Origin of the sequence: Butyrivibrio sp. VCD2006 (genome assembly GCF_000423925.1) — a bacterium.
Taxonomy (GTDB): domain Bacteria; phylum Bacillota; class Clostridia; order Lachnospirales; family Lachnospiraceae; genus Butyrivibrio.
On sequence record NZ_AUIX01000045.1, the window covers coordinates 1 to 43,661 of the forward strand.

31 protein-coding genes and 1 tRNA gene are annotated in these 43,661 nt (G+C 41.4%); 24 read left to right on the plus strand and 8 right to left on the minus strand.

Annotated elements, in window-relative coordinates:
- Positions 1-372: 372 nt before the first annotated feature.
- Together G586_RS25110 and G586_RS0114835 are read left to right on the plus strand one after the other, a co-directional pair.
- Positions 373-1,542, plus strand: a complete 1,170-nt coding sequence (locus G586_RS25110; protein WP_051204825.1) for a hypothetical protein — start codon at positions 373-375, stop codon at positions 1,540-1,542.
- A gap of 99 nt (positions 1,543-1,641) precedes the next feature.
- Positions 1,642-2,091 (plus strand): cysteine hydrolase family protein, encoded by a 450-nt coding sequence (locus tag G586_RS0114835; protein ID WP_026528360.1) that lies wholly within the window; start codon positions 1,642-1,644, stop codon positions 2,089-2,091.
- A 167-nt stretch (positions 2,092-2,258) separates the two neighbouring features.
- Here G586_RS0114835 and G586_RS0114840 read toward each other — a convergent pair.
- The 3 genes from G586_RS0114840 to G586_RS23280 all read right to left on the minus strand — a co-directional run bounded on the left by G586_RS0114840 (position 2,259) and on the right by G586_RS23280 (position 5,391).
- Positions 2,259-2,330, minus strand: a tRNA-Trp gene (locus G586_RS0114840).
- 173 nt (positions 2,331-2,503) lie between these two features.
- Positions 2,504-3,421 (minus strand): HAD family hydrolase, encoded by a 918-nt coding sequence (locus tag G586_RS0114845; RefSeq protein WP_026528361.1) that lies wholly within the window; start codon positions 3,419-3,421, stop codon positions 2,504-2,506.
- Between the two features lie 167 nt (positions 3,422-3,588).
- Positions 3,589-5,391, minus strand: a complete 1,803-nt coding sequence (locus tag G586_RS23280) for an alpha-amylase family glycosyl hydrolase (RefSeq protein WP_051204826.1) — start codon at positions 5,389-5,391, stop codon at positions 3,589-3,591.
- Between the two features lie 404 nt (positions 5,392-5,795).
- Here G586_RS23280 and G586_RS0114855 point away from each other — a divergent pair, with 404 nt between their 5' ends.
- Positions 5,796-6,584 (plus strand): hypothetical protein, encoded by a 789-nt coding sequence (locus G586_RS0114855; RefSeq protein ID WP_026528362.1) that lies wholly within the window; start codon positions 5,796-5,798, stop codon positions 6,582-6,584.
- A 506-nt stretch (positions 6,585-7,090) separates the two neighbouring features.
- Here G586_RS0114855 and G586_RS0114860 read toward each other — a convergent pair.
- Complete coding sequence (locus tag G586_RS0114860; RefSeq protein WP_026528363.1) at positions 7,091-7,633, minus strand: VanZ family protein; 543 nt, start codon at positions 7,631-7,633, stop codon at positions 7,091-7,093.
- 172 nt (positions 7,634-7,805) lie between these two features.
- Between G586_RS0114860 and G586_RS0114865 the strand changes: the two genes are divergently transcribed.
- From G586_RS0114865 to carB, 6 genes are all read left to right on the plus strand, one after another.
- A complete protein-coding gene (locus G586_RS0114865; RefSeq protein WP_026528364.1) occupies positions 7,806-11,750 on the plus strand; it encodes an InlB B-repeat-containing protein in 3,945 nt (1,314 codons plus the stop codon).
- Between the two features lie 244 nt (positions 11,751-11,994).
- Positions 11,995-12,462 carry a hypothetical protein gene (locus G586_RS0114870; protein WP_026528365.1) on the plus strand — a complete coding sequence of 156 codons (468 nt, stop codon included), beginning with the start codon at positions 11,995-11,997 and terminating at the stop codon, positions 12,460-12,462.
- Between the two features lie 66 nt (positions 12,463-12,528).
- A complete protein-coding gene (locus tag G586_RS0114875; protein ID WP_026528366.1) occupies positions 12,529-13,119 on the plus strand; it encodes a TetR/AcrR family transcriptional regulator in 591 nt (196 codons plus the stop codon).
- Between the two features lie 129 nt (positions 13,120-13,248).
- Positions 13,249-17,124: a phosphoribosylformylglycinamidine synthase gene (locus G586_RS0114880; RefSeq protein WP_026528367.1), complete on the plus strand. Its 3,876-nt coding sequence runs from the start codon at positions 13,249-13,251 to the stop codon at positions 17,122-17,124.
- Positions 17,125-17,318: 194 nt separating this feature from the next.
- A complete protein-coding gene (locus G586_RS0114885) occupies positions 17,319-18,518 on the plus strand; it encodes a carbamoyl phosphate synthase small subunit (RefSeq protein WP_026528368.1) in 1,200 nt (399 codons plus the stop codon).
- A 125-nt stretch (positions 18,519-18,643) separates the two neighbouring features.
- The gene (carB, locus tag G586_RS0114895) at positions 18,644-21,928 is read left to right on the plus strand and encodes a carbamoyl-phosphate synthase large subunit (protein ID WP_026528369.1); all 3,285 of its coding nucleotides are present in this window, start codon (positions 18,644-18,646) and stop codon (positions 21,926-21,928) included.
- A 185-nt stretch (positions 21,929-22,113) separates the two neighbouring features.
- Here the strand turns inward: carB and G586_RS0114900 are convergent, their stop codons facing one another.
- Entirely contained in the window at positions 22,114-22,623 is a 510-nt protein-coding gene (locus G586_RS0114900) for an HAD family hydrolase (RefSeq protein WP_155834200.1), read from the minus strand.
- Entirely contained in the window at positions 22,613-23,500 is an 888-nt protein-coding gene (locus G586_RS0114905) for a ParB N-terminal domain-containing protein (RefSeq protein WP_026528371.1), read from the minus strand. Before G586_RS0114905 ends, G586_RS0114900 begins: the two co-directional genes overlap by 11 nt.
- A gap of 221 nt (positions 23,501-23,721) precedes the next feature.
- Here G586_RS0114905 and G586_RS0114910 point away from each other — a divergent pair, with 221 nt between their 5' ends.
- The 3 genes from G586_RS0114910 to G586_RS0114920 all read left to right on the plus strand — a co-directional run bounded on the left by G586_RS0114910 (position 23,722) and on the right by G586_RS0114920 (position 27,167).
- Entirely contained in the window at positions 23,722-25,398 is a 1,677-nt protein-coding gene (locus tag G586_RS0114910; protein ID WP_026528372.1) for a vWA domain-containing protein, read from the plus strand.
- A gap of 127 nt (positions 25,399-25,525) precedes the next feature.
- Positions 25,526-26,218, plus strand: a complete 693-nt coding sequence (locus G586_RS0114915; RefSeq protein ID WP_242832034.1) for an RNA polymerase sigma factor — start codon at positions 25,526-25,528, stop codon at positions 26,216-26,218.
- On the plus strand, positions 26,211-27,167 hold the full coding sequence (locus G586_RS0114920; protein ID WP_196811616.1) for a DUF4367 domain-containing protein: 957 nt from the start codon (positions 26,211-26,213) through the stop codon (positions 27,165-27,167). The genes G586_RS0114915 and G586_RS0114920 overlap by 8 nt, the downstream gene beginning before the upstream one ends.
- Positions 27,168-27,327: 160 nt before the next feature.
- Here the strand turns inward: G586_RS0114920 and G586_RS0114925 are convergent, their stop codons facing one another.
- A complete protein-coding gene (locus G586_RS0114925) occupies positions 27,328-27,891 on the minus strand; it encodes a TIGR01440 family protein (protein ID WP_026528375.1) in 564 nt (187 codons plus the stop codon).
- Positions 27,892-28,042: 151 nt separating this feature from the next.
- Between G586_RS0114925 and G586_RS23285 the strand changes: the two genes are divergently transcribed.
- The 4 genes from G586_RS23285 (at position 28,043) to G586_RS0114945 (ending at position 31,972) form a co-directional block, all read left to right on the plus strand.
- Entirely contained in the window at positions 28,043-29,092 is a 1,050-nt protein-coding gene (locus tag G586_RS23285; protein ID WP_035773404.1) for a GTP-binding protein, read from the plus strand.
- Positions 29,093-29,154: 62 nt separating this feature from the next.
- On the plus strand, positions 29,155-30,153 hold the full coding sequence (locus G586_RS0114935) for a glycosyltransferase family 2 protein (protein WP_081674395.1): 999 nt from the start codon (positions 29,155-29,157) through the stop codon (positions 30,151-30,153).
- Positions 30,154-30,231: 78 nt separating this feature from the next.
- Positions 30,232-31,359 carry an SLC13 family permease gene (locus tag G586_RS0114940; RefSeq protein WP_026528377.1) on the plus strand — a complete coding sequence of 376 codons (1,128 nt, stop codon included), beginning with the start codon at positions 30,232-30,234 and terminating at the stop codon, positions 31,357-31,359.
- Positions 31,360-31,408: 49 nt separating this feature from the next.
- Positions 31,409-31,972 (plus strand): NUDIX hydrolase, encoded by a 564-nt coding sequence (locus tag G586_RS0114945; RefSeq protein WP_026528378.1) that lies wholly within the window; start codon positions 31,409-31,411, stop codon positions 31,970-31,972.
- Positions 31,973-32,002: 30 nt separating this feature from the next.
- Here the strand turns inward: G586_RS0114945 and G586_RS0114950 are convergent, their stop codons facing one another.
- Entirely contained in the window at positions 32,003-32,470 is a 468-nt protein-coding gene (locus G586_RS0114950) for a GNAT family N-acetyltransferase (RefSeq protein ID WP_035773405.1), read from the minus strand.
- Positions 32,471-32,609: 139 nt separating this feature from the next.
- On the opposite strand from G586_RS0114950, the gene G586_RS0114955 reads away from it, so the two are divergent.
- From G586_RS0114955 to G586_RS0114990, 8 genes are all read left to right on the plus strand, one after another.
- Positions 32,610-33,287, plus strand: coding sequence for an epoxyqueuosine reductase QueH (locus G586_RS0114955; RefSeq protein ID WP_026528380.1), 678 nt, complete (start codon positions 32,610-32,612; stop codon positions 33,285-33,287).
- A 92-nt stretch (positions 33,288-33,379) separates the two neighbouring features.
- Complete coding sequence (argS, locus tag G586_RS0114960) at positions 33,380-35,149, plus strand: arginine--tRNA ligase (protein ID WP_026528381.1); 1,770 nt, start codon at positions 33,380-33,382, stop codon at positions 35,147-35,149.
- Positions 35,150-35,248: 99 nt separating this feature from the next.
- Positions 35,249-37,054: a sensor histidine kinase gene (locus G586_RS0114965; RefSeq protein ID WP_026528382.1), complete on the plus strand. Its 1,806-nt coding sequence runs from the start codon at positions 35,249-35,251 to the stop codon at positions 37,052-37,054.
- On the plus strand, positions 37,032-38,141 hold the full coding sequence (locus tag G586_RS0114970; protein ID WP_026528383.1) for a response regulator transcription factor: 1,110 nt from the start codon (positions 37,032-37,034) through the stop codon (positions 38,139-38,141). Before G586_RS0114965 ends, G586_RS0114970 begins: the two co-directional genes overlap by 23 nt.
- 141 nt (positions 38,142-38,282) lie before the next feature.
- Complete coding sequence (locus G586_RS0114975) at positions 38,283-40,022, plus strand: extracellular solute-binding protein (RefSeq protein WP_026528384.1); 1,740 nt, start codon at positions 38,283-38,285, stop codon at positions 40,020-40,022.
- Between the two features lie 138 nt (positions 40,023-40,160).
- On the plus strand, positions 40,161-41,102 hold the full coding sequence (locus G586_RS0114980) for an ABC transporter permease (RefSeq protein ID WP_026528385.1): 942 nt from the start codon (positions 40,161-40,163) through the stop codon (positions 41,100-41,102).
- A 14-nt stretch (positions 41,103-41,116) separates the two neighbouring features.
- A complete protein-coding gene (locus G586_RS0114985) occupies positions 41,117-42,016 on the plus strand; it encodes a carbohydrate ABC transporter permease (RefSeq protein ID WP_026528386.1) in 900 nt (299 codons plus the stop codon).
- A 266-nt stretch (positions 42,017-42,282) separates the two neighbouring features.
- Complete coding sequence (locus tag G586_RS0114990; RefSeq protein ID WP_026528387.1) at positions 42,283-43,320, plus strand: M42 family metallopeptidase; 1,038 nt, start codon at positions 42,283-42,285, stop codon at positions 43,318-43,320.
- Positions 43,321-43,661 lie beyond the last annotated feature (341 nt).

The following is a 43,661-nucleotide window of genomic DNA, read 5'->3' on the forward strand; positions in this document are numbered from 1 at the left end:
GATCATGTTTTGATCAGTGTAGGAAAGATCAAGGTTCCAAAAGCGGTCTATGATATCCCAGGTGCTTTGAGATATAGCATCTGGATCAGGGTAATATTTGCGGAGATTTTCAACAACAAAGGTTTGGTAGTCGGCATGACTGCCACAATTAACAGGTAACATAAAATCGCCCTCCAATCAAAAAAATTACGGCCGCGCCGTAACGACACTTCCTTTTTAACAAGGGCGCGAAGCGCCGCATTTTTGGAGGTAAATGTCAAGTGTTTTTTGATAAAAAAGTGGGGGATTTTAATAAAAAAGGAATCTGAAAGCCGCATTGTTACTGGCTTATAGATTCCGAGAGTATATTTGGTTATCAAGGAGGATACGTCTATGAAGATTGCTGAGAGCGCTATCGCTATGTCTTCCGATCGGAAGGCCTTATCCATGGAACAGTTTAATATCACGCGTAATGTGCGTATGAAAAGATCAGACTATAATGCTTCAAAGAAAAAGGAAGTGGGTATTTTGGATGCAATTACAGAGGATGACGACGAAGGGGATGAGATCCTAAGAGCTGATGGAGCACAGGTAAAAATTTCCAGACAGGGACAACAGGTTTCCAGTGCCTTCTATGCTGAAAAAGCAAATGAAGAGAGCGATATGTTAAGTGAATATGAGTCGGCTCTTGAAACCCTGAAGACACTTTTGAAAATGCTTCGAACTCTGGGCGGAAGTCCCAGAGCCATCGCTAATCTGGAGAGGCAGATTGAAAAGCAGGGCGAACTTATAAAAATGGAGAAGAATAGTGCAAACAGGCTGAATTTCAACATGACATCCTTTAGCTTCAGCGCTGCTTCATCAGGACGCAGGACTTCAAATATCGGTGATGAAATGGTTGATGTCACACAGTCAGAGCATTTCGAGGCGGATATGGAGTATACAACCTTCAAAGCCTCGGGAATTGCCAAAACAGAGGATGGAAGAACCCTTAATTTTGGTATTGAAGCAGAAATGTCCAGAGAATTCATGAGCTATACGAAGCTTAATATATCCGCGAGGACAGTAAAACTCTGCGATCCGCTTGTTATAAATGTAGGTTCAAACGTGGCAAGCGTATCAGACCAGAAATTCAGATTTGATATCGACGCTGACGGAAGTGATGAGGAAATATCGCAGCTTAGCCCTGATTCGGGATTTCTTGCCATTGATAAAAATGGAGACGGCAAAGTTAATGACGGTTCGGAACTCTTTGGAACCAAGTCAGGAGATGGATTTGGAGACCTCAAAGCATATGACAGGGACCACAATGGCTGGATAGATGAAAATGATGAGATTTTCGATAAGCTAAAAATATGGTTCAAGGATTCTGAAGGAAACGACAGGTTATTAAATCTTAAGGAGGCCGATGTTGGTGCGATTTTCCTGGGAAAAGCAAACACGGAGTTTCACCTTAATGATGAGGAGACAAATAAGACAAATGCTGTGATTCAGTCAACCGGTGTGTACCTAAAGGAGAGTGGCGGAGTAGGAACAATCCAGCATGTAGACATGGCAGTTTGAGATAAATGCGGCATTTATTATGCGATTTGACAAATATGCTTATATGAGAGAATATTAAAGGAAGAGATAACAGCTGCTCAGGTGAGTAAAGGGGGACTTATGAGAGCACTTGTAGTGATCGATATGCAGGAAAAGTATCTGGAAGGATATGACAGCGAGCTTCTATCGAGTATTAATAGAAAGATTAAGCTCGCGCACGACGAAGAGGATGTATCTGTTGTATACGTCAAGAATGTCGGGATAACCGGGAACAGAGCCGGATATGATCTCTCAGACGAACTGCTTCTGGTTTCGGATCTCGTCTATGAGAAAAAGAGGCCAAGTGCCTTTTCGTCCAAGGCCTTTGTGGAAAAAATAAAGGCACTTAGAACGACCGAGCTTGAAATCATCGGTGTAGATGGCAGTTCATGTATTGCCAAAACAGCCATGGATGCTGTGAAGCATGGATACAAGACTGAGATTGTGAAGTCTTGTGTTGGCGCTCGCAATCAAAAGCTTTATGAGAAAACACTTACAGAGCTTGAAGGGGCAGGAGTTTGCATATTGTAAATAAGCACTGCTAAAGGTTTTTAATTATGAATAGCATAGCTATATAATTGAATTGATGAAAATGATAAAGAGTCTGGCGTGGCGTCAGACTCTTTTTTATGGTTGCACTTAAGACGCACAGACACAAAAAAAGGTTGAAACATTAATTTTCAACCTTTCTCAGCTAGCAGGGGAAGCAGGATTCGAACCCGCATGAACGGTTTTGGAGACCGCAATACTAGCCATTGTATGATTCCCCTATCCTTGACGTTTGTGCCGTCAACGAAAAAATTATATCACAGTGGGATATCAATGTAAACAGTTTTTTTATAGATTTTTTAGACTATATTACGATAAAATAATAATGCAAATGAGTGTATTTATTACCGCAATAAACGCTGAAAAATGCCTAAAATCCACCATAAATAAAGGACTAATCCAAAAGATGAATTATATCGCCGTCGCTCACAATACGAATTGAGTCAGGATTTATACTGATTTTTTTCATCTCCTTATCAATTTTTTTGTCAGACCAATTAAATGTATTTAAGAAAATTCCGGGTATGTCGCAAGCTTTTGCAATTCCCATATCGCAATTCATCTCATTTCCAACCATGACAGCGGAGTCTTTATCTATGTCATATTCATCAATGAGTTGCATGAGAAACTCAGGCTGAGGCTTTTTGATCTGCTTTTCAGATGAAATGAAAATGCCATCGAGAAAGGGTAAAAGCCCTGTTACTTCAAGCTCAGTTCTTGTAAAGATTCCCTGTGCATTCGAGAGAAGATATGTTTTACAGCCCTTATCCCGAAGTGCCTTAAGCGTGCTTAAAGTGTTCTTATAAGGCGTAAGCCACTTCCTTGAGAGAATCCTGAATACATTGGCAATCATGTATTCCCATTCACTATTGCAGAGTTCTTCGATAGATAGAGATGATGGAACTTTACCATTTATCGTTGCTGATGTCCGATGGCTCTTTGAGAAATTTGCAAAGCTGCCATTTTTATCTGCAATGGCATCTATAGGTTTGTCACAAGAATTATCTTTAGTATTAAGCCTGTCCAAAAGAAGTCTTGCGAAGACCCTTTCAAGCCTGATTTCGGGATGTTCAATCACTGTCTCAGGATAAATCTTTTTATGCTCTGATAACAGAAGCTTGGTCTCTTCATCACAAAGAGCTTTATAGGTGGCTTCCAGCTCAGCCGGGGTGTAATCGGCGCCATATGCCGAGTATATCTCCGCAAGATTTTTCCATAAAAATGGCATATTCTCATCTGTTCTTATATCGACGAGCGTACCATAAAGATCAAAAATGTAGGTTTTATATAGCGGTGCGGTAACTTTTTTCATAAAATCTCCCAATGGATTTGTAATATAGTATGCTTACTGAAATCAGAAATCAGAAATCAGAAATCAGAAATCAGAAATCAGAAATCCGAATATTCTGCGGATGTCGTGAGAGTATATTCTGCGGATTTCATGGAGCATATTTGTTCTTAATTGCTTGTCAATTTGAATTATTCTGACACAGTAAGTACAGCAATTCCAAAGGAGGGAACTGTCAGAATATCACCATCAAGGACAGCCTCATCTGCTCCGGTGGAGAGTGAGGCGCCAAGGCTTCTGAATCCATCTGCAGATGAATCTTTACTAAGATCGATTTCCACAGATTCTTTGTCATTATTGAGGATAATGATAACAACCTGATCTTCAATGTCCGGATTCTCGATTACGGAAGTGGCGTCCTTTTTCCAAACTGCAAAGCGATTCCCTGAAAGACTATCCAATATACTGCACTTGCCGCGAGCAATCGCCGGATAAGCATTTCGAATGCCGATAGCCTTTTTATAGTAGTTAAAAATCGAGTCAGGATCATCCTTCTGATCCGCATAAGTACCGTTGCTTTGGTTTATCTTGTCAATGTCCTTAGGGCCGGTTGTCATCCCTTCAGAGCCTTCGGAATCCCAAGGCATAGGAGCGCGCTTGTTTTCGTCTTTTCCTGAGCCTTTCATACCAAGCTCTTCGCCATAATATATGAAGGCATTGCCACTCATAAGGAGATTCAGCGCACCGGCCAGCTTAGTGCTTTGTGTGGCGGTTTTTCCAGTATAATAACCGGCACTCCTGGCCATATCATGATTAGTGTAGAACGGAGCATTGATGTAATTGGCGTTATATGCTGAAAACAGCTCATCCTCGTCAATCTGCTGCTGAACGTACTTGGTGGGATTCAATTTGCCCTTCGCACATTTTGCAATGGTTCCTTCACTCCCCGAATAATCAAAATCAAAAAGCGAGTCGATTCCGCTTGCGTAGAATTTCGCGTAAGAAGCAGAATTTGTCCATGCTTCTCCAACGATATATGCATCGGGATTCAGTCCCTTAACAGCTTTTACAAAAGGTGTAAGCTCATCTGTACTTATCGCAATATCATCAGTGGTAAAAGCTGTAAGCGCATCCATTCTGAAGCCATCACATCCAAGCTCAAGCCAAAACTTCGCAATATCAGCAAACTCCTGCTGCACAGCCTCATTGTCAAGATCAAGGTCTGGCATCTCAGACCAGAACCTGCACTCATAATACCAATCGATCCCAGGCAACTTTTCATAGCCTGTCTGAGCCTCTTTTGAAAAATGGTAATAATCGACGTAAGGACATTCAGCTGAGTCCGGCTCAGCTCCTTCAGGAAGATTCTTAAGATAATCCACAGCTTCCTTGAACCATTTATGCTGAGTCGAAGAGTGGTTCATTACCATATCATTTATGATTCGAATTCCTCGTTTATGTGCTTCGGTGAGCAGCTCCTTATAATCATCGATTGTTCCATATTCAGGATCAACATCACAGTAATCAATCACATCATATTTGTGGTATGTGGTTGAGGGGCAGATTGGCATTAGCCAGATTTCATTGCATCCAAGATCATCTGTTGTGGAAGCATCACCATCGTTTATGTAATCAAGCTTGTTTATCACACCTTGAAGGTCTCCGATACCGTCACCGTCACTATCATAGAAAGAGTAAACGAAAATCTCATAGGTGGTGCGATAAGCATCATCTATGACGTTCACGGGAAGCGGGGTGTTGGAAGATGCATCTGCAGAAGCTTCACTGGATACTGACTCATCTGAAGATACATCTGTTGATGCATCATTGGACACTGACTCATCTAAAAATGTATCTGATGATTGAGTAGATGAAGATGCAGACGAATCATTGTTTTCATTTTTTGTCTTATTTCCACATGCATCAAGCGGAACAATCAGACTTGAAATAAGTGCTGCGGTACCGAATTTTAGTAAGAAATTTTTATCAATCATTTGTTCTCTTTCCTTATCCATAAATGTTTGTTTTAATGCATAAAGCTTCAAATAATCATAATTATCTTGTTAGCATCTGAATAGAATGATGTTTTCTGGAAGGCTATCTTTATGTTGACTTTTTGACATTAGAATGCTATTATGTCAACCATCGCTGTCAGCGATAATTCAGTTTTATCAAACTGATTTTTTCCATTTTTCCTTATATTTTGGTTTTTATTACAGTTTGCCACAGAAAACGTTTTTCTAACGATTCCTATAATAACGGATTCTTGTACGAAAATCTATACTGAAATGATTTGTATAGATATTTGCGGAAGGTCAGTGAGGATAAATATAGAAGTAAATCGAAGAATAAAAAGCAATACAGAAATAATTGATGAGTTTATGAAAGAGAGAATATGATGAATTTTTATGATGAGTTAACTGCAAGAAAGGCAGCTATATTAAAAATCAAGAAAATGATAGTTAGGAGTTTGGCAAAAACTCCAGAGGGTAGTCTAAGGATTAGTCATAACGGAAATAGAGAAATGTACTATTGGCGCAAAAAGAGTGGTGATCGAACAGGAATCTATTTACCAAAAGCAGATTTGCCAACTGCAAAAGCATTGGCTCAGAAATCCTATCTAAATATGACTCTTAAGTCAATCAATGATGAATTAAGTGCTATTGATTCGTATCTTGAAAATCTACCCCAAAATCCCTGTGAGAATATATATGAAATATTATCGGAATCTAGAAGAAGGCTGATAGAACCAATATGGATCCCGAATGAAGAATATGTTGCTAGCTGGGAAAGTCAGGAATACATAAGAAAAGAGATAAAAGATGATGTTCCTGAATTTTATACTGATAAAGATGAAAGAGTCAGATCAAAGTCCGAGGTTATAATCGCTAACGAATTGAATAAAGCTGGAGTTCCATATAGATATGAATGTCCTTTAGTGATTCATGGGATAAAGATTCATCCCGACTTCACTATCTTAAATGTAAAAAAGCGAAAGGAAATCTATTGGGAACACTTTGGGAAGATGGATGATCCCGATTATGTAAACAAGACAGTTTGGAAGAAAAATCTTTTCCTCTCTGGTGGTTATTATCTTGGAGATGAATTCATTTGCACCTGGGAAACAGCAAAGAATCCGCTCAACATAAAACATGTAAGACAGATGATAAAGCATTATTGCTTATAAGGAACTTAAATAAGGAACTACATATAGGGAATAACGTATAAGGAACAAAAGAGCAGGGGAAATCGGAAAACTGCGGCCGCAAAGAGTTAAAAGGAGGGGGTGCGGCCGCGAAATAGGACAATAAATAAAATAGGAACTACAGGGAAATCGGAAAACAGCGGCCGCAAAGGGCTAAAAGCAGAGAATGCGGCTGCGAAATCAGCATGAAATAAAAAAGGGATAATAGAAAATCAGAGAAAAGAGCGGCCGCATAGTCTAAAATGCAGGGGGTGCGGCCGCGGAATTGACACCAAAAACAAAATAGGAAAATCAGGGAAATAGAAAAAACGCGGCCGAAAAGGATTAAAACCAAAGAATGCGGCCGAGAAATAAAGTCAGAAACAAAAAGCCAGAAACAAACAAAAAGCCAGAAACAAACAAAAAGCCAGAAACAAACAAAAAACCAGAAACAAACGACCCCCCAGAAACAAAGAAAATCAAAAACAAAAAAAGCCAGCCCATATGGACTAGCTTCTTGCTTCTTTTTTATTGGCCAGCGGACGGAATATAGTCATTCGACCCGTCCAGCCCACAATTCTTGTGATGATGATTCCCACAAGAACACCGCAACTGTCTATAGCGACGTCACGTTTTTGCGGTGAACGCCCGGCAATAAAGGATTGGTGGTACTCATCCAGGCAGGCATAACCAACGCATATCATTCCTGCGATGATTACAAGCGGAAAACCTCTGAGTCCGTAGACATACAGAGGGAATGCCACTGTAATCGCCAGAAGACAATACTCTGAAAAATGAGCAAGCTTCCTTATATAAAACTGATATTTTTCACTTAAATCTGAGATATGATCGTCAGTCCAGCCCTTATCAAGAACTTCATTTGTTACACTTAAGACCTCAACTCCGACCTGATAACTGAGTGCAGAGCTTGTATCAGCATTCTGATCTGAAAAGTTGAAAATCAGACACATCATCACGATTGCCGGTATAAAAGACAAAGGCTTCAAAACGAAGCGAAGTGTTTGCTTTATATATAGAAGAAAATATTTCATTTTAATTCCTCAAATTCAATTTAATTAGCAACTAGTATAGCGCAAATATATCGAATCTAGCAAATTTTATCAATACATATTAAAAGAGGCTTGAATAAAATCATAAGAAGTGTTAATATTGCAAATAGCGCTATAAATATGATTGTTTACTTATGAGAGGTAATTATAAAAAATGAAAAACGTTCTTTGTCGCGCTTTTTTCGTTGCATTTTGCTGCGCTATGATCATACCTGCATCTCACAGTGCAAGAGCGGCTTCTACAGTTAATTCTGCTGATGATATTTCACTTAATATAGATTTAGATACACTTCCTACAGGAGACTTGCCTGAAGTCAAAGAGCCCAAGGTAGAAGAGATTGAGCTTTCAGCTGAAGAGTTTGAGAAACTGAAAGGTGGTGCGCTAAAGCCAAAAGTCAGAAATTCCCGTAGTTCAAATAAAGGATATTATTACAATCAGCTTACTGAAGTTGACAAGATTTATTATGATGGAATTCTTGAACTTTGCAGACAGAACAAAAGCCCTTTCACGGGAACGTTTAGCAAAGATACTCTTGATAAAGGAGTACTATTTTATTCGGGGACAAAACAACTGAATGGTGTGGATTGGTCAACAATTATTCACGCTTTATGGTACGATCATCCGGAAGAGCTGGAGACCATCCTGTTTTCGCAGCAATACGCCGTTATTTCAGCTAACTCCGGTGGAAAGTGGCAATATAATTATTATATGTACAATTCACCTGATGCAAATTATACAGGTGAGCAGGTAGCTCAGATGGAGTCTGAGCTTAAGAGTGCATGCGACTTGCTTTATAACAGCCTGGATCTTTCCGGCGATGATGCGTCTAAGGAACTTGCAATTCATGATGCGCTTATTGAAACGGCTGAATATAACTATGATAGTAATAATAAATATCTGAAATATACCGCATATGGCGCACTTGTTGATAAACTGCCTGTGTGTCAGGGATATGCCACAGCATTCAAAATGCTTATGGATAAAGCGGGAATAGAAACTCACGTTGTCGCTGGAACCGGTGACGGCGGGGGACATGCCTGGAATGTTGTAAAACTTGGAAGCGATTATTATGAAGTAGATACAACCTGGGATGATCATGAGATGAAATATTATCCGTATGGATATCTGTATTTACATAGATATTTTAACTGTACTACAGATCAGTTTGCATATCATACATTTAAGATTCCGGGAATTAGTGCTAAGGCCACATCTCATGTGAGGAATTCCGGACATATGGGATATATTAACGCTCCTGTGGCTAATGGTACCAGGTACACATATAACAATATAAAAAAGGCCTACAGGGTAGATTTTGATGGAGTTAAGAAAGGAGCATATTTCTATCTTCCATATCAATACACCTACACATATGAGGGCAAAATTGTTGAAATGCCTAGATATTTGTCATTGAGTGGATGTACCTTTAATAACTGGTACACGGAAAAGAACGGAGGAACAGTAGTAACAGCAAATACGACCATCAATTCTGATATAACTCTCTATGCCCGCTGGAATGGGGCGGATAATGTTGAGGACGCTGTACCTGACAAGACTGATTCATATACAATTACACTTCATAATAATTATGATAATAAGACAGATACAATAAATATTACTAAGGGCAAAGTAGTTGGAGAGCTTCCCATTATTTATAGATTTGGCTACGATTTTAATGGCTGGTCAGAATCTAAAAACGGAGGAAGCACTGTTGACCCAAATAAAGTTGTAAATTCTGATTTGGATTTTTATGCCCAGTGGAAGCCGGCGCGGGTGAAGGTGAATTTTTATGAGGATTCCGGAAGCTATAGCGTGAGATATGCAGATTTTGGCAGTACCTACGGAGATGCCATGAGCCTTGGTTCTGATTACCAAAAGGCGGGGCATACACTAATTGGATGGTATGAAAGCTTTGATTCTGAAAAAGCAATCTCGCCGGATAAAATCATAGATTCTACAAAGCCTTTGAATTTTTACGCGCACTGGAAAACGAATACATACATTTTAACCTATGACGCCAATGGAGGATCCTTCTCAAATGGGGAGACCTCTGATACAGAGAATGCAGAATATGATACCTACATTTCATTGGGGACCCATGAGAAACCTTTGAGAGATGGCTATGTGTTTACCGGCTGGAATACATCAAAAGATGCTACAAATGGAGTCACAAGTTATAAAGTTACCGGTGATACGACTTTGTATGCAATCTGGAAAAAAGCATGCGTAGTGACCCTGCACTATAATTATGATGATAAGACTGAGAATATTGCAATTGGTGAATGCATATATTACGAATTACCAAAGCCTGAAAGATATGGCTACAATTTCATTGGCTGGAAAGAAGAGGGGGATACCGGACCTTATTATGCATCAGCTACAACAATTTATAAGGATATAGATTTTTATGCAGTATGGAGACCTAAAAAGGTTAACCTCCATTTTAATTCTACAATAGGAACGCCATCAAATCAGTCGCTTAGCGTGAATTTCGGAAGTACCTTTGGAGAAGCTTTTGACAGGGTTACGAATCCTTCCATGTCAGGCTATAAGTTTGAAGGATGGACTGACACAGCAATTAATGATAATGAAAATGTACTGTCCCGAGATACAGTCATTGATAGTACAGATTCATATAATTTCTATGCTAAATTTACTCAGAGTAATTGTACGATTACCTTGCACTATGATTACGATGATAAGACTGAGAAAATCGAGGTTGTTGAAGGCACATATTACGAATTACCAAAGCCTGAAAGATATGGATTTACTTTCGTTGGCTGGAGAGAAGGAGAAAGAGAATCTAATATACTTGGTACAACAATTAGAAAAGATACGGATTTTTATGCTAAGTGGAGTCAAAAGCAGGTAAATCTCTATTTCTTTTCTTCGACAGGCACACCGTCATTACAGACCTTGACGGTAGCTTTGGGAAGTACTTACGGAGAAGCCTTTGACAAGGTTACAGAACCATACAAGGCAGGATATACCTTTGAAGGCTGGACTGACAGCTACGCTTCAGATGAAATCATTAGTAGTGACAAGGTTTTTGACGATATTAACAGCTATACTTTCTACTCTAAATTAACCCAAACCACTAACGATACAGAAGAGACGACATCTACTAACGATACAGAAGAGACGACATCTACTAACGATACAGAAGAGACGGCATCTTCTAACAATACGGAAGAGACCACATCTGCTAATGATACAAAAGAGAGCTCATCCGCTAATGAAACAGAAGAAACCTTAGGGGATGAAGAATCCAAATTAGCCTTTACTGTTACATATCATGCATTAGAAGGAAGCTTTAGCAATAAAACCAATCTAAGACATATAAAGGAAGAATACTATTCACGGGTAGATCTATCTGCTCAGGAGGTTCCTGTAAGAGATGGTTATGAGTTTCTTGGATGGACCAGAGAGCCGGGGTCAGATATTTTATGGGCATATGTAACTATATATGAGGATATAGATATGTATGCTGTCTGGAATGAAATATTGGTAGCTCCCGGTCAGGAGACCCATGATCTACAGGAGTACGGTAACGAAAATCAGCAGAATCAGACCTGGCAGGAGTCGGCTGAGATTCCCGGTCAGGAGGCTGATAATGATTTGCAGGTAACTGATCCTGTGATTTCAGAAGATGAGCAGCTTTCGGAAAATGGCATAATTGAGTATGGCGGCAATGAATATGGGGTATCTCAGGATGGTACTGCTGTATTGACTGTTCCGAATTCTAAGAATGTATCTTCCATGAGTTCCGGTGAATACGTATACTATGGCGGTAAAAACTATAAGGTTACCGAGATAGACAGATATGCCTATAAGAACTGTAAGAAACTTAAGAGTGCGCGCATTGGTGCTAACATTGAAAAGATAGGCAACGGAGCATTTTCGGGCTGTAAGAAGCTTTCTAAGATTGTCGTGGATGCCAAAAATCTTAAGAGCATCGGCAAGGGAAGCTTTAAGGGCATTAATAACAAAGCTAAGATTACTATTATATGTAAGGATAAGAAGGACTACAAAAAATTTGTAAAGCTGTTTAAAAAAGCCGGAGCAAAGAAGGCAAAGTTTAAATTTAAGAAGGGCTGAGAGGCCCTTCTCATTTTTGTCCTGAAAAGAAAAAAACGCCATAATTCTGCAGCCGGAAAACTATGCACAAATCTGTTAGCAACTTTTGTTCCACAAAACCAATAATTGAACAATTTGCCATCTTCACATTTTTATCTCTTATGTTATAATTCATTGAGATAAATTGTTCCGTTCGGAACAGTGCGTCAATGATTCTTTTTAGGCATTGCATAGTTATTCATTATGACTGCGAGGGGGCAGAAATATGTTTGAAGGAAAAGACGGCGAGAACAGCGTAGAGGATATCATTTCAAGATACAAAGATGATGTTGCGAGCCTTGTACCTTACATGACATGGCTTAAGGAACACACTAAACAGCAAGTAGCTGAGAGCTATTCCAGCAGCGATCTTGCGCATTCGATGCCATTCCCGGTTTATGATTCAACACTTCTTAGCTTTGTCAAACAGGCACAGCAGACAGGAATGATGAACCGAAACTATAGCTACGTGTATACGAGGAATCATATCGCTAATTATAAGGATGAGCTTCTGTTTATTCAGAAGGCAGAGATCATGGACATGGATGATCTTGCGGGAATCCTCTCAAGATACATACTTGAGGGACAGACCAAGGGAACTGTGTGGGCAGAGGGTGTTTACACCGGAGTCCTTTACCAGATTGTCTTTAAGATGGATGACCTCATACATATGTGGGGAACACTTTCTTATTAAAAAGCATCCGATAATTCCCTAAGGGAAATTCGAATCGTTAACTAAATCTTTTCAGGAGTTTTTTGAATGGGTGAGAAGTCTGCTCAGAAAAGAAAATACATTCTTGAAAAAGCCCGTGAGGTTTTTGCAGAAAAGGGATTTAAGAATGTCACCATGAAAGATGTTGTGGAAGCTTGTGACATCAGTCGTGGGGGCCTCTATCTTTATTTTTCATCTACAGAAGAAATATTCCTTGCCGTATTGTCTGAAGAGACACCCGATGAAGACGATGAGGCTATTACTAAGGCGCTTAACAATGACGCCACTGCCGGCGATATGCTGGCTCTTTTCTTAAAGGAGCAGAAAAAGGAGATTCTTCGCAAGAAGAATAGTCTTGTTATTGCTTCCTATGAATATTTCGCAGGAAAAGATCTGCCGAGCTCTGAGAATCCGCTTCGTAAACAGTTCGAGACCGGTGTTCAGATTGTTCAGGCTTTAATTGAAAACGGAATTCGTGCAGGTGAGTTTATCTGCGCAGATCCGTATGGATGCGCCCGCAACCTTATGTATGTGGTTGAGGGTCTTAAAGTATCCGCTAAAACTATTGGTGTTAGCGAGGCCGCGGTTGACCGCGAATTGCTATATATATTGGAGGGCTTAATGCCCGCAGATAATTAATCAGTGTTTTTTGACACTGATTTTTTAATATAATAAAGAAATTATACTCTGAATCAGAGCCTTCCCATTGGGGGAAGGTGGCACGAAGTGCCGGATGAGGGGTTGGAAATTTTAACCAGGAGGAGAAAAATGAGCAAAGTCAGACGAGTCTATGTGGAGAAAAAAGCACCCTATGCAGGAAAAGCGAAGGAACTCCGTAAGGAGATAAAGAGCTATCTTGGCATTAAGAGTGTTTCCAGTGTCAGAGAATTCATTCGCTACGATGTGGAGAATGTATCCGATGAGGTATTCGAGAAGGCATGTACAACAGTCTTTTCAGAGCCGCCTGTTGATATCCTTTATCATGAAAATATCGAGATTCCGGAAGGCGCTAAAGTATTCAGTGTTGAAGCACTTCCCGGACAGTTTGACCAGAGAGCTGACTCTGCTGTTCAGTGTGTGCGCTTCATTCGTGGAGATGAGGAGCCTGTGATCCGCACAGCAGTTACATACATGCTCATCGGTGATGTTACTGATGATGAGCTTAAGAAAATCCAGGATTACACCATGAACCCTGTGGATTCCAGAATCGCAGATGAAGGAAAGCCCGAGACTCTCGTGGACAATTTTGATGAGCCCGAGGATGTTAAAATTCTTGATGGCTTCAAGGATATGGCTGAGGATGAGCTTAAAAAGCTCTATGAGTCCTTCGGTCTTGCCATGACCTTCAACGATTTCAAGTGGATCCAGCAGTACTTCCACGATGATGAGAAGCGCGATCCTTCAATGACAGAGATCCGCGTTCTTGATACATACTGGTCTGATCACTGCCGCCACACAACCTTTGGAACAGAGCTGAAAAATGTAAGCTTTGGCGAGGGCTTCTATCAGGCACCCATCAAGGCTTCCTATGATAAATACCTTGAGGCGAGAGAGGATGTTTACGCTGATCCTAAGAAGAGAGAGGAGAAATTCATCTCCCTTATGGACATCGCCCTCATGGGAATGAAGAAGCTTAAGAAGGACGGCAAGCTTACAGACATGGAAGAGTCTGAGGAGAACAATGCTTGTACAGTGGTTGTTCCTGTAGATGTTGACTACGGCAACGGCCCTGTGACAGAGAACTGGCTCGTATTTTTCAAGAACGAGACACACAACCATCCCACAGAGATTGAGCCTTTCGGTGGCGCAGCTACCTGCCTTGGCGGTGCGATAAGAGATCCACTTTCAGGAAGAGGCTATGTATATCAGGCAATGCGTGTGACAGGTGCGGCTGATCCTACAGTTCCCGTTGCTGACACACTTAATGGCAAGCTCTCACAGAAGAAGCTTGTAAGAGGCGCTGCTGCAGGCTATTCAAGCTATGGTAACCAGATTGGTCTTGCAACAGGCTATGTAAAAGAAGTTTATCACCCTGACTACGCAGCAAAGCGTATGGAGATCGGTGCGGTTATGGGTGCTGCTCCTCAGGAGCACGTTATCCGCGAATCATCTGATCCCGGAGACATCATTGTACTCCTTGGCGGACGCACAGGACGCGACGGCTGCGGCGGTGCAACAGGTTCATCCAAAGCACACACAGCAGATTCAATCCTTACCTGCGGCGCTGAGGTTCAGAAGGGTAATGCACCTACAGAGCGTAAGCTTCAGAGACTTTTCAGAAGACCTGAGGTTTCTGAGCTTATTAAAAAATGTAACGACTTCGGTGCAGGCGGTGTATCCGTTGCAATCGGTGAGCTTGCAGATGGTCTTGATGTAGATCTTGATAAGGTTCCGAAGAAGTACGCAGGTCTTGATGGAACAGAGCTTGCAATCTCCGAGTCACAGGAGAGAATGGCAGTAGTTGTTGATCCTTCTCAGGTTGACAAGTTCCTTGAGTATGCTGCAGAGGAGAACCTTGAGGCTGTTAAGGTTGCAGTTGTTACCGAGGAGCCCAGACTTGTCCTTAAGTGGAGAGGCAAGAAGATCGTAGATATCAAGCGTTCTTTCCTTGATACTAACGGCGCTCACCAGGAGACAGAGGTTGAGGTTCTTATACCCAACAAGGATGAGAATTATTTAGGAAAATATGCATGCGAAGCAGCAGGAGCTGCGCTCGCAGAGAACGATATCAAGAAGGCATGGCTTGCAGAGATGGAAGACCTCAATGTCTGCTCACAGAAGGGTCTTGTTGAGATGTTCGACTCTTCAATCGGTGCAGGCACAGTAACAATGCCTTACGGTGGAAAATATCAGCTTACAGAGACTCAGACCATGGTTGCTAAGCTCCCTGTTTTAGGAGGAAAAACCGATACCGTAACAATGATGGCTTACGGCTTTGATCCTTACCTCTCTTCATGGAGCCCGTACCACGGCGCAGCTTATGCAGTAACAGAGTCTATCGCAAGAATCGTTGCAGCAGGCGGAGATTACAAGAAGCTCCACCTTACATTCCAGGAGTACTTCCAGAGAATGACTGCTGATAAGAAGAGATGGAGCCAGCCTCTTACAGCACTCCTTGGTTCCTTCGAAGCACAGCTCAGATTTGGAATCGCATCAATCGGTGGTAAGGATTCAATGTCAGGATCCTTCTTCTACGAAGGTGATGAGAAGAGAGCATCAGGCGAAATCAACGTTCCGCCTACACTTGTTTCCTTCGCAGTCGATGTGGCACAGGGCAAGGATGTAATCACACCCGAGCTCAAGGCTGCAGGAGACATGCTGATCGAGCTTCCTATCGACAGAGATGAGTATGACCTTCCTGACTACGAGAAGGTTATGGCTCGCTACGATGAGATTCACGACCTTATGCAGAAGGGCTATGTAAAGGCTGCTTATGCTATCGACTGCTACGGTGTTGCAGCTGCAATCAGCCGCATGGCATTCGGTAACGGCTTCGGTGTAAAGATTGCTGAGTGCGTAAAGCATGAGGATCTTTTCACAAACAGAATCGGCAACATCCTCCTCGAGGTTCCCGCTGACAAGGCAGGAGATGTACTTGCTCTTAGAGAGGCAAGAGAGATCGGTGTTGTAACTGACGATGCTAAGTTCACTATCGGCGATGTAGTAATCTCAGAAGAGGAAGCTCTTGAAAACTGGAAGAGCAAGCTTGAAAAAGTATTCCCTTCAGTTGCACCTGTTTCAGAGGATGACACAGAGAGCGCTGATAAGAAGAGCATCTTCGAGGATGGAGCACTTACAAAAGAATACAAAGCTTCTGATATATATGTATGCAAAAACAAGACAGCGAAGCCCACAGTTTTCATCCCTGTATTTCCTGGAAGTAACTGCGAGTATGACTCTGCTCAGGCTTTCGAGAGAGCAGGCGCTGACACTATAGTAAAAATCTTCAGAAACAGAAATGCACAGGATATTGTAGAGTCTGTTGCAGAGTTTAAGAAGTCAATTGAACAGGCACAGATCATCATGTTCCCCGGCGGCTTCTCAGCAGGTGACGAGCCCGACGGAAGTGCTAAGTTCTTCGCAACAGCTTTCCAGAACGAGAGTATTAAGGAAGCTGTAAACGACCTTCTTCAGAACAGAGACGGACTTGCACTTGGTATCTGTAACGGATTCCAGGCTATGATCAAGCTCGGACTTGTTCCTAACGGACAGATTACAGGACAGACACCTGACAGTCCGACACTTACCTTCAACACAATCGGACGCCACATTTCAACAATGGCTTACCTTAAGGTTGTAAGTAACAAGTCACCCTGGATGCAGGGTGCTGAGCTCGGAGGAGTTTACACAAATCCCGCATCACACGGTGAAGGAAGATTCGTAGCACCTACAGACGTTCTTAAGAAACTCTTTGAGAATGGACAGATTGCAACACAGTACTGCGATCCTGAGGGACAGGTTCATCTTGATAACCTTTGGAATATCAATGGTTCCTATATGGCAGTTGAGGGTATCACATCACCCGATGGAAGATGCCTTGGTAAGATGTGCCACTCAGAGAGACGCGGCGACGGCGTAGCCGTAAACATCTTCGGCGAGCAGGATATGAAGATATTTGAGAGTGGTGTAAGATACTACAAATAACCCCTCATCCGTCAGACTTCGTCTGACACCTTCCCCCCCAAGGGGAAGGCAGATGAATATAAAGCCTTTCCCCCAAGGGAAGGCAGATGAATATAAAGCCTTTCCCCAAAGGGAAGGCAGATAAATATAAAGCCTTCCCCCTCTGGGGGAAGGTGGCGCGCAGCGCCGGATGAGGGCTTAAACAGGAGGAGCGAATGAAAGCATTTTTGATTTTGGAGGATGGCACAGTATTCAAAGGCCATGCTATTGGAGCCAAAAAGGAAGTTATAAGCGAGATCGTTTTTAACACTTCCATGGCAGGCTATACCGAAGTTTTTACTGATCCATCCTATGCGGGACAGGCAGTTTGTATGACCTATCCGCTTATTGGAAATTATGGCGTGTGCAGAGATGATATGGAATCAGAGCGCATCTGGCTTGACGGAGTGATCGTAAGAGAGCTGTCCGATGTGGCTTCCAATTTCCGCTGCGACATGACGATCCAGGAATTCCTTGAAGAATATGACATTCCCGGAATAGAGAGAATAGATACGCGCAAGTTGGTTCGCATCCTTCGTGAAAAGGGTACAATGAACGGAATGATCACCACCAATGAGAACTACAATCTTGATGAGATCATACCGAAGCTTAAGGCATATAACACAGGAAAAGTTGTTGAGAAGGTTTCCTGCAAGGAGAAAAAGTTCATTGCAGGAAGTAAGGAGCTTTCCGACAACGGACCGCTTTCCGGAAGCGCAGTTTTCAAAAAGGAAGACTACGAAGCATCACTTAAGGGTGACCTCTCAAAAAGAGAAAAGCGTCCCAGCACAGTAAAGGAACTCAATGGTAAGGGACTTAAGGTTGCACTTCTCGATGTAGGTGCAAAGGACAACATTGCAGCTTCTCTGGCTGCAAGAGGATGTGATGTAACAGTTTATCCTCAGGACACAACAGCAGAGGAGATGCTTAAGGACAATCCGGACGGAATCATGCTCAGCAATGGCCCCGGAGATCCGAAGGAATGCACAGGAGTTATTGAAGAAATTAAAAAGCTCTATGCTTCAGATGTTCCGATTTTCGCTATCTGTCTTGGACATCAGCTCATGGCACTTGCTACAGGCGCAGATACCTATAAGATGAAGTACGGACATCGCGGAGGTAATCATCCTGTGAAGGATCTTGAGACAGGAAGAGTTTACATTTCATCCCAGAACCACGGCTATGTGGTTGATACCGACAAGCTTGATCCGAACATAGCGGTACCTGCATTTGTAAATGTAAACGACGGTACAAACGAAGGCCTTAAGTATGTGGGTAAGAATATTTTCACAGTTCAGTTTCACCCCGAGGCCTGCTGCGGCCCCCAGGACAGCGGATACCTGTTCGATAGGTTCATCAATATGATGCGTAAATAAGCTTGCTTGAGGATAAAGAATAATGTAAAGCTTGAGAATAAAGAATTATTCAAGCCTTCTCCTTGAGGAGAAGGTGTCAGCAAAGCTGACGGATGAGGTGATATTTTTTTCAGGAAGGATATAACATGCCAAAGAATAAAGATGTGAAAAAAGTTTTGGTTATAGGTTCGGGACCGATCGTAATCGGTCAGGCGGCAGAGTTCGATTATGCCGGAACTCAGGCTTGCCGTTCCCTGAAGGAGGAGGGCATTGAGGTTGTCCTTGTAAACTCCAATCCTGCAACCATCATGACAGATAAAGACATTGCAGACGAGGTTTATATCGAACCTCTGACAGTTAAGGTACTCGAGCAGATCATTGAAAAGGAAAAGCCTGACAGCGTTCTTCCTACCCTGGGAGGACAGGCAGGACTTAACCTTGGTATGGAGCTTGCCGAGTCGGGATTTCTTGAAAAGCACGGTGTGAAGCTTCTCGGAACAACAGCCGAGACCATCAAAAAGGCTGAGGACCGCCAGGAATTCAAGGATACAATGGAAAAAATCGGCGAGCCCTGCGCAGCATCTCTTGTTGTACATAACGTAGATGATGGTGTAGCTTTTGCTGAGAAGATTGGCTATCCCGTGGTTCTTAGACCAGCTTTCACTCTTGGTGGATCAGGCGGTGGTATCGCACATAACAGAGCAGAGTGCGAGGAGATTCTCGAAAACGGACTCAGACTTTCAAGAGCTAACGAGGTTCTTGTTGAGCGCTGCATCGCAGGCTGGAAGGAAATCGAGTACGAGGTAATGCGAGACGGAGCAGGTAACTGCATCACAGTCTGCAATATGGAAAACATCGATCCGGTTGGTGTCCACACAGGTGACAGTATCGTAGTAGCACCTTCACAGACACTTACAGATAAAGAGTATCAGATGCTAAGAAGCGCAGCTCTCAACATCATTGATGAGCTTCAGATCACAGGTGGATGTAACGTGCAGTTTGCACTTCATCCCACAAGCTTTGAGTACTGCGTAATCGAGGTTAACCCTCGTGTTAGCCGTTCTTCAGCGCTAGCTTCCAAGGCAACAGGATATCCCATTGCCAAGGTTGCCGCTAAGATTGCTCTTGGATACACACTTGATGAGATTAAGAACGCAATCACAGGAAAAACCTACGCAAGCTTTGAGCCTACACTGGATTACTGCGTAGTTAAATTCCCGAGACTGCCTTTCGATAAATTCATTACCGCTAAGCGTACACTCACAACTCAGATGAAGGCAACAGGTGAGGTTATGAGTATCTGCACCAATTTTGAGGGTGCAATGATGAAGGCCATCCGCTCTCTGGAGCAGCATGTTGATTGCCTTACAAGCTACGATTTTTCAGAGCTTGATGATGACGAACTTAAGGATCGTCTTACAATCGTAGATGACCAGAGAATCTGGGTTATCGCTGAGGCACTTCGCCGCGGTATGAGCCATGATGAAATCCATGAGATCACAATGATCGATCACTGGTTCATCGATAAGATTCACACATTGATCAAGATGGAGCTAAAACTCCTCAGAATCGGTGAAAAGAGTACAATTGCAAGACACAAAGTATCCGAAGAGAATGTTCCTGAATTTGAGGAAGCTAAAAAGCTTATTAACTTTGATACACTTCTTAAAGCAAAGAGACTTGAGTATCCTGACAAGGTAATAAGCAGACTTACTAGATTTTCAGTAGATACCATCAAGGCTCTCCGCGATTTCTACGGAATCAAGGCTGCATATAAGTTGGTTGATACCTGCGCGGCTGAGTTCGCTGCCGAGACACCTTACTACTATTCAGTTTACGGTGATGCAGACGAGGAGAACGAGGCAGAGGGCGAAGGCTCAGGAAAGAAGAAAATCCTTGTCCTCGGTTCAGGTCCCATCAGAATCGGTCAGGGTATCGAGTTCGACTACTGCTCGGTTCATGCAACATGGGCATTTGAAAAAGCAGGTTTCGAGACAATCATTATCAATAACAACCCGGAGACAGTTTCAACTGACTTCGATATTGCGGATAAGCTCTACTTTGAGCCCCTTACTCCTGAGGATGTTGAGAACATAGTAAGACTTGAAAAGCCAGATGGAGCAGTTGTTCAGTTCGGCGGACAGACAGCCATTAAGCTCACTCAGGATCTTATGAAAATGGGTGTAAAGATTTACGGAACCAAGGCAGAGGATGTTGATGCTGCCGAGGACAGAGAGATATTTGACAGAATTCTTGAAGAAACCGGAATCAAGCGCGCTGAGGGTGCTACGGTTTACACCGCAGAGGAAGCAAAAGAGGTTGCTAACAGACTTGGCTATCCCGTACTTGTAAGACCTTCCTACGTTCTTGGCGGACAGGGAATGCAGATTGCTCTTTCCGATAAGGAAATCGAGGAGTTTATAAACATCATCAACAGAATTGCCCAGGATCACCCCATCCTTGTAGATAAGTATCTTCAGGGTGTTGAGACTGAGGTTGATGCGGTTTGCGATGGTGATAACATCGTAATCCCCGGAATTATGGAGCATATTGAGAGATCAGGTATCCACTCCGGTGACTCAATTTCGGTTTATCCTGCTCAGTCACTTTCAGATAAGGTTAAGCAGACAATCGCTGATTATACAGAGAGACTTGCAAAAGCCCTCCATGTTGTGGGACTTATAAATGTACAGTTTATTGCGGTAGGAGATGAGGTTTACATCATCGAGGCTAACCCCAGATCCTCAAGAACCGTACCTTATATCAGTAAGGTTACAGGTATTCCGATCGTTGATCTGGCAGCACAGGTTATGATGGGCAAGAAGCTTGTCGACCTTGGATATAAGCCGGGACTCCAGCCTGAGGCAGAGCACATTGCTATCAAGATGCCTGTATTCTCCTTTGAGAAGATAAGGGGAGCTGAGATCAGTCTTGGACCCGAGATGAAGAGTACAGGTGAGTGTCTTGGAATCAGCAAGTCCTACAGCGAGGCACTTTACAAGGCATTCATCGGCGCAGGAATAAAGCTTCCCAAGCACAAGCAGATGATCATTACCGTTAAGGATTCCGACAAGGGTGAAGTAATTGATATAGCCAGAAGATTTGAAAAGCTTGGATACATCATTTACGCAACCAGATCCACAGCTGACACCCTTAACGAGAACGGTGTTAAGGCCAGAAAGGTCAACCGTATCAGTCAGGAATCACCTACTGTTATCGACCTTATCCTTGGTCACAGAATAGATCTTGTCATCGACACCCCTACCCAGGGACGTGATAAGTCAAGAGACGGATTCCTTATCCGCAGAACTGCTATCGAGACCGGTGTTAACGTAATCACCGCCCTTGATACAGCAAAAGCTCTTGTGACAAGCCTTGAGGATGCATATAAGGAAGATACACTCGAACTTGTCGATATCGCTAAGATATAAGTTTCGCTCGAAACAATAAGTTTCAGATAGTAGTTGAAACCAACACAAATAACAACACGGAGGCAGACAATCCTGCTTCCGTGTTTTTGGATGATTCACTAAACCTGTCCGGTGCCCCCGGAGCCAAAGCCCTTTGAATAGATCCAGAAGAGGCCAGGGCTTAGTGAACTTTCGGGTATTGGTAGTTATTTTACAAATTCATCTGATCTGTTTCGGATTTCTTCAGCACGTTTAATTATTTTCTCAGCCCACTCATCATCCGGGGCATCAAGCTGATATGTATTAAAACCATATTCTCGTCCATAGGTACAGATAATGCTCTCATCGTCAATGTGAAGAGATATTCTGTAAAAAGTCGGAACCTTCTGGGGAAGGATAGTAGGATTGTCTCTCTGAACCTCCTTAAGATGCCTGTTTCCGTTTACTATTCCATCGAATTTTATTCCATATAGCCGGAATAATCTTTTGATATAGCCTTCACTTCTAAAAGAAGACGTGTATACCCACACTTCATAATCCAGCTCCTGCAGTCTGTTTATGAGCTGGGGAGTTCCAAGCCGCAGTCTCTCCTTATAGATATTGCGAAGAGGAAACGGCAAAGGAGGCTCGGTTTTATGCGTGTTTGCAGATACAAAAAGTACCTCGTCGAGGTCGAAGGAAACTCGCATCTTTTTGGGGGTATTGTCATGATTCATTTTTTATAATCTCCGATGTGATACGCATTACTTCACTTGACCAGTTAGAATCATCCAATTTGAGCTCATATTCATTGAAACCATCATTTTTTCCGAAAACCTGGATAATGGAGTCTCTGTCAATACTCAGTGTATATTTGTACTTTTCAGCAATTCGGTTTTTGAAATGTTCCTGCTTTTGCTTAAGATTAGCTTCCGCTCTCCCTGTACCTGTAATCATACCATTTACCTTAACATGGTAGTAGTTAAACAAACGAGTCAGATGTTCCATGGAATAATATTTTGAGGTATATACCCATATGTCAAATCCGTTGTTTGTAAGATAATCGAAAAGTGCAGGGATGCCTGCCCTCAGGCGCTCTTTAAAGAAGGCGTTAACAGGGAAGGGAAGAGATTTCTCGGGAATATCGTCGGATTGGGCAAAAACAACTTCATCAAGGTCAAGGGAAACTCGCCTGGTGTTTTGTCCATTCTCAATCATTTTTTCGATATCCTGCTCATGAGGAAGATTGACTATTTCAATGCAAACATACCTGAGATTGCTCTTCATAGCTGCACACCATCTGTGATGCCCGTTAAGGATCATATAGCCATCCGGGTACATTTTTTCTACAACTATAGGATCGTACTTAAAGTGAGTATCGTAATCATCAATCGGCTGTGGGTTCCTTATTTTATACTCATAGTCAGAGATGATTTTGTAGTTTGGGCCGATATTTGGCATACTGAATTCATCATCAGGATTTGGATGGAGCTTTTTGGGCTTTATCCTTTTTTTCATTAATCTGAGGAAAGTGCTTGCTTTAAGTGGGAATGCAACACCTTTATACTTTGCTACATCACTTGCTACGCGCTTCTGTATATCTTCATTAGTCATAAGAAAATCCCTCTCTTCAAGAGAATTTATATACTGCCTTATATTTATTTTACAAAACGCTTATTTATTGCCTTTTAAAAAAAAATAAAGAATATGTAAAAAAATTTCTACTGCATTGCAACATTTCAATGCCTCCATCTGTATATAGAGTAGAACAGCAAAAAACATGAGATCACGGAACATAAAAACCGGGATATCAGACTTTTTGGAGGGAAAAAGTTATGAAAAGAAAAATGAGAGTTGCATCAATAATAATGAGCGGAACAATACTTACCAGTGCACTTACAGGATGTGGCGGAACACAAGAGAGCGCAGCTACACCTAAGTATGAACCTGCATCTGACACGACAAGTACATATGACTATTATGAAGAAGAGACGGCCTGCGCTGATGATGCAAGTTGTGAAGCTCCTTTGGCCGGAACAACCTATAGTTCCAAAAACGCAAACCTGACAGAAGGCAATAACATCTTCGAGGGCGAGTACAACACAGAGTCTTATGATAAGCCTGAGGAAAATGGCTACAATCTGGTTTTGAGAAAGCCCCTTTCCACCTTCGCTGCAGATGTTGATACAGCATCCTATTCAAATGTGCGCAGAATGATCGAGGACGGTTACACGCTTTCGCAGATAAATCCCGATGCCGTAAGACCTGAGGAATTCATCAACTATTTTAATTATGAGCTGAATAATCCCGAAGGAAATGATAAGTTCGGAATCACGACAGAGCTTTCTACCTGCCCCTGGAATGAAGAGCATGAGCTGATGTTCGTAGGCATGAAGACCAAAGACATTGATCTTAGGGAAGCACCTGAGAGCAACCTGGTTTTCCTCATAGATGTTTCAGGATCAATGAGCGATGACGATAAGCTTCCGCTTTTGCAAAAGAGCTTTGACCACCTGGTAGGTAGCCTTCCCGATAAGGGGAAAATCTCTATAGTTACATATTCTGGTGAGGAAAAGATCGTGCTTTCAGGCGAGAGCATGGAAAATAAGAAAAGAATTATGGCTGCGATCGATTCCCTTGAAGCAGGAGGGTGCACAAACGGAGAAGCCGGAATACAGATGGCTTATAAGGTAGCAAAGAAGAATTATATCGAGGGTGGCATAAATCGTATCATCCTTGCAACAGACGGAGACCTGAATGTCGGTATTTCCAACGCCAATGAACTTGAGAGATTTATCACAAAGAAAAAGGACGAAGGAATTTTCCTCTCCGTTCTTGGATTTGGTGAAGGAAACCTTAAAGATGATAACCTTGAGAGACTGGCAGATTGCGGAAATGGTAACTACTCATATATCGATTCTCTTTTCGAGGGTAAAAAAGTACTCGTAGACGAAATGGGATCAACACTTGTAACAGTTGCCAAGGATGTTAAGCTTCAGGTTGAATTCAATCCTGAGAAGGTCAACTCCTACAGACTTATTGGCTATGAGAACAGAATCATGCGCGATCAGGACTTTAATGATGACACCAAGGATGGCGGCGAGATAGGAGCAGGACACAGCGTAGTAGCTCTTTACGAGATAGTTCCTGAGGGCAGCCAGAGTGCAATCGCTCTTAAGTATCAGGATGATAAGACATCGGAAGATAAAAACGAGGGTTCACAGTATAGCTCCGAGTATGCAACAGTAAGCGTTCGCTATAAGGAGCCTGATGCAGACAAGTCACAGCTTTTCTCAATTGTGGTCGATGAAAATTCGTTCCATGAAAATGGAAGCGAGAACATCAGATTTGCAGGTCTTGTGGCTGAGTTTGCAATGCTGCTTTCAGACAGCGAATACAAGGGAAATGCTACATTTACGGATATAATGGATGGATATAAGCAGATCGAGAATACCGATGAGTATAAGGATGAGTTCGGACAGCTTGTAAGATTGATGGCAAAAAGAAGCTGACTACGAAATCTCACCTGTGAATGATAATATCTGGCGATGACTGCGATTAACGTGATATACTATGCATTGAAAAAAGAGGGAACGATGTCATTTGGGAGGATTGATATGGCATCGGGTTAGGGGAAAAATGAACGAGTTTTCAATGCATGGGTATATCACGGCAGATATATTCAGTGAGTTCTTTAAAACGAAAATATTACAATATATTTTTGATGTTGTTTCTAAGAGTAATCTGGTTTTATCTCGTGGCATCTCAGTGATACTTCGTTCCAATATGCAGGACAATGGTTCGTCAGCTATAGAATATGAAGATGACGCTGAAGCCGCTCCTTTTACCGGTAATAATGCGACGATTCGTGCAGGAGAGCTTCTTGATAAATACGGAAATAGCATTTTGAGAATTGCTTATTCTTATCTTCACAACATGAGCGATGCAGAGGATATCCTACAGGATACGCTCATTCAGTACATCAGAAAAACACCTGTATTTGAAAATGAAAAACACGAGAAGGCTTGGCTTCTTACTGTTGCAGCCAACCTTAGCAAAAACAAGATAGAATATCTGAATATCAGGAAAGCAGACGAGCTCTCTGAGGAGCTTGTGGCTGAAAAGAAGGAGGATCTGGCTTTTGTTTGGGACGCAGTAAAACAGCTCCCTGAAAAGTACAGAGAGGTAGTGCATCTTTTTTATCAGGAGGGATATTCAACGAAGGATATTGCAGCAATACTAAAACGAAAAGAAGCAACTGTCCGCTCTGACTTAAACCGCGCAAGAGGACAGCTCAAAAATATTCTGAAGGAGGCGTATGACTTTGAGTAAGTACAATGAAGTTATGGAAAACGTAAAAGTTACCGATGAAATGCGCAAAAGAATCCTTCTGAATATTGAGAAGGAAGAGAAGAATAACATTTCTGAATTTGCACCTGATAATAGTAAAAAAACATCCGGTAACAACATAATAAGCTTTATAAGAAGATATGGATCGATAGCAGCGATTTTTGCACTTCTTGTCGTTGGAACCTATGGAGTTATAAGAACTGTCGGACTTGGCGGAGCAAGTGAGACTGCAACAAGTGTTTCAGAGGCACCTGCCGCGGAAGGAAGCTTCCTTCATAATGCCATAGATAATGCCAGAAAAAATAATAAGGCAGAGACAGATGAAGCAATGACTGAAGAAGCTACTGCTGTGGATGAGTACGACATGATAGAGGAAGCCGCTACTGAGAGCGCTGAAATGGAAGCGGCTACAACTGAGAGTGCCTGTGAAGCTATGGAAGAAGCTGAGGCAGAAAGCGCCTATGAGGAAACAGCTTTACCTGAGGCTTCTGCAGGCAGCACGGACAATTCCGTAGCATCTAAGGGAAATGCAATAAGTAAGGAATCCGGTGGGACTTCAATAGGCTCTGCAAAAGAGCTATCGGAAAAACTAAGCTTAGAATTTGAAGAGATTACTTCTCTTAAGGACAAGGCCATCACTACAAGCTACTATCTCTATGATGAAGGCGGTGCGATAGTGTATGAGACTTCGGACGATGAGATTAGTTACTGCATTTCAACTCAGAAAGATTTTTATGGAAAAGGTGAGGCTTACAGCGCATCATATTCTGACAGCAAGACAGTTGAGATTTCAGCTAAGGATGTGAAGCTATACGGTGAAAACGATGTATATTGGCTTGCTAACTGGGAAGCTGATGGCATCTATTATTCGATAGTTTCTGATAGGGGAATGTCAGAAGATGAGATAACGGAACTATTTACCAAAGAGTAAGTACAAGCAATTAAAATAGGAAATTCTGAGAAAATTCCGGTTTATAAAAAGATTCATGCTTCAAAGTCCTGAGGCATGAATCTTTTTTTGTTGATACGAATCAGTATACAAGTTTTTGATAAAATTAGAGCGATATATCGTAATAGCTAAGCAGTTATTTTTACATCAGATTTTCATCATAGATTGCTCTCTGACCACCGACATATTTAGGTCTGTGACGGGCACAGATAATCGGTGCGGCGCCGATTTTTCTAAGAGAGATACGCATCGGCACTACCACACTGTGCATATGCATGCCGATCATGGTTCCACCGATATCAATTCCGGCATCTGCCTTGCAGTTAAGACTCTCCACGAGAACGGGATCATCGAATCTTTCATAGCATACTGTGCCAAGGGCACCGCCTGCGTGGTTTGGCTGAGGGATGGCATTTACCTGTTCAAAGCCATATTTCTCCATGGTCTGTCTTTCAACAACAAGGGCTCTGTTTAGATGCTCACAGCACTGAGCTGCTGCAAAAATCCCATTTTCTCTGAGAACCGGAATTATTCCGTCGTAAACAGCATTTGCGACATCCACATTGGTAGCTGTTCCTATCTGATCTCCAAGTATCTCGCTGGATGAACAGCCTATGACAAATATGGAGCCTGGTTTAAGTCTTGCCTCTTTAAGTATTTCCGTAACTGCCTGCTTGCTCTGAGCTGTAATATCTTCAAAATTCATAATAATCACCTTTTTTCTTAATAATATCAAATACATTATACGCCCAAATTTGCCTGTAACGACAAAAAATATCAATAATCATCTGACACAAAAAATCCAATATGATATAGTTGGAATGGTTCAGAAAAAACTATAAGCTTTGGAGTGAGTGATGGTTAAAATTGATCTGATCACCGGATTTTTGGGTTCCGGCAAAACAACATTTATAAGAGAATATGCCAGGTATCTAGTAGGCAAAAGAGAGAAGATTGCCATAATTGAAAATGATTATGGTGCCGTAAATATTGACATGGTATTGCTTCAGGATCTTCTTGGTGATAACTGTAACCTTGAGATGATCGTCGGCGGAGATGGAAAGGAAGCACACAGAAGGCGCTTTAGAACTAAGCTTATATCCATGGGAATGAGCGGTTACGACAGAGTTATTATTGAACCTTCGGGAATATATGATGTGGATGAATTTTTCGATGTCCTCTATGACGAGCCGCTGGACAGATGGTATGAGATAGGAAGTGTTATCGCGATAGTTGATGCAAAAAGTGTGCATGAATTGCTTCCGGATAAGAATGATAAACACGCCAATTCTTCAGATGAAAATGATATTTCAAGATATGTTTTTATGTCAGAGATTTCAGGTGCCGGAAAGCTTATAATCAGCAAGATCACAGAGAAAACAGATACTAAAGAAGTATCAGATGAAATCAATCAGATCATGGCTGAATATGGACTTGGAGATGGTGCTTCATGTTCAGAGAAAGAGAGCCGTAGTGAGGGTGGAGGAAATAAGCCTTGGTTTGATTCCAATAAGGATATTATCGCAAAGCCATTTTCCGAATTAACAATAGAAGATTTTGAAAGTATCGAAAGCTGTGGCTACAGACATGCTTCATATGTAAAGATTCCGCTTGAGGATAGCAGCTTTACCCCTCTTTTCTACTTTGATGTTGAGATGGACGAGGTGCTTTTATCAAAAACAATCGGTGAGCTATTTAAAGACGCCAGGGCCGGACACATCATTCGTATAAAGGGCTTTGTAAAAACAGGAGAAGAGAAGCAGTCAGAGGTTAATGCAACAGAAAAAGAGATGCAGCTAAGGCCGGCTGTCAGCAGCAGAAATGTTCTTATCATTATAGGCGAGAACCTTGATAAGCAGTACATAAATGAGCTATTTAAGGATTACTGCGCGGTTGTATCTCTATAGAATTTAGGCATCACAGGTGAAGATGACAAGGAAATAATTAAGTTATATAATAAATAATAACTATGAGAATTATTGAAATAGAGAGTTTAAAAATGATTATTTCCGTTTTGGTGTCTGTCTACAATAGAGAGAAATATTTATGTAGATGTATCGATAGTCTTATTGCACAGAGGAATGTTACAACTGAGATAATAATTGTAGATGACGGAAGTACCGATTCATCACCACAAATATGTGATGAATATGCTGATAGATATGACAATGTTATATCTATCCATCAGAAAAACTCAGGTATATGTGTAGCAAGGAATGTTGCACTTAATATGGCCAGGGGTGATCTTTTGTTCTTTATGGACAGTGATGACTATCTGCCTGACGATTCGCTTGAAACATTGTTGAAGCTCCAGCAGGATAATGATGCGGATTGCGTAATGGGAAACTACGCTATCTGTAAGGATGATGGTTCATTTGATAAGGTGATACCGCTTCCGGATAAATATGGCAACAGGTTGCTTTCAAACAGGGAAGCCTGCGAGATGCTCCTGTATTCTTTGAATACCCACGTACTTATGGTTTCCTGGGGAAAGCTTTTCAAAAGAAAGGTATGGGAAGGCCTTCGCTTCCCTGATGAAATAGTTAAAAGTCAGGATCAGCATGTTTTTCCGCAGCTGATGGAAAGAATTAAGAGGCTGTATTATACAGATAAAATTGTATATAATCAGGTGTTCTCTACAGAGAGCATTACCAGAAGCAACTTTTCACGAAAATTCCTGTATCACTCGGAAGGTGTTGCAATGGTGATGGACTATTTACTGAAAAAGGGCTATTATGACATAGCTTTGTATAAGTTCGGAGTAGGTACAAGACATCTTTTTGACATGCGAAATGTGTTACCTGACAAAGAATGTCAGGATGAGATAAAGAGGCAGTTTGTTATTTATAAAGGGCTTGCCGCAAGACTTATCGCACATGTAAGCTTCAAAGAAAAGCTTCGCCTTGCATTATTTTTAGTGAACAAAGAGCTTTACAACAAAGTCAGGATTAAATTAAGAGTTTCCTAGAGGAATACTTCGTGAAAAGCTTTTTGAATAAATTTATGCATTTTTGTTAGAATGCATTTTGCAATTTTGAGGAGAGTTATGAAAAATAAAATCAAGAAACTTTTATCGGATCCGGTGCTCATTATTGCCTGGATTCTGGCAGTTTTGTCTGCATTTATCGTGCATCCCGATTCAAGGTATCCGGGATACATTGATTTCAGGTCACTTGGAATTCTATGGGGGCTAATGATAATAATCCAGGGACTGAGAGAAAATTCAGTTTTTGAAAAAATCGGAGATGTGCTTCTTTCAAGGGTGAAAAAGAGCTGGCAGCTTGCTGCGGTTCTTGTTTTTTTGTGCTTTGTAAGCAGTATGGTTATCACAAACGATGTGGCGCTTATAACATTTGTGCCCTTTGCACTAATGACTCTTAGCAGCTGCAAAAGGGAAGATCTCATGATTCCTGTAATAGTTCTTCAGACTGTTGCAGCAAACCTTGGGAGCATGCTCACACCTATAGGTAATCCGCAGAATCTCTATCTTTACGGCCTTACGGGAATGAGAATTGATGAGTTTGTACTTTGTATGCTTCCATATACACTTATGGCAGCAGTTCTTTTGCTTGTTTCAATGATTTTTCTCCCGGGAAAATCCAAGGCTTTAGACAGCAGAAAAAAGGACTATAATATAGTAAGACATTTTGGAAGTACTAAGCAGATAGTAATTTATCTGTTACTGTTTTTGGTGGCACTTTTATCGGTCCTTAGAATTGTTCCCTGGTATTTGATGGTGATTGCCGTTCTTGCAGTTGTTGCAATCATGGATGGAAAAATCCTTCTCAGGGCAGATTACATCCTGCTTCTGACATTTGTTGGATTCTTCATCTTTACAGGCAACATGGGAAGAATGGACTTTGTAAAAGAAAACCTTACAAGGCTTATGGCAGGACGTGAGTTTATAACATCAGTCATCACCAGCCAGTTTATCAGTAACGTACCCGCAACGCTCATGCTCTCGGGCTTTACTGAAAACTACAAGGAACTTCTTGCAGGCGTTAACGTTGGAGGCCTCGGAACTCTTATCGCATCCATGGCCAGCCTTATTTCCTTTAAAGCATTTTCAAACGACTACAAAGACAAGCGAGGAAAGTACCTCCTGACATTTACTGCGGTTAATCTTATTTTCTTAATACTGTTTATTGCTATGCATTTCTTATTTGTAAGTTAACAAGTGAATCCAAATTAAGTTAGCGAAGCTGACGGATGAGGGGTTAGAAATGGACATAACTACACTCTGTTACATGGAAAAAGACGGAAAATATCTCATGCTCCATCGCATCAAGAAAAAGAATGACATAAACGAAGGCAAGTGGATAGCCCCGGGTGGTCATTGCGAAAACGGCGAGAGTCCTGATGACTGCGTAAAGCGCGAAGTCATGGAGGAGACAGGTATTAAACTTAATTCAGTCAGATTCCGCGGAATCGTAACCTTTTACTCAAAAGCTATTGCTGATAATAGGAACGACCTTTACGAAGATGAGGCCGAGAATCCTTTGAGCAAAGATATCACTGATTATATGTGCCTCTTTACCTCTGATGACTTTGATCTAAGCGGAGCCGTGGATGAGAATGGACAGCTAATGGATTGTAACGAAGGGGTGCTTGATTGGATTTTGAAGGACGATCTTACGAAGCTTGACCTCTGGAAGGGAGACCTCATATTTCTTGATCTCATAAAAAATCCTCAGCAGCCGTTCTTTTCCCTGAAGCTTACCTACGAGGGCGACGTGCTGACTGAGGCTGTGTTAGATGGAAAGCTGATTGATCTAAATACAATATGAGCGCTTAATAATAAATGTATTTGTCACGTATTATAGAATCTGCTCCATACCAACTTTATAAGGTGTCATGCCAACGGATTCATAGAATCTCATGGCACTTTCATTGCAGTTCCAGACATTAAGGGTTACGTTATAGTAACCTTTTTCTTTTGCCCATGACAAAACATATTCGTAGAGTCTTTTTCCTACATGCTGACCTCTGCAGTTTTCATCAACGCACAGATCATCGATGTAGAGAGTTTTTATATCGGTAAGAAGATTGTCATTAGGGTGCTCCTGATGCACGCAGAAAGCGTATCCAAGCATCACATCATTATCATCGACAGCCGCAAAGATCGGACGCGTTTCATCCTTAAGAATAACCTTAAGCTCTTCGTCTGTGTATTTATTGGCTTTTTTGAAAAGATCAGGTCTTCCTATGTGATGAACAAGATTAACCTGTCTCAAAAGCTCATGCATCTGCGGAATATCTTTATCAAGTGCTCGTCTGAAGTTCATTTTTGTGTCTCCCATATTTGATAATTTTTCATAGATTCTTCTATTATAAGTATTATGGATATTTAGTGGAAGTATCAAAATTGAGGTATCTATTTAGCTGTTCTATTTTAAGGATAGCTTTGATAAAATAGGGTTTACTATGAATAAAGTAAATTATGCAAAAGAACTGGAAAAGAAAATAACATTATTTCAGAAGGAAGGCAGATATCCCAGGCTTCTTCTTCACGCCTGCTGTGCTCCCTGCTCATCGTATTGTCTTGAGTATCTTAGGCAGTATTTTGATATTACGGTTTTTTTCTATAATCCGAATATAATGAATGAGCCTGAGTACAGGAAGAGGGTAGAGGAGGAAAAACGCCTCATAGCAGAGTACAACAGACAGGTTGAGACCGGTGATTTTACAGGTATGCATTCAGATGAGACTGCAAGGAAAATTGAAATCATCGAAGGTGATTATATAGTAAAGGACTATCTTGATGCAGTAAAAGGTTTGGAGAGCTGTCCTGAGGGCGGCGACCGCTGCACAAAGTGCTTTGAACTTCGCCTTGAGGAGTCCGCCAGAATTGCAAGAGAAAAAGACTTTGAGTTTTTCACAACAACCCTCACTATTTCACCTTTAAAGGATGCTGAGAGACTTAACCGAATCGGACAGGAAATGGGAGAAAAACATGGAGTCGGGTTTTTGCCATCCGATTTTAAGAAAAAGGAAGGCTACAAACGCTCGATAGAGCTGTCTCATATGTTTGACCTATACAGACAGGACTTCTGTGGATGCGAGTTTTCAAGGCTTCAGAGAGAAGCAGAAAAGAGATTATAGCAAATATAAAAAAACAAGCATATAATAGAAAAAATGTGATAGAATGCTTAATGTCATTTTAAGATTACAAGATAAGAGAAAGGAAGATTATTTTGGAAAAAATCTTAGAGTTAATTTCAAAAGAAGTTTCCGCAGCCTTTGAGGCAGCGGGTTATGATGCAGAGCTTGGAAAGGTAACACTTTCAAACAGACCTGATCTCTGCGAGTATCAGTGCAATGGAGCTATGGCAGGTGCCAAGAAGTATGGCAAGGCACCTTTTATGATTGCTGATGCTGTGGCCAAGGAGCTTCAGGGAAATGAAGTGTTTTCATCAGTTGAGTCCGTTAAGCCCGGATTCCTTAACCTTAAAGTAAGTGAGGATTTCGTAAGAGGCTATATTGTTAAAATGCTTCACGAGCATCACTTCGGAGTTAAGACACCTCTTCATGCTCCTAATTTCATGATCGATTACGGCGGACCTAATGTTGCCAAGCCGCTTCACGTAGGTCACCTTCGTTCAGCTGTTATCGGTGAGAGCTTAAAGAGAATTCTTAAGTATGCCGGCTATAAGGTTACAGGAGATATTCATCTCGGTGACTGGGGTCTGCAGATGGGACTTATCATTACTGAGCTTAAGCACCGCCAGCCTGATCTTCCTTATTTTGATAAAAATCATACAGGTCAGTATCCTAAGGAAGCTCCTTTCACAATCAGTGAGCTTGAGGAGATTTATCCTGCTGCAAGTGCAAAATCCAAGGAGGATGAAGCATTTAAGGCTGAAGCAATGGAAGCTACAAAGCTCCTTCAGGACGGCGACAAGGGATATCGTGCACTTTGGCACCACATTCTCAATGTTTCTGTAAATGACCTTAAGAAAAATTACAAGAACCTCAATGTTGACTTTGATCTCTGGAGAGGTGAGTCTGATGTTCATGAAGTGATCCCAGGAATGGTTGATTACATGAAGCAGCATGGATATGCTCATGAGAGCCAGGGAGCACTTGTTGTTGATGTTGCGGAAGAGACAGATACCAAGGAGATTCCGCCCTGCATGATCCTTAAGTCAGACGGAGCTTCACTTTATAACACAACTGATCTTGCTACAATCCAGCAGCGTATGGAAGAGTTTAAGCCCGAGGGACTTATTTATGTAGTTGATAAGCGTCAGGAGCTCTACTTTACACAGGTATTCCGCTGCGCTAGAAAGACTAAGCTTGTTCTTCCCGAGACAGAACTTCACTTTGTTGGCTTTGGTACAATGAACGGCAAGGACGGCAAGCCCTTCAAGACAAGAGAGGGCGGCGTAATGCGTCTTGAGAAGCTTATCGCAGAGATCGATGAGCAGATGTATAACCGCATCAAGGAAGGCAATCAGGAAATCGATGATGCTGAGGCAAAGGACACAGCACACAAGGTAGCACTTGCTGCCATTAAATATGGCGATCTTTCCAACCAGCCTTCAAAGGATTATATCTTTGATATTGAAAAATTCACTTCCTTTGAGGGAGACACCGGTCCGTACATTCTTTACACAATGGTACGTATCAAGTCAATTCTCTCAAAGTATGAGAATGAAGGCGGCAATGTAAAAGAGGCTCTCCTTAGAAATGCAGAGTCTGCTGATGAGAAGAATCTTATGCTTCTTCTTACACGTTTTGCCGATGCAGTTGAGAGTGCGGCAAGAGACCTTATGCCCAACAGAATTTGTGCATATATCTATGAGCTTTCTAATGCTCTCAACAGCTTCTACCATTCAACAAAAATATTGACTGAACCTGACGAGGAGAAGAAGAGCGGTTACATCGCACTCCTTAACGTTACACTCAAGGTTCTCGAAACAGGAATAGATCTTCTTGGATTTAGTGCTCCTGATAGGATGTAGGATGCAAAGAGAGACTGATATCAATCATTTCAGTCTCTCTTTTTTAAAAAAGTAATTGGGAAGGTTATATCATCTCGAATTTGGGGATGGGGAAGTAAAATGCGTTTTAAAAAGATCAGTGGATATATTTATGGATGGCTTAATGACTTAAGCATAAGGAATAAGCTTCTTCTTGTATACATTATATGTATGATCATTCCGCTTGTTTTAACTGACGGAATAGTGTTTGGACTTCTGGAACATTATGAGAATATGGAAGAAGAGTACCGTATGCAGAGCTTATCGGATTCTGTTCGCTATCTTGTGAGCAGTTCTTTTGATGAAGCGGTTACAGCAATAAATAAGATATATCTCGATGAAAATGTCTATAAATTTCTTGATGATGATTTTGAATCTGAAATTGATTTCTTCGAAAAGAAATATAAAATCACGGAAAGCATTATAAAACCTCTTGATGGCGGTAAGGAATCTGCACTTAGCAGCATCATACTCTGTAGTGACAATTCGGGAATCGTAAATGGAGGTAATTTTTATAACCTTAAGGATATTAAATACATAAGGTTGGGTGACCTCCTTGCTTCAAAGAGTTCCATCGTAGTCTTTTTTTACTATCCAACAGAAGATGTCAGGAGTATTTCCAATAAAAAGAGGATCGCTGTTATAAGAATGCTCGACAACTATTCATGGTATAAAAGAGACATGATGGTGTATGCGGATCTTGATTTTGGTGTAATCCAGCGAAAACTGAAGAATATTCCATTCGAGTATAATGTTTATGTATGCGAAGGGGACAGGATTCTTCTGTCTAGTCCTTTGCAAAAGAGTGTTAACATGGACTATGAGACTCTGGGAGAAGATGTTAAGATAGACTTCGAAACTCCATGGAATATTTATGGAAGGAACCTTAGGATTATTATTTCCGGAAATGAGAGCACTTTTAAAAGGATAATGAGAGATCATGCATTGATAATTGTAATGCTCCTCATGCTTAATCTTTTGGCTCCGATAGTACTTATCAAGTTTATCAATAAGTCTTTTGCGGTAAGATTATATAGAATTTCCAAGGCATTTGATGAAGCTGACATAGATAACAATACGGGAATAGATGAAGAAAAACCCGGAAATGATGAGATTGGTCTTCTTATACGTGGATATAACCGAATGGTTGAGAGGCAGAACACCCTCATCAGGACGAATTATACGGCAAAGCTTGAACGGCAGGAGATGGAGCTTGCGCGGCAGACTGCGGAATTGTCGGCTCTTCATTCACAGATAAATCCTCACTTCCTCTTTAACATGCTGGAAAATATCAGGATGAGGAGTGTCATTAAAAGTGAAAAAGAGACAGCGTCCATGATAGAGAAGCTGGCTGTTCTGATAAGACAGAATGTCAGCTGGTCTACAGATACTTCTACAATAGAAGATGAGATCAGATTCATAAAATCTTATCTTGAACTGCAGAAGTACCGCTTTGGTGAAAAGCTTAAGTTTGAAATAAGTGTCAGAGATGACTGCAAAAGCTTTCTTGTTCCAAAGCTTACTCTTGTTACTTTTGTAGAGAACGCCTGCGTACATGGTATGGAAGGTAAGACAGCAGCGTGCTATATATGTGTAAGGGTTTACATGAATGAAGATGCTTTGGTTATGGAAATCGAAGACACCGGAAGCGGAATGCTTGATGAAGAAGTCATGTACTTAAATGACAGAATGAATAATTGCACTTTGGAAGATGTTAAGAAGGGCTCGCACGTGGGTATGTTAAACGCTTGCTTAAGACTCCGAATGAGTACAGAACTTGCTGCGCGTTTTAGTCTTGAAAGTGAGAAAGGCGTTGGAACATTTATAACAATCACTGTTCCTTCGGAAAGGCTGAAAAGTATAGATGATAAAGGTGATGTTGGTTGATGATGAACCATTTATATTAGAAGGTTTATCGGTTCTCATCGATTGGAAAGAATACGATTGTATGATAGTTGCCAAAGCCTCTAATGGAGAGGAGGCTTTGGAGTATTTAAAGCAAGGAGATGTCGACCTTGTCATTACTGATATTAAAATGCCGGTAATGACTGGAATAGAGCTGATAAGGACCGCCCGTGAAGAAGGATTATCCTCCGCTTATTTTGTCATATTAAGTGGCTACAATGATTTTCAATATGCACAGTCGGCAATAAAATACGAAGCTCTTGACTACCTGCTAAAGCCTGTCAGCGCTGATGGCCTTATCGAAGTAATAGATAAGGTGAAGAATAAAAAAAGAGCGACCCAGAGCGGTGAAGTTGTAAACTACGAAAATTCCGGGATATCTGACAGACCTGAGCAGGGTACTGTTTTATTAAAGGATGAGCTGGATGGTATCATTCAGGGAATAGAGCATAATGACAGAAATAAGACAAATAGTAGCATTGATGCGCTCTTTTTGAAGATTTCCGAGGAAGGAATTGCTTTATCTGAACAAGCGATAAATGTTAATAAGCATTATCTGATATTCAGGCTGCTTCATCTTGCAGTAGAGCTTGATGAGAGTATCAATCAGGAGGTTGTTATGATGTATATCTCCGATAATATTCTCATGAATGGTACAGAGATGGGGTCAATCTTACATCTTAAGCAGTTTGCGGCTGAATATGCCAGATATCTCGTTAACCTGCGAAGTACGGTATCCAAGGGAGTATTACATGATATTGAAAAAGAACTGAACGTGAATTATGCTCAAAATATTACTCTCAAAGATTTTGCAGCAAAATACTATGTAAACAGTTCTTATCTTGGACAGTTGTTTCGCAAGCAGTATGGTATGTCCTTCAGGGAATACCTGAATTCCGTAAGGATCAACAAGGCGGCTTCATTGCTTATTAAGACAGATGAAAAGATAGGCAGGATTGCTGAAAGTGTCGGTTATCACGATACGGATTATTTTATTGATAAATTCATAGCTATCAAAGGATGTACTCCATCAAAATACAGGAAAAACGGAAGCGAATTTTCGAATTAATAAAAAGACAGGATAAATCACTAGAATTTGTCCTGTCTTTTTTTTGACTTTGTAGGGGGGCAAGAAAACCGTATTATATTAGACTATTTCTTAGAAAATGGTTGCCTTTCTAAGGGTAATGAAAAAAGTGGGAGGATTACAATGAAAAGAAGAAAAGTAGTATCACTATTCTTGAGTGCTGTAATGATGGCTTCTGTTGTTGCCGGATGTGGCAAATCAGCAGACACAACACCATCAGGTGGAGACACAGCAGGCACAACAGAAAAAACAGAGACCAGCAGTGAGTCAAGCGATGCTTCAGCTGATACAGCAGCTGATACAGCATCAGGTGAGGTGACAGACTTCACAATGTTCATCACAATGCCTGGTTCTGAGATCAACGATGACAATGAGATTGCTCAGATGATCGCTGATAAGTATGGTGTTAAGGTTAAGGAGACATGGCTTACAGGCCAGACAGCTTCTGAAGCAACCGGTACACTTATCGCCGGTGGCGAATATCCTGATTTCATCGATTCTGATGAAATGAACCTTCTTGTTGATGCGGACGCTCTTGTTCCGCTTGATGATTACATCGACAAGTATCCTGAGTTCAAAAATGAATGGTTCACAGAGGAAGAGTGGGAGAAATTCCGTCAGCCTGATGGACACATTTACTGGATCAATCCTTTCGGAAACACAATGGGTGAGAGTAAAGCAACAACTCACAATGATGAAGCTTTCTGGATTCAGGTAAGAGTACTTGAGTGGGCTGGCTATCCGAAGATTGAGACAATGGATCAGTACTTCCAGCTTCTTGAGGATTACATCGCAGCTAATCCTACAATGGAAGATGGCACAGAGAACCTTGCTTACACAATCCTTTGCGAAGACTGGAGATATTTCTGTCTTGAGAACGCAGGTCAGTTCCTTGCAGGATATCCTAATGATGGTTCTGTAATCGTAGACAAGACAGACATGACAATCAAGGATTACAACACATCAGAAGATACAATCGCTTACTTCAAGAAGCTTAACGAAGAGTACAACAAGGGCTTCGTTGATCCTGAGTCATTCACTCAGACATATGATGAGTATATCGCTAAGCTTTCAACTGGTCGTGTACTTGGTATGGTTGACCAGTGGTGGGATTTCGCAAACAACGTTAACGATTCCTTCAAGCAGACAGGCCTTGATGCTAAGGGCTGCAACTATGTTCCGCTCGGACTTACAACAAAGCCCGGTATGGAAAACAGATGGCACACATATGATGATACAGTTAACCAGGCTTCTGGTATCGCAATCACAAAGGATTGTAAGGATCCTGAGAAGGCATTCAAGTTCATCGTTGACTGTGCTATGGATCAGGAACTTCATGACCTTAGATTCTGGGGTGTTGAAGGCGTTGACTATGAGGTAGATGACGACGGTTTATACTATCGTACAGACGAGCAGAGAATGAACTGGGCAGATACTTCTTACCAGGCTTCTCACAGATGTCAGTATTCTTACTTCCCTCAGTGGCACGGCACATCTCGTGATGGCAAGAATGCTAACAAGCCTGAAGAGCAGCCTTCAGAGTTCATGGTTGATATGGCAGCTCCCCTTAAGGCATGCTTTGAAGCATATGGTGTAACAACATATCCTCAGATGATCGGTTCTGTAGTTGAGACAAACGGACCTTGGTTCCCGATGTACTCATACTCAAACAACTTCACAACAGAGACACCTGGTGGTGTTGCTTGGGCAAAGATGGGTGAGTGCAAGCATGAGTGGCTTCCTAAGGTTGTAATGGCTGAAGACTTCGAGAAGGGCTGGGCTGAGTATATGGATGCATACAATGCATGCAAGCCTGAGGACTTCCTTGGAGAGATGCAGGAGATTCTTGATACTTTCAAGTAATTGATAATTAACTTGGAATAAACAGTTAATAATATATTTACTGGGGAAAAGGCAGCAACTGCGACAGAAACAATGTTGCTGCCTTTTTTTGGAAAAAAGGAAATGGTTTTTTGAAAAAAGTGTAATAGGAGTGAATTTATGGCCCAAAACAATACGCGTAAAAAAATGGATATGAAGGCCACACTTAAGGAAATGAAGCGTCAGAAATTCCTTATAGCTGTATCCATTGCTGTAGTAGCATATGGAATCGTATTCTATTATTGGCCTTTGACAGGATGGATCATGGCTTTCCAGAATTTCAAGCCAAAGAATGGACTCCTCGGTTCTAAATTTGTAGGATTAGACAAGTTTAAGTTCCTCTTCGAAGATGAAGTATTTATAAAGGTTATCAGAAATACCTTTGCAATGGGTGTCCTTAATCTGGTTACCACCACGATTATGGCAGTTCTTTTTGCAATTCTTTTAAATGAGGTTAGAAAAGGTTGGATTAAAAAACCGATTCAGACAATTTCATATCTTCCTCATTTCTTATCATGGATCGTTGTTACCAGTATTCTTCATGTATCTTTATCATCAACCGGTATCATCAATGATCTGCTTTTGAGATTTGGATTTATTGATCAGGCTATTAACTTTTTTGCTCATCCTAAATATTTCTGGCCTATAGTAGCATTTGCTAACTGCTGGAAGGAGACAGGATGGAATGCAATAATCTATCTTGCAGCTATCACAGCTATAGATCCTGCTTTATATGAGGCAGCTTCAATTGATGGCGCAGACAGATTACAAAAGATCAGATATATTACTTTCCCGGGCATTAAGCCCACATTTATGATCTTGCTTCTTATGAATGTAGGTAACGTATTAAATGCCGGATTTGAAGTGCAGTACTTGCTTGGTAATGGTCTTGTACAGTCTGTTTCACAGACTATCGATATCTACGTTCTGAAGTGGGGTATTTCACAGAACGATTACTCTCTTGGTACCGCTGCGGGCTTGTTTAAGAGTGCCGTAAGTATTGCAATCATCGTTATAGCGAACTCCATTGCAAAGAGACACGGTGAGCAGAGATTATTCTAAGGAGGAGCAAAACGATGAATGAGAAAGAATATAGAGTAAGAAAACCGATAAGTGATTTCGTATTTGAGATATTTGTCGTAGTGTTCTTATTTGTTTTTGTAGTAGTGACACTTTATCCTGTTTTGAATACAGTTGCGCTGTCATTCAATGATGGTATAGATGCTGTCAGAGGTGGTATTTATTTATGGCCTCGTAAGATTTCTATGAAGAATTACCAGACAGTGTTTGCTATGCAGAATATCTGGATTGGTGCAAGGATTACAGTATTAAGAACAGTTGTGGCTACACTTACATCTCTTTTTGCAAATGCACTTCTTGCATTTGTTGTAAGTAGAAAGAGATTTTTATTTAGATCACAGTTATCATTATTCTGGGTTATTACAATGTATGTTAACGGTGGAATGATCCCGATCTTCCTCCTTTACAAGAATCTTGGACTTACAGGAACATTCCATGTATATTGGGTTCCCGGCATGATCAGTGCTTTTAACATGCTGGTTATGAGAACCTACATGGAAGGTATTCCGGAAAGTTTGGAAGAGTCTGCACAGCTTGACGGCGCAGGATATTGGACAATTTTCAAGGATATTATTTCTCCTTTGAGTAAGCCTGTATATGCAACAGTTGCGCTGTTCATTGCTGTATGGCAGTGGAACTCATGGTTTGATGCAATGCTTTATAACCGTATGAAGACAGAATACACAACACTTCAGTATGAGCTTATGAAGCTGCTTTCATCAGTTATGCAGCAGAGCGGTAGTGCAGAAAGTGCGAAAAACGGTGCAAACACTATTACACCTATTACAATTCGTGCAGCAGTTACGGTAGCAACAATGCTTCCCATCATCTGCCTGTATCCGTTCCTTCAGAGATACTTTGTTACCGGTCTTACAATCGGTGGCGTAAAAGAGTGATCTTTGGATAGTTTAAAAACACTAATAGTTTAGGGGCAGCTTCGGCTGCTCCTTTTTTGGATTAATAGAAAAAAGCCGAGTATTGTGGTTTAACGTAAGACATCATTGTTGTTAATTCATTTGATTTTCCTGGGTTTTTTCATTATGATGATTTGGTGGCCTATGTCGATAGCCTGTGCGATAAAGTAAGAGCAAATAGCATATGCCATTTGCGTAATATTCGGCTATTTACGGGGCTAAGAAACATTAAGGAAGGTATTTTTAATATGAGCTACGAAATCAATGAAAAACGCTATCTTGAAGAGCTCGAAAAGGAATTGTCAATCGATTCAGTGACTGGACAGTATCATGAGCTCCAGGATTATCTTGTAAAGGAAATAGAGGATCTTGGTTTTAAAACAACTACTCTTCACAAGGGTGGAATTTTAGCTGAAATCGGCGGCGAGGGCAATCCTCTTCTTATAACTGCACATGGTGATACAATCGGCATGATGGTTCGTCATATCAACGATGATGGCACTATTAAGGTATATAAAGTCGGCGGCCTCTACGCCTATCACACAGAGCGTGAGAACGTTCGTATCCACACTCGTTCAGGCAAAGTGATCACAGGCTGCGTTCAGAGAAAAAATGCATCTGTTCATGTTACCGAGGATGAACTAAACAAAGAGGTTGCTTCTTTTGACACCAACTCATTTGTAGTTCTCGATGAGGATGTAAAGAGTGCTGATGATGTTAGAAAGCTTGGTATAGAAATAGGTGATTATGTCGCTGTGGAGCCCAGATTCACTTATGCAGGCGGATATATAAAGTCACACTTCATTGATGACAAGGCACTTGTCGCAATCCTTATGGAGCTTCTCCATGATGTTAAGGACGGCAAGCTTGAATTAAACAGAAAAGTCTATCTCTACATCTCCTTCTATGAAGAGATTGGTCACGGCGGATCACTCATCCCCGAGGATGTTAAGGACTTCCTTGCTTTGGATATTGCTTGTATCGGACCCGAGCAGACAAGCTCAGAGCGCAAGGTTTCCGTATTCTGCATGGATAGCCGCTTCCCTTACAACATTGATATGATAAGGGAACTTGAGGATGCAGGAAGAAAAGCAGGCGCTGATTATGTCCCTGACATATTTACACCTCACTACGGAACAGATGCAGATCCCGCACTGGTTGCAGGCTTTGATATCAGACATGCGGCGATAGGTCCCGGCACAAGAGCGAGCCATGGCTATGAGAGAACACATATTGATGGCATAAAAAATACATACAGATTGCTTGCTGAGTATATAGCGAAATGAAACGCCTCTCTTTGGATGAGAAGCTATAAGATAAAATTAGAATGAAAATGCCTTTCCTTGGAGAGAGCAATAAGCGTATAATTACGCTGTATACGATACTGTAAAATATTTGAGGAGTGTGCTTAATCGCGCACTCCTTGTTTTGTACTCGGAGTATGAATCGGACAATTTTTTTCAAATACAATAAATAGATTTGGAATGGAGTTTCGAATAGCTTAAAATAGCAAAAATCGCGGCCGCAAAAAGCAGAAATCATTAAATGCGGCCGCGGTTATGCAAGAAAAAAATTGTATTTAGGATTTGGAATAGTGAATATGTCGGCCGCAAAAAACAGAAATCAT

What these genes read in the sequence shown, in the direction of transcription:
- G586_RS25110 (WP_051204825.1), top strand. Translation starts at nt 373, where the DNA reads ATGAAGATTGCTGAGAGCGCTATCGCTATGTCTTCCGATCGGAAGGCC.
- G586_RS0114835 (WP_026528360.1), top strand. Translation starts at nt 1,642, where the DNA reads ATGAGAGCACTTGTAGTGATCGATATGCAGGAAAAGTATCTGGAAGGA.
- G586_RS0114845 (WP_026528361.1), bottom strand. Translation starts at nt 3,421, where the DNA reads ATGAAAAAAGTTACCGCACCGCTATATAAAACCTACATTTTTGATCTT.
- G586_RS23280 (WP_051204826.1), bottom strand. Translation starts at nt 5,391, where the DNA reads ATGATTGATAAAAATTTCTTACTAAAATTCGGTACCGCAGCACTTATT.
- G586_RS0114855 (WP_026528362.1), top strand. Translation starts at nt 5,796, where the DNA reads ATGAATTTTTATGATGAGTTAACTGCAAGAAAGGCAGCTATATTAAAA.
- G586_RS0114860 (WP_026528363.1), bottom strand. Translation starts at nt 7,633, where the DNA reads ATGAAATATTTTCTTCTATATATAAAGCAAACACTTCGCTTCGTTTTG.
- G586_RS0114865 (WP_026528364.1), top strand. Translation starts at nt 7,806, where the DNA reads ATGAAAAACGTTCTTTGTCGCGCTTTTTTCGTTGCATTTTGCTGCGCT.
- G586_RS0114870 (WP_026528365.1), top strand. Translation starts at nt 11,995, where the DNA reads ATGTTTGAAGGAAAAGACGGCGAGAACAGCGTAGAGGATATCATTTCA.
- G586_RS0114875 (WP_026528366.1), top strand. Translation starts at nt 12,529, where the DNA reads ATGGGTGAGAAGTCTGCTCAGAAAAGAAAATACATTCTTGAAAAAGCC.
- G586_RS0114880 (WP_026528367.1), top strand. Translation starts at nt 13,249, where the DNA reads ATGAGCAAAGTCAGACGAGTCTATGTGGAGAAAAAAGCACCCTATGCA.
- G586_RS0114885 (WP_026528368.1), top strand. Translation starts at nt 17,319, where the DNA reads ATGAAAGCATTTTTGATTTTGGAGGATGGCACAGTATTCAAAGGCCAT.
- carB (WP_026528369.1), top strand. Translation starts at nt 18,644, where the DNA reads ATGCCAAAGAATAAAGATGTGAAAAAAGTTTTGGTTATAGGTTCGGGA.
- G586_RS0114900 (WP_155834200.1), bottom strand. Translation starts at nt 22,623, where the DNA reads ATGAATCATGACAATACCCCCAAAAAGATGCGAGTTTCCTTCGACCTC.
- G586_RS0114905 (WP_026528371.1), bottom strand. Translation starts at nt 23,500, where the DNA reads ATGACTAATGAAGATATACAGAAGCGCGTAGCAAGTGATGTAGCAAAG.
- G586_RS0114910 (WP_026528372.1), top strand. Translation starts at nt 23,722, where the DNA reads ATGAAAAGAAAAATGAGAGTTGCATCAATAATAATGAGCGGAACAATA.
- G586_RS0114915 (WP_242832034.1), top strand. Translation starts at nt 25,526, where the DNA reads ATGAACGAGTTTTCAATGCATGGGTATATCACGGCAGATATATTCAGT.
- G586_RS0114925 (WP_026528375.1), bottom strand. Translation starts at nt 27,891, where the DNA reads ATGAATTTTGAAGATATTACAGCTCAGAGCAAGCAGGCAGTTACGGAA.
- G586_RS23285 (WP_035773404.1), top strand. Translation starts at nt 28,043, where the DNA reads ATGGTTAAAATTGATCTGATCACCGGATTTTTGGGTTCCGGCAAAACA.
- G586_RS0114935 (WP_081674395.1), top strand. Translation starts at nt 29,155, where the DNA reads ATGAGAATTATTGAAATAGAGAGTTTAAAAATGATTATTTCCGTTTTG.
- G586_RS0114940 (WP_026528377.1), top strand. Translation starts at nt 30,232, where the DNA reads ATGAAAAATAAAATCAAGAAACTTTTATCGGATCCGGTGCTCATTATT.
- G586_RS0114945 (WP_026528378.1), top strand. Translation starts at nt 31,409, where the DNA reads ATGGACATAACTACACTCTGTTACATGGAAAAAGACGGAAAATATCTC.
- G586_RS0114950 (WP_035773405.1), bottom strand. Translation starts at nt 32,470, where the DNA reads ATGAACTTCAGACGAGCACTTGATAAAGATATTCCGCAGATGCATGAG.
- G586_RS0114955 (WP_026528380.1), top strand. Translation starts at nt 32,610, where the DNA reads ATGAATAAAGTAAATTATGCAAAAGAACTGGAAAAGAAAATAACATTA.
- G586_RS0114965 (WP_026528382.1), top strand. Translation starts at nt 35,249, where the DNA reads ATGCGTTTTAAAAAGATCAGTGGATATATTTATGGATGGCTTAATGAC.
- G586_RS0114970 (WP_026528383.1), top strand. Translation starts at nt 37,032, where the DNA reads ATGATAAAGGTGATGTTGGTTGATGATGAACCATTTATATTAGAAGGT.
- G586_RS0114975 (WP_026528384.1), top strand. Translation starts at nt 38,283, where the DNA reads ATGAAAAGAAGAAAAGTAGTATCACTATTCTTGAGTGCTGTAATGATG.
- G586_RS0114980 (WP_026528385.1), top strand. Translation starts at nt 40,161, where the DNA reads ATGGCCCAAAACAATACGCGTAAAAAAATGGATATGAAGGCCACACTT.
- G586_RS0114985 (WP_026528386.1), top strand. Translation starts at nt 41,117, where the DNA reads ATGAATGAGAAAGAATATAGAGTAAGAAAACCGATAAGTGATTTCGTA.
- G586_RS0114990 (WP_026528387.1), top strand. Translation starts at nt 42,283, where the DNA reads ATGAGCTACGAAATCAATGAAAAACGCTATCTTGAAGAGCTCGAAAAG.